The organism is Asticcacaulis endophyticus (assembly GCF_014652575.1).
GTDB classification, from domain to species: Bacteria; Pseudomonadota; Alphaproteobacteria; order Caulobacterales; family Caulobacteraceae; genus Asticcacaulis; species Asticcacaulis endophyticus.
Genome location: NZ_BMZB01000006.1, coordinates 114708 through 167274 on the forward strand (window position 1 = coordinate 114708; position 52567 = coordinate 167274).

Sequence of the window (52567 nt, forward strand, 5' to 3'; positions counted from 1 at the left end):
AGAGATCCTGCACGACATGGCCCAGCGATTTGTAAAAGGTGATATCGGTATCGCTGCGGCGGCCAATGACCGTACCGTTCAGGACTTCGCCGATTTCCGCGACAATGTGGTCGTCGCTAATCAGACCGGCCTCTTTGGCGACCAGAAATTCAGCGCCTGCGGCCAGCACCGAGCGGCGGCTGTCGGCAATATAGCGTGAGGCGACGACAAGATCGTTATCGACCTCGACCGGGCCGGGGCCGGAGGAGCCGACGATATTCAGGTGGGTGCCGTCTTCGACCCAGTCTCTAAACAGGATCGGCTCAGATGACCCGGTGGTGGTGCAGATGATATCAGCCCCTTTGCAGGCATCGGGGGCGGAGGCGACGGCATAGACCCTCAAGCCCGTGGATAAGGCCATGTCGGCGGCGAAATTGGCCGCCTTATCATAGTCACGCGCCCAGATGCGCACGTCCTCTAAATCGCGGACATGGCGGAGGGCCTCGATGTGGGATTTGGCCTGAGCTCCCGCGCCAAAGATCGTCAGGCGTTTGGCGCACTTGCGCGCCAATGCGTCGGTCGCCACGGCAGAGGCGCAGGCCGTGCGGATTTCGGTGACTTCGCCCGCATCAGCCGAGCAGACTAACTCTCCGGTTTTCGGATCAAACACGATGATCAGGCCATGATGCTTTGACCTGCCCGGATTTTCAGGATTACGCACGACCGAAATGATCTTACCGCCATAGATGCCGAGTTTATCCGCCGCGGCCTCATCCATCAGAAACCCTGGCATAAGGGCCAGAACCTTAAGCGGCGCCAGTGGAATGATGGTGCGCAAGGGCTGGGGCGCTTCGGAGGCTGAGAACGCCGCCATCGCCAGCCGCACGGCCGCGATGCAGCCGGGATAATCCAGCCATTTTATGACGGCGGTGGGATCATAGTGGGCGTAACTCATTGGCCCTCCTTAAGGAAGGCGCGGATATCAACGCCCAGTTTTTCCAGCGCCTTTGAATTGGAATAGTTCATATGCCCGCCTTCGTAATAGGTCAGGCGGGTATTGGCCTTGGGCCATCCGGCCTGTTTCAAAAGGTACTCCGAGCCGCCAACGGTGGTTTGGGTGTCGTACCAGCCGACGCCAACCATGATCTTCATCTTCGGCTGGGTTTTTAGCACATCGGTCAGCATCGAAAAATAGGGCCAGTCGCTAAACGGCCCCTTGCCATAGCCCCAGTCCCAGCCGTCCAACCCGCCGGTGACGGGGCTGTTGGTCAGATATTTGACCTCGGTTTTGATGTTCAGAAAATCGCGGGCATAAGGAACAAAGCCATTAATCATGGCATTGGGGGCCACACTTGATGGATCACCCTTATCGAGCGGGCCTGTGTAGCGGGTGTCGGCCATGCCGATGATCAGGCCTTTGTCCTTAAACAGCAGGCGGCGATAGGCTTCCTTGGAAATGCGCAGGCGGGCATCGGCAAAGGTTTTGGCGGGAACACCCGTGAACCCTTCCAGCTTTTTTGCGACCGCATCGCGCTCCGCGTCAGGCAAATCGCCGCCGCGATAAAGGGCCGCGAGGTACTCGGTGTCGGCAAAGCTGCGCGCCTCGGCCACAAAAGCCTCAAGCGACAGCCCGCGGGTATCGACCGCCTTGTGATACCAGGCGGTGGCGGCCAGCGTCGGGAGCGACACGACATAGGAAATGATATTGGTCGGACGCTGGACATAATCGACGATATTGGCGGCCTGCCCAAACAGAACGACCCCGCCAAGGGTCAGAGGTGTCTCATCCTCAGCCAGCTTTTTGGCGATCTGCGGGGCGCGCATGGTGCCGTAGGATTCGCCAAAGATATAGACGGGAGAGGCTTCGCGGCCGCGCGATTTGACCCACTGGGTGATGACCTGCGCGAACTGCTCACCATCGGCTTCGACCGAAAACCAGTCTTTCAGGTCAGTGCCGGGCAGGGGGCGGCTGTAGCCGGTGCCCGCCGGATCAATGAACACCAGGTCGGCGACCTCAAGCGGCGCATTGGGGTTATCGACCAGCTTAAACGTAGACGGATCGGCGCTTAAGTCATCGGGCATATGCACGCGCTTAGGGGCAAAGGCACCCATGTGCAGATAAACCGACGGGCTGATCGGGCCGCCGTTAAAGATGAACATCACCGGGCGGTTCGCGGTCTTTGATTTGGCCTCATAGGAAAAGGTTACGACCGACAAAGCGTCACTGCCGGACTTATCCTTGACGATATAGGGGGCAGCGGTGGCGGTATAGTCGATCTTTTGGCCGCCAAACGTGCCCTTGTGCTTGGTGACTACGGCGTCACCAAACGCGGCGGGCGCGAAGTTTTCAGCCACAGATGGCGGCGTTTGCGCGAATGCGGGCAGGGCAGCGCCTGCACATAAGATGAGGGCTAGCGCGCCCACTACGGAATTTTGGGCGGCTTTACGGACGGTTCGCACAGTCATGATCAATTCCCCTGCTCATGTTTTGTGACAGTTTCGCAAAGGTACGCTACGCTGCCTTACGCGAATAAATATGTTTTTCTCATCGGGCCGGTCAGTGACGCGCGCATAAAATCCGGTTGCAAATGAGACTACCGGGTTAATTCATGCTCAAAGGGCTTTAGACCCGCGCAACGGAATGGCGGTCGTTGATTTTAGCTCAGTCAGGGTCACGGTCGATTGTATATCGACCACGCCCGGCAGTTTCAGAATCACGTTGAAGATGAACTTTTGATACCATTCCATGCTGGGGGCCACGACCTTGAGCATGATGTCCTTTTCGCCGAACAGGGAATGGCACTCCAGGATTTCAGGCGTGATCTCAATTTTACGCAGGAACTCGGCGCGCTTTTCGTCGGTCAGGGTGGTCATCTTAAGGTAGGCAAACAGCATCAGGGACGCACCGAACTTATGGCGATCCAGCAGGGCGACCTGGCCCTTGATATAGCCCTCATCCTTAAGGCGTTGCAGCCGGCGCCAGCACGGTGATTGCGACAGGCCCACCCGGTCAGCCAGGTCGCTGGTCGACAGGGACGAGTCTTTCTGGATCTGCTCCAGAATACGGATATCTACGCTCGATAACGGTTCTTCGGCCATGACACTTTACTCTTTGATAAAGGCTCTGATCTGATCGGCCTTGGCCGTCAGATTGTCAGCGGGGTTAAAGACCGAATGGCCGGTGGCATAGGCGTTGAACGTGACGCGATCCAGCGGCATGTCGGCATGTTCGATCTCATAGCGCGCCGCCCAAACGGGCGTGGCCAGGTCGAAATAGCCGCCAACCACCATCATCTTAAGGTCGGGCCGGTCTTTCATCAGGGTGGCCAGATCGGGGGTGACGTTCATCACGAACTGCCGGTCCTTGTTCATATCGTCCCAGTTCCACTGAAAGTTCAGCTCTAGCGACAGCGACACATAGTCGGTGGTGGCCGGAAAGTTCAGCTCATCCTTAAGGTAGCGGGTGATCAGGGGCGATGTGATGATATTGGATTTACCAAGGCCCAGTGACGGATCATTAGCGGCGGCGGGGCGGTTCGGATTGGCAGGCGGGGCTATGGGAGCCACAACCCGCATATCGAGCCGGCCGGTCAACTGGTCTTTGTCGGCGTTGAGGGCTTCAAGGTAAGTCTGGCTGCCGACGCGCAGATTGGCCGCGAGTATCGTCTCCACCGGCAGGCCGATCAGGCCGGACAGGCCCTTGGCCACGTCGGTTTTTTCCGCATGTGTGATCTGCGCGCCTTTGAGCAGGGCCGGGGCGTAGGTCGAGATCGCAAAGCTTTGCGCGTCGTTGAATATGGCCTCAAGGCTGCGGCCTTTTCTGTCGATTTTGTTGTGGTGCCAGGCGCCTGCGGCCAGGGTCGGTAGTTCCAGAACCTGCCCCATGTCGCGCGATTCTGACATATTGAGCGACGGCGAAATCAGGATCAGCCCTTTGAGATTGGGTAAGGTTTTGTCCTTGGCGATCTGGCCTGACATGACCGCCAGCCGGTAGCCGCCATAGCTTTCCCCGGCAATATAGAGCGGAGAGGTTTCGCGACCATTGGCTTTGAGCCATTTGGCAATCAGGCCGTGGACGGCGGCGGCATCGTGATTGACGCCTAAGAAACTGCGCAACTCATCGGCTTTAAAAACACGACTAAGGCCCGTCCCCGGCGGGTCGATAAACACCAGATCGGCGGCATCCAGCAGGGTATCGGGATTGTCGATCAGGGCGTCTTTGTCGCGGATGCGCGGGCCGAACGCCGACATATGCAGCGGGGATGATGACGCTCCGGGGCCGCCATTGAAAAAGACGATGACGGGGCGTGTCGCCTTATCGCCGTCGCGGACATAAGAAATGGCCGACAGGGAGACGACGGCTTCGCCTTTATCGTTTTTCAAAATCTCTTCGGTAAAACCGGCGGTGTAGTTAAGGGTAGTTTGGGATTGAGTCAGGGTGCGTGGGGTGGTGACGTTGATCGCGTCCTGGGCGGTTGCGGGCGATAACATCAGCCCCAGCGACATGGCAATTGCCATCACAGATGCACAGGCGCGTCGCATACTCAGGCCCCTTCTTGATATGCTGATCGTAGGTGGAAACATTAACACCGCTTGGGGGTAGTTTGTCGCTTTTTTGGCGGAGTGGTAGCGGTAAAATGTATAAATCATGCAGGATTTGAAATTTATACGCATTTATTAGTCTGCGCTGCGTTTTCTTAACCGGCATAAATCATGCGCCGTCGGATGGTTTTTGTGGCCGCAGGGGCGCTTATGTCATCAAAATAGATGCAGTTGGGCTAAAAATTTCAACGATTGCTTATATCATCATCCCCATACTGAGTTTTGAGCAAGGGTCATCCTTATGCCGGTAACGCGTCGTGATTGGTTAAAAACTGCGGGGGTAGCATCGGTGGGAACTGTGGGCGCAATGGCCAGTATGGGGGCCGCATTTGGCGGAACCGCAACAGCGCATACCGCTGCCGCACCGGCGACAGACCCGTTTGCCGGGCCGGATAAACCCGTCAGCTTTCCGGATAAGACCTCGTTTGGGCCGATGGAGGTGACCTACCTCAATTCCGGCACCATGCATCCGTTCAGCACAGGCGCAAAGGCGGCCTTAGAGGCCTATCAGGCCAAGCGCTTTATGGACCCGGCCTTTCAGGGCGTGCAGCTTAATGAAAAACGCGTGCTGGAGAAATTCGCCAAGCTGATCAATGCTGAGGCCGACGAAGTCACATTTGTTCAGTCCACGACTATGGGCGAAAACATGATCGTGGCGGGGCTGGGGCTGGCGGATTCAAAAGCCCGGATCGTCACCGACACCCTGCATTTCTTTGGCTCGATCCCGCTCTATGAGGAACTGGCCAAACAAGGTTGTGAGGTGGTCTGGGTGCGCGACCGCGACGGCCGCATTGACCTTGAAGACATCAAAAAGGCCATCACGCCGGGCACCAAGTTTGTCGCCCTGTCGCTGGTCTCGACCATCAATGGCTTTGAGCACGACCTTAAGGCTGTGTGCGATCTGGCTCATGCTCAAGGGGCGCTGGTCTATGCCGACATCATCCATGCGGCGGGCTGCGTGCCGGTCGATGTCAAGGCGACCGGCGTCGATTTTGCCGCCTGCGCCAGCTATAAGTGGCTGATGGGCGATTTCGGCATGGGCTTTGTCTATGCCCGTAAGGACGTGCAAAAGCTGATCAAACGCCCGTTCGTCGGCTATTACGGCATGAGCGCGTTCAAAAGCCATATCTATCCCTATGATACGCCGGGGGATACCATTGCCGACTATGCCTTTGATGACGGGGCGCGCGGCTTGTTTGCGGTCGGCACCAGCTCAGAATCCCTACTGGCCCAGCTTGATTATTCGTTGGGCTACATCCTGACCAATGGGGTGGACCGTATTCAGGCCCATGCCCAGACTTTGACGGATCACCTTAAGGCTGAACTGCCCAAACGCGGCTACAGGCTGATGACGCCTACGGATGCGAAAACACCGATGGTGGCCTGCGTGCTGGAAAATGCGCGCACAAAGCTTAATCCGGCGCTGGAGGCGGCTAAGATCAGGATCACCGTGTCTCAGCACCGTTTCCGCTATTCGGTGTCGGTATTCAACGATCACGCCGATATCGAGCGGGCCTTAGCGGCGCTTCCCAAAATCTGATAAAGCTCTGATATAAGCCATTGTGGGCATAAAGTTTCCGGCTTACGGGCGCAATTCGCAAAGACGTGCCTGCGCTACCGTGGAAATATACGCGCAATATGCAGGGGATTTGCACATGAAATCTAAGATCGCCGCCGCCTTTGCCATGATGAGCTTGATGTCCGTGAGTGCTTTCGCGCAATCAGCGCCGCCGAAACTGGATATCCTGCTGAAACCCCACGCGACCGCAGCCGGGGCCGGTGATTATGTCGATGTGACCATAAAGCTTGAGGCCCCGAAGGCCGCCGCCGGTGACACTTTGGCGCGGTTGCCGCTGATGATCGTGTCCATGCCGGGCATTAAACTTGACTCCAAAGACCTTAAAGTGACCGATGCCAAAGGCACTGTGGCTATAACCCAGGCCGATCAGCCCGCCACGCCGCAATGGCAGTACCGTCATTTCAATGCGGGCCGGGCGACGGAAGGCGACGTGATCCTGACCTACCGTGCCCATGTGCGCGAAGTCTCCGGCACAACCCGTATGGGGCCTCTGTTTGATCTGCGCGGTCAGCTCGGCGGGGTCAATGGCGCGGGCATGACCTTTCTGGCCCTGCCCGATAAAAAGACGCCCTATAGCGTGACGCTCAACTGGGATATGTCGGCTTACCCGGCGGGTGCCAAGGGCGTGCATAGTCTGGGGGAGGGGCAGGTCAAGCAGATTGCCCCGACCGACCTGTGGAACTTCAGCTATTACTATGCCGGCAACGTCCAGACCTATGAAGCCGATGGCTTTTCGATGTACTGGACGAAAACCCCGCCGTTCGACACCGAAACTGTGGCGCAGAAAATTGGTGCGCTCTACGGACAGATGACGACGTTTTTCAAGGCTGAGGGCGGAAGCTACCGCGTCTTTGTGCGCGAAAACCCGTTCAGCGGCATGGGCGGCACGGCTCTGGCGTCGTCATTTATCTTTGGCTATGACGCGGGTAATCCCCCGACCTTGGATCGGCTTCAGGCGCTGCTGGCCCACGAAATGGCCCATAACTGGCTGAAAATCGGTGGCGAGCATGGCGATTCAGCGTGGTACACCGAAGGCACGGCGGAATATTACTCGATCATGCTGGCCCAGAGAGCTGGTCTTTTGACCCCGGCTCAGGTCGGTGACATGATCAATGACCGGGCGTTCAGCTATTGGTCCAATCCGTTGAGCGCGCTCAGCAATGCCGATGCGGCGGCCGCGTTCTGGAAAGACAACAGCGCCCAGACCATCCCCTATGGCCGCGGGCTGTTGTACCTGATCAATACAGATGCCAAGATCCGGGCGGCGACCGGCGGGGCCAAAACGCTGGATACGATGGTGCAGGCCATGATCGCCAAACAGAAAGCCGGTGAAACGCCCGGCATCGAGGTCTGGCTGGCGCTGGTCAGCGCCGAGATCGGGGCAACGGCCAAGACTGACTATGACGACATGGTCGCGGGTAAGTCCCTGATCCCTGTAGTCGGTGCCTTGGGGCCCTGTTTCAGCGTGGTGCCCGCAACCGTGCGCCGGTTTGATTTGGGCTTTGATCAGCCGTCGCTCGATAAAAAGCTGATCAGCGGTGTGCGGGCCGGATCAGCGGCGGAGACAGCGGGGCTGAAAGACGGTGATGTGGTCATTGAGGCCACCAGCGTGTTTGACGCCCAGCGTACCCAGACCAGCCCGATGACGCTGAAGGTCAAACGCGGCGAGGCGGTGATCGACATATCCTACTTGCCGCGCGGTGAGGCCGTGGCCGCCCATCAGTGGCAGCGCAAAACCGATGTGCCAGACATCGCCTGTAAATTATGATGCCGCCTGTAAATTGTGAGACGCAATATGCGTAGTTTTTTTCTGAGTGCGTCCCTGATGGTTTTGGCAGCCGGGGCGGTCGCTGAGCCGCTGAAACTCGACCTGACTCTGACGCCGCAGGTGTCGGCGGGTGCCGTCACCGGCTGGTCCGTCGAGAGCCGCTTTGACACCACGGCGGGCGATCCGGTCATGCGCTTTACGATCCCGAAAACCCTGGGGCCGTTGCAGCGTATTCCTGACCGCCTCAGCCATATCACCGCCCACGATGACAAGGGGCTGCTTAACCTGACGGCATCGGACGGCACCGGCTATATGGGCGCACCGGCGCAGATTTTCACGACCGATCGCGCGCCGGTGGGCGATGTGATCCTAAGCTATGATGTAGCAACTTCGCAGGAAACCATTTCCGGCCCGAACTGGGAATTGCGCGCAGAGGGGCCAGGGTCGAGCGCACAAGGATCATCGATCCTGCTGCTGCCCGATCAGGAAAAACCCTATGAGGTTAGCATCCGCTGGGATCTGAAACAGTTGCCGCAGGGGGCGCGCTCGATCACGTCTTATGCGCGCGATCCGAAGGCGGTGACCGAGCCGATCAGCCGCCTGCGTCAAACCTATTTTATGGCCGGAAATCTGATCTCCACCCCCGATGACTTGACGACGCCGAGTGTGTTCCGCGCCGCCTCGACTGCCATCAATAACCACCCGCAGAAGCCGCTGCTCGACTGGTCATCCGATGCCTACACGCGCATGTCGGGCTATTTCGGATTCTCATCGCCGCCGCCGTTTACGGTGCTGATGCGCTCCAACATCTATGGCGGCACCAGCGGCACGGCAGGCCCGGAAGGCCTGATTGCGACCATGGCCCCGCAGGCAAGCGAACTGGGCATTAAGAGCCTGATTTCCCATGAAATGGTCCATGTCTATCTGCATGGTCTGATGGAAGCCGATGACAGCGGTCGTAATCCGGATGCCGGCTGGTTTACTGAAGGCATTGCCGTCTACTATCAGCGCCGCGCCCCGTTCATGACCGGCCTGTTTACGCCCGATCAGTTCCTGGAGGATTTTAACGAAACGGCGCGCGCCTATTATTCCAATATCCGCATTAACGTTGCGATGTCTGAGGCGATCAAGAACTTCTGGACCGATCCGCGGCAGCGCATCCAGCCCTATAACCGCGGGTCGATGTATTTCCATGTGCTTGACGGTCAGATTCGCGCCAAATCGGGGGGGGAGCGCACGCTGGATGATGTGGTGCGCGCCTATCTGAAACGGCACAATGACGGTTTGTCGGTGACCGAAAAAGACTGGATGGATTTGCTGGTGGCGGAACTGGGTCCACAGGCCAAAACCGAGTTTGAGGCTATGATGAACGGTGCCGTGCAAATTCCGGCGTCGAACGCTTTGGGGATATGTTTTAAACGCGTCGAAACCCGGATGCCGGTGTTTGAACTGGGCTTTGAGATGTCGAGCCTGATCAACCGGCCGCGGGTGATTGCGGGTCTCGATCCGGTCTCTCCGGCCGCGAAGGCAGGTCTAAAAGACGGCGATGTCGTCACCAATACCCTGATTATCGACGCGATTCAGGACGACCCACGCGAGCCGATCACCTTGAAGATCGAGCGCGACGGGCAAAAGCATGACATCACCTTCAGCCCGCAGGGGCGCCTGACCAAGGGCTATCTGTGGCAGCGGGTCAAAGGTGTTTCCGATAAAAAGTGTGCGGTGTAACATGATCAAGGTTTTACTCCCCATCGCCGCCGTTCTGGCCGCGGGTGCCGCTCAAGGGCAAGTGCTCGACATGACCTGGAAGCCGGTGCGCAATGCGGGCGGTGAGGTCTCGGCTATCGAAGTCACGCAGGTCGTCAATGGTGTGGCGGGCGATAAGCCGTTTGGGCTCAATGCGCCGGTAACCTATGCCGCCGTGACCGGCGTGGCCGATCGTATTACGGGCCTCAAGGTCACCGACCGCGACGGCGAGATCAGCTTTACCGTGTCGGAAGACAAGCCCGTCTCCGGCGGCTTTCCCTATTACCGCCACTGGACGGCCACGCGCGCCATCACCTATCCGGTAACGGTCAGCTATAGTGCGCTGGTACAACCGCCAAACAGTCTCGGCGGCCCGGCCTTTGGCATCCGCCCGTCAGGCGGTGGGGTGTCAGGATCGGGCGGTGGCTTTCTCATGCTGCCGGAAAATGCCGGAACGACGAGCTCAAAAGTCACCTGGGACTTAAGCGGACTTGAGGCCGGATCGGTCGGGGTGACCACCTTTGGCGAAGGCGCGTTTGAGCTCAAGGGCGCGCCACAGGCTTTGACCGGCGGCTGGCTGATGGCCGGGCCTGCCCAGCATTACGCCATTCCCGGAGATAGCCATTTCAATGCCTACTGGCTGGGGGCGCTGCCGTTCGATGCCGAGGCTGAGATGGTGTGGGCGTCGAAGGCCTATAAGGTGCTGTCCACCTCATTCAAATATATGGACCCGGCGCCGGATTACCGGGTGTTTCTGCGTGGCCTTAAGACCCCGCCGTTTGGCGGTGGTACGGCGCTGGGCAACTCCTTCATGTTTTCGATGAGTGAAACCGCCCAAAAAGATATCCATGACATCCGCATCACCATTTTTCACGAAATGGGCCATCAGTGGGTCGGTGGGATCGAAGGCGGGGTGGCCGACAACTGGTTCACCGAAGGGCTGAATGTCTATTACACCACCATCCTGCCGCTGCGGGGCGGGCTGGTCAGCTTGGACGAATATGCAGCCCTTTTGAATGAGCAGGTCGCCAACTATTACACGTCACCGGCGCGCAACTGGTCGGCGGACAGGATCGTCGGTGTCGGCTTTGGTGATGAGAAAATCCGCCACACGCCCTATGTGCGTGGCGCGCTGTACTGGGCCGATCTGGATGTCAAAATCCGCGAGAACTCCAAAGGCAAACGCACTCTTGATAGCTTCCTGGCGCCGATGTTTGCGGCACGCCATAAGGGCGAGCGTTTTGACCGGGCCTATTTCGAGGCCATGCTGACGGCAGAACTGGGGCCGCAGGCGGTTGCCGATTTCCGCGCCATCAATATCGACGGCACTAAAACGATCGATCCGTCGCCCAAGGCGTTTGGGCCGTGCTTTACGCGTAAGGCCGCACAATTGCCCGGAAAAGACGGCGTGGTGGACGGTTTTCAATATATCCGCCTGAAAACCGTCGCGAATAAAAAATGCGCACGCTGGTAACGGGGCATAGGCCGCTTCAAGCCTGATTGCCGGGTTAGGCATCACCGCAAACGGTTGCCGGGCTTGAGTGTGTGGGCATAATGACACAGCAAACCTTACGTCATTTCCATTTGTGGTGAGATTGACACAGTGATGGTTTGGTGAATAAAAATTGCCTGTGCGTTTCGCTAACCGAATAAAAATTTTGTGTCGCTATTGTGACGACATTAATAAAGGCATGAAAAACCCGCATCCGAGCCTTAACGTCTGCATCAGAGGCATTTTTTGCTTTGCGGGTACAAAGGGCCTCCTTTGTTAACGGTCGAACCTCACGGCAGGGGATAGTCATTGCCGGTTCGGGCGATCCGCAGGGTTAAAGGCAAGAGGGATATGAGAGTGACCAATCGTAACAAATTAATGGCATCGACGATTTTTGGCGGCAGCCTTTTGATGTCGACCCTGATGGCAACCGTGAGCTATGCGCAGGACGCTGTGCCGCCCGCCGAAGACGAGGTTGTGCAGGAAGTGGTCGTGACCGGATCGCGTATCCGCCGTTCAAGCACCAAGACGTCCGCGCCGTTGACCATGATCGATGCCCAGACCCTGACGGATCGCGGTGTCGTGCAGGCGGGCGAAATGCTCAACCTGACGACCTCGATCTCCGCATCCTTCCCGCTGGCCGATGGCACGGGTAATGATGCAGGCACCGGCCAGCAGTTCCCGAACCTGTTCGGCATGGGTGCGGGGCGTACCCTGACGCTGGTCAATGGCCGCCGCTTTATTGCCTCGCAATCAGGCATGGACGGCAACGCCGTGGACACTAACATCATTCCGTCGGGCCTGATCAAGCGCATTGACGTGGTTCAGGCCGGTGGCGCGGCCGTTTATGGCTCTGATGCTATCGCTGGCGTCATCAACTATGTGCTGAAGGACGATTTCGAAGGCGCGGAACTGGATATCCAGACCGGCACGTCGTCACGCGGTGACTATAACAAGAACGCCATTCGCGCCACGTTCGGCCACAATTTCGATAATGGCAAAGGCAATCTGGCCTTTGATGCCGGCTGGTCCAGCACCGACCCTCTGTACTGGAACGACCGTCCGCGCAGCGCCCTTGGCCGCGTCAACGTCTCCAGTGGCAATACCAACCCCAGCGACGGCATTCCGACCGTACGTGAAAACCTTGATACCCGCTTCTGGTCGTTCAACACCAATGGCGTGATCTTCGCGACCGCCCCGGCACCGGCCCTGAACCCGGACGGCACGCCGCGCTTTATCCTGAAAAGCAACGGCACCTACACTCAGTTCAACGATGCGGGCACCGGCCTTGCCGCCTATGATTCCGGCACACCCGGCGGTATTCCGTTCTCGTCCGGCGGAGATGGCTTCAGCTACCGCGAACTGGCCGCCCTATACACCGGCGTAGAGCGCAGTACCGCGACCCTGATCGGCCATTACGACCTGACCGACCGCGTCAAGCTTTATGGCGAAGTCACCTATGCTGAGGTCGAAGGTTACGACCCGTACCAATCCTATCAGTCGAACACGGTGCTGAACGCGCCGGCGACTGGTTCGGGCTACATCGCCTTTACCCGCAACAACGCCTTCCTGACACCGGACACGATTACGGCGCTTACCACCGCGTCGCCATCGTTTGGGGCCGGTGCGCCTCTGTTCATGTCTAAGATCTGGGCTGATCTGTGGCCGTCGCGGGCGGGTGAGTACATCACCGAAAGCTACCGGGCCCTCGGTGGCATTTCCGGTGACTTTGATGCCTTTGACCGTAACTTCTATTGGGATGTGTCCTACAGCCGTGGCGTCACCGAAGGCAAGAGCCGCGGGTGGGGCACCATCACCGCTAATCTGGCCAAGGCCGTTAATGCGGTGAAAAACTCATCGGGGCAGATCGTCTGCGCGGTCAATGCCGATGTCTCGACCACCAATGATGACGTGGCCTGCGTGCCCATCAACATGTTCGGTACCGGCAATGTCACCGAAGCTGGCCGTGCCTATGTCTCGGCAGAAGTCGGTTCGGACTATAAGAATACCCAGGATGATTTTCTGGCGACCATCGGTGGCGATCTGATCAACCTGCCCGCCGGTATGGTCAACTTCTCGCTGGCCTATGAGCACCGCAAGGAAGAGGCCGAGTTTAATCCGCTGCCTGCTAACCTCAATGGCACGGTCGGGGCGGGCACGAAAACCCTGGCGACCCAGGGCGAATATAAGACCGACGAATATTCCGCCGAAGTGCTGATCCCGATCGTGGGCGGCGACTTCACCCTGCCGTTCGTGCAGGCTCTGGAAGTCAGCGGCGCCTATCGTTATGTCGATCACTCGATCGCGGGTAACGAAGATGTCTGGGGCGCCGGTATCCGCTGGCAGGTAGTCGATTCGTTCGCCTTCCGCGCCAACCAAAGCCGCAACTTCCGCGCGCCGACCCTGACCCAACTGTTTGCCCCGACATCGACAGCGCTGGGCAGCGTGGGGCAGGACCCGTGCGATTTCCGTTACATCAACTCCGGCCCGGCACCTGCCACCCGTCTGGCCAACTGTCAGGCTGAATGGACGGCCGCCGGACGCAATCCGGCAGCGCTTACGACCTTCCAGAACGACTCGACCAATTTCTCCTCAGCTATGGTCACCACCGGCGGCAATGCTGATCTGAAGAACGAAGTGTCGGAAACCACGACCTACGGCTTTGTGTTCCAGCCGACCTTCCTGAGTGGCCTGACGGTTGTGGTTGACCGTTTCAAGGTTGAACTGGAAAACGGCCTGTCGGCCTTTGCGCCAGTCAACTTCATGTCGACCTGCTATGACTCAAGCGTGCGTCCGGTGGATGTCTGCTCAACCTTTACCCGTGATGCGACCACCGGCAATGTCGTCACCGCCGTGACCACCACCTACAATGCCGGTCAGGTCAACATGGAAGGTGAGATCTATAACGTCAATTACACCTTCCCGCTGGGTAAATACTTCGGTGACCGTGATCTGGGCCGTCTGGAACTGGGTATGGAAGCCACCCATCTGGCGCTCTATGAAACCTCCGTTACTGGCTTTGATCTGACCCGCACCGATGGCACGACCCTTCAACCGGAATGGACGACACGCGTTGACGTTAACTGGTCCAAGGGCCCGTACCGCGCGTCCTATTCGGCCTTCTATCTTTCCGAAGGCAAGGTCAACCGCACCGACACCATCGAGAACACGCCGACGCCGAACATCGACGCCAACCTGCGCCACAGCATCTCGGCTCAGTATGATGTCAATGAAAAACTGACCGTACGCGGCGGTGTCACCAACCTGACCGACGAAGAACCTTCCTATCCGACCCTGAACTACGGCGACATTCTGGGCCGTCAGTACTATGTCGGCCTGAAAGCCAAGTTCTAAAACGCCTTAAACGGCAAGACAATGAAAAGCGCGGGCTGAAAGGTCCGCGCTTTTTTGTGTCTGGTTGTGATTATAAATGATTGCATCTGCTTCGTGATCCGGCCCATAAAGGTGAAAACAAAACAGGAGCAGGGACATGAAGGCATCGGTAGCGATCAGTGCGATGGTTTGGGCTTTAGCGGGGGGCGCAAGCGCCGAAACCCTGACGCTGGACGCCAGTGCACCACCCCTGGCACCGGTCGAGGGCACGCTGAAGATGGGTGCAAATCGCGCGCCTGATGGCACCGTTATCTCCGTCAATAACCAGTATTTGATGATCGGCGGCAAGCCGGTCGTGCCGGTCATGGGCGAGTTTCACTACAGCCGCTTTCCGCGCGCCTATTGGGAGGAGCAACTCCTGAAAATGAAGGCGGCGGGCGTCAATGTCATCGCGACCTACGTCATCTGGCAGCACCACGAAGAACAGGCTGGTCAGTCGGACTGGGACGGCGACCTTGATCTGCGCGCGTTTATTGAACTGTGCCACAAGCACGGGCTTTATGCGTACCTCCGGCCCGGACCGTGGGTCCATGCCGAGGTGCGCTTTGGCGGCATTCCTGACTGGGTCGTTGATTCCGTGCCGACGCGCTCCAATGATCCGACCTATCTGTCTTACGTCGAAGCGTTTTACAGCAAGGTGGCGGAGCAGTCCAAGGGCCTGCTGTGGAAGGAAGGCGGGCCGGTCATCGGCGTGCAACTCGAGAACGAATACAACCGCAATGGTTATCTTCAAGGACGCGACCATATCTCAAAGCTGAAAGAGATCGCGTTGAAGGTCGGGCTGGATGTGCCGCTCTATTCGGTGACGGGCTGGGATAATGCAGTCTTCCCACGCGGAGAAGTCATTCCGGTGTTTGGCTCCTATGTCGATGAGCCGTGGTCGGCGTCGGCCACCATCCTGCCGCCGAAGTCGAGCTATATGTTCCAGTTCGGCGTGCGCAATGAAAAAGGGCTGGGGGCGCAGGGCTCAACCTCCACACAGGATGACGGCTCACGCGATACCGACATCACGCCGTTTTTCGGGGCGGAATATGGCGGTGGAGTGCCGACCATGTACCGCCGGCGTCCGTTGATTGCGCCTGATGATATCTCCAAGATGACCCTGACCAAGATCGGCTCAGGCGTGAACCTGATGGGCTATTATATGTTCCAGGGCGGTCAGAACCCACCCGGTGCGCCGACCCGCGAAGAAACCGTGGCGACTGGCGGCTATAACGATATGGCCAAGCTCGGTTACGATTTTCAGGCCCCGCTGGGTCAGTACGGTCAGGCCCATCCGGTGCTGAACCAATTGAAACCGATCCACTATTTCCTTGAAGCGTTTGGCGATCGGCTGGCACCAACCCATACCTATGCGCCGGTGGTGCAGCCGACGGGTTCGGACGATCTGAACACTCTGCGCTGGTCGTTCCGGGGGGATGGGCAATCCGGCTTTGTGTTCGTCAACAACTATGTTCGTCAGTACGATATGGGTGCGCATGAGGACGTCCGTTTTGAAGTCAAACTGGCCGGTAAGGTGGTGACCCTGCCGTCAGCGGGCGTGGATATCGACAATGGCGATAACTTCATGTGGCCAGTCAATTTCGACCTGTCGGGGATCAATCTCAACTGGGCGACGGCCCAGCCGGTGACCAAAATCACGGACCATGAGGGCGATCTCTATATCTTTGCCCGCAGCGGCGATATCGCGCCGGAATTTGCCTTTGCAGCCGACGTGACGGTCAAAGGTAGTAAGCTGAAAGATGGTCTGCGCATTGTCTCGGCCAAGGCGGGTACAGGATCGGTGATCCGTGCGACTCAAGCCGGCAAAACCTCGCGCATCCTACTGTTGACGGATGATCAGGCGAAACATCTGACCAGGGTCGATCTGGGTGGTAAGGCTCATGTGGTGCTAAGCGACGCCCATGTGTTTGGTAATGATCAGGGCGGGTTTGACCTGCGCCAGACGGGTAAGGCTGATTTCAATTTCAGCATTTATCCGACGCGCGATAAGGCCCCGAACGGCAATGTGGCGCTGAAAACCGGCAAAAAAGACGGCATTTTCACAGTTTATCAGGCCAAGCTGCCCGCCAAAACCCTGACGGCCGAACTGACGCCGCTCAGGCCCGCCCAGAAAGCGCCGCCGCTTAAAACCTACGGGCCGCGCAACACGCCGGTAGTGCCGGAACCGGAAAGCTTTGCCGCGTCTGCCGCATGGACGATCACAGTGCCATCTGATGCCCTGAGCGGGGTGGCTGATGCGTACCTCGATATTGCCTACCAAGGCGATGTGGCGCGGCTGTTTTCAGGGGCGCGTCTGATTGACGATGAGTTCTATAACGGCCTGACCTGGCGGATCGGCCTGAAACGCTATGCGGGGATTATCGATAAGCCGCTAACCCTTACCATCATGCCGATGCGTGAGGATTCAAAGGTTTATCTTGATGCCAGCGCGCGCCCGCAGTTTACGGACGGACAGGTGGCTAAGGTCACTTCGGTGACCCTGACACCGGAATATGGCCTGACTATAAGGCCATAAGGATAAACAGCCCAAGCCCCATGACACCCGCCACGCCCAAGGCGCAGATACGGGCGATTTGTTCAATGTCATTGACCGAAAGGGCTGTGGCATGGCGGCTGCGGGTTGAGATGAGCGCGTTGGAATGTGACATGACTACCGCCTTTTGAGTTGTGATTTATGGCCTGATGATGTCGCTGCGGGCCATAAAATCTCAATGGGGTTTAGAGGTCAGACGATCTCGATAATCAGGCCGGGCGAATCGGGCGTGGCCTTGGCTTCTGCGGGTGGTGCGGGCTGTGCGGCGGTGGTGACCGTTGATACCGATAACCACGCCACGATTAGCACCACGTAGGCGACGACAAACCATTTCAGTCGGCGCATATCAGCCAGGGTGGGGGCGGGCATTTCATCTGAAGTGTCGTTTTGCATATCCGATCTCCTTACCTTTTCAGGTTTCGTGGCCGGATAGTGCGCTGCGCGGTGTAAGTAATCTGTAGGGCGCTCATTCCAAATCATAAGACGCGCGCGAATCTCATCACGTTTTTATGGATATGAAAAACAAGTTTGTAAAATAAACCAGTTTGTGTATATCGTCGTTATGTTGAACGCGCACAGAGGAGGCGGGACATGACAGATACATCGCAAACGGGGCCAGAGGGACGGTACGGCGCCCTTGATGCCGTAAGGGCAGGCGCATTGATGCTGGGGGTGGCTCTGCACGCCACCATGGCCTATACCGATCCGCCATTCTGGATCGTGCAGGACGCACAGAGGGATAACGGTTTCTGGATAGGGTTTTTTGTGATCCATATTTTCCGCATGAGCCTGTTTTTCATGCTGGCCGGGTTTTTTGCGCGGCTGGTGTTTCATAAATATGGCCTCAAAGGCTTTGTGGCTAACCGTGCCAAACGCATTGCCTTACCCTTGGTGGTTTTCTGGCTGCCGGTGATTGCTGCGATCATCACTATAGCCGTCATGACCTCGATGAAGTTCGTCGCCGCCGGAGGTGTGGCTCCACCCGCACCGCCACCGCCGACCTTAGCGACCTTTCCGCTGACCCACCTGTGGTTCCTGTATATGCTGCTGCTGCTCTATGTCGGGATGCTGGCCTTACGCGGGATTGTGGTGCTTGTTGACCGTAGTGGGGCTTTGCGCGACGGCCTGGGCAAGCTATTGGGTTGGGGTGTTAAAACCGGCGTGGCTATGCCCGTGCTGGCCTTGCCATTAGTACTGGTGACGGCGCAGGCGACCGACTGGATGCGCTGGATAGGCATACCAACGCCCGATACCGGCTTTGTGCCCAATGTCATGGCCCTGACCGGTTTTGGGGTGGCATTTGTCTTTGGCTGGGGCCTGCATCGTCGGGCGGATTTGCTGACGACACTGGCGAAGCAATGGATGCTCAACCTGCTGGCAGCCGTTATTTTCACCGTTTATTGCCTGTGGGATATGGATGCGACGGCCAGCTTTGATAAGGTCGCCGGGCGCGATCATCTGATGTATGCCGCAAGCTACAGTCTGGCGATCTGGACCTGGAGTTTCGGTCTGATCGGGCTGGCGATGAAAACCCTGTCTAAGCCCAGTCAGGTCTGGCGCTTTTTGTCAGACTCGTCCTATTGGGTATATATCGTCCACCTGCCGCTGGTGCTGTGGTTTCAGTACCTGCTGATGGATCAGAACTGGCCGGCGGGCGCGAAATTTACCGCCGTAGTGGCGGGGACCCTGGTCGTCGGGTGGGTCAGCTACCGTTTCGGGGTCAGGCACACGATTATAGGTACGTTACTGAACGGCCGCAAATGCGCGCCCCATAAACTGAAACAGGCCGCCGCCCATGCCACGAACTAAGACAAATCCTGAGCGATCCTTTGCCACAAGCTTTGCGGATGAGGGGCCGCGCGCTCAGGCGGCGACGGGACTGGTGTTTCTGTGGGCGGGATTGCTCTACGGTGCCCAGACCCTGGCTTACGGCGCCATAGACGCCGGGATGCTGACCCTGACCGGGGTTGGTCATCTCATCCTGACCATAGCCCCAACCATACCCTTTCTGGCGGTCATCGCCTTTGTGAGTTGGCAGGGTCGGACGTCTCAAAAAGGGGTGGGAACGCGGGCGCTTACGGCCTGCTACACCTCGGCGGGGCTGGTTAATCTGGTGATCGCCATTGCCTTTGGTGTGCTGGCAGCGCGCAAAGGCAATATGACCATCTGGCTGTTATACCCGATCGTTATCTGCGCCATGCAGGGGGCAGCCTGGTATGCCGCCTGTGCGATCCGGCGCAAAGTCTGGCTGGGGGTGGTCTCCGCCGGATGGTTTGCGGTGACGGTGGCATTAACGCTTCTGGTGACGAATGTTCAGGTCTATCTGCTGGTGCTGGGGCTGGCCCTTTGGGCGCTGATGGCTGTCCCCGGCTATGTGTTGATGCGACGGGCCGCAAAGGAGCCTTCACATGGGTGAACTCAATCCGCAATCGGCCCGTGATGATCTGGCCTTTATTACCGCTCTTGTGGGCGAAGGGGCGCGGGCGCAGGTCTCCGGCGGTGTGCTCCTGATGATCGGCGGTATTCTTTACGGGATACAGTGCCTATGCCACTGGGCCGATATGGCGGGGCTTATCCGGCTGGGCACCGTCGGGCACCTGATCAATGGCATATTGCCGTCGGTGCTGTTTCTGATCGCGGTCGGTATCGTCATGTGGAGGGATCGCCATAAAACCCAGACAGGCGTCGCTTCACGCGCCCTCAACTCGGCGTTTGGTGGGGTGGGGTTGGCCAATCTGTTTATGAACTTTGTGTTCGGCTACACCGCTCTGATGCACAAACTGTGGTTTATCTGGATGTTGTACCCGATTGTGCTGTGCTCACTTATGGGCGCGGCCTGGTATGTCGCCGTCATTATCCGGCGTAAAGCCTGGCTGGGGGTAGTGTCCGCCGGATGGTTTACGGCCGCTTTTGCGCTGATGTGGCGGATCGAGACGCCGGATTATATGCTGATCCTGTCGGCGGCGCTGTTCCTGCTGATGGGCGTGCCAGGCTATGTGTTCATGCGATTGGCAAAGGCGTCAGCGTGAGCGGATTTGATGTCAATCGGCTGGATGACGCCATCCACGGACGCCTGCGTCTGGGGATCATGGCCTATCTGGCCGATGCCGAATCGGCGGATTTTAATGAGCTTAAGGCCGTGCTTGAGGCCACCCAAGGCAATCTGTCGATCCATCTGCGTAAGCTTGAAGATGTCGGCTATATCGAGATCATCAAAAGCTTTCAGGGCCGAAAGCCCCTGACCCGCGCGCATATCACGCCCGCGGGTCGTAAGGCTTTTTCGAACTATCTCAAGGTCTTATCGGGACTTGTGGATAAGTCTTAAGCCAGCATTTCAAGGTGCGCTGCCAATTGCGGCTTGCTTTCCGCCGTCAGGTCCTTGGGGATTTCAGCCTCGATGGCCGACAGCACGCCCTTACTGAACAGCTTACGCAGTTCGCCAAGCAGCTTGGCGGGGGCAATCACCGTCAAACGCTCGAACCTGCCGGAAAGGTAGGCGGCATTGATGGCATCGGCCGCGGTTTTCATCAGGTCGAGCTTGACCTCCTGACGGGCATCGATGTGCGGCTCAGACATGCTGCGTTGTGACGAATTGCTCTGGAATACGCGCCCCAGCTTGTCCGGATCGACATCATAGACCTTATCGGCGTCCTGCGCCTGCCAGGACAGGCCATCCACGGCTTTCAGGCTCTTACGCGGCTCAATAGTGCTGGGACGGTTGGGCTGGGCGGTGGTAGGCACCTCAGAGCTATCGGTTTCGCGGCAATAGATGGTGGCAGATTTCCCGCTGGCCGCCAGAACCCATGACACGGTGGCTTTACGCGCCGCCGGTTGAAAATCAGGCATATTCAGATCCTTTCAAGGTGTGAAACGATCCCCCTTAAGCCGGGTCAGAGTATGCGCCGATATCGAAAAGATTCAATGCGGTAAGCTTATCCGGTCAGGACTGGCTGATCAGCGCCGCCCGTTCCTCCGGCGTCATATGCCGCCACTGGCCTTCGGGCAGGTCGCCCATATGTAGCGGCCCAATCCGGTCGCGGTAAAGGTCAATAACCCGCAGTTCGACCATGTCGCACATCCGCCGGATCTGACGATTGCGGCCTTCTTTCAGGATAAAGCTCAAGGATTGTTCGCCGGTTTGGGTGACGATGGCGGGCTTAAGCTTGCGCCCGTCCAAGGTCAGGCCGTGACGCAACCATTGCAGCTTTTCCTCAAACACAGCCCCGCGCACCCGGACGTGGTATTCTTTTTCAAGGTCACTTTCCGGGCCGATAATCGCTTTGGCCAGCACGCCGTCCTCAGACATGATTAGAAGCCCGTGCGAGTCCTTATCCAGCCTCCCGACGGGCGCCAGCTTGGAATGTTGGTCCGGGAAAACCTCAGCCGGGCCATAGACATTGGCGCGACGGATCATACGTACCGCCGGGATCTCGCCGGCTTCAGGTGTGCCGGACACGATGCCAATGGGTTTGTGATACAGAATCGTCATGCGCGTATCGAGGGCGTCCTTACCCTCGTCGTCGATAGTGACCGTCTGACCCTTTTCGATCTTGCGGCCCGCATCGGTGACGCGCACACCATCGACCAAAATCTGACCGCGTTCGATCAAACTATCGGCTTCACGCCGCGAACACACACCCGATTGCGCCAGCCATTTGTTGACGCGCACGGGCTCATCACCGTCATAAATCTTGCTCAAAGCCATGCCGCCTCCCTTAGCGACAAAGCTTTCGTCGCGCCATAGTTTTTATGCGGAGGTCAGGTGGTAAAAGGCGCTGGCGTGGGGGCGCAGTTCGGTTTTCAGCGCCGTGTCCATAACCCGAAGGTCTTTGCGGGCCCAGATATCGCGCACTTTCACCTTGTTTTTCAGCCCCATAAGTTTGAACAGTTCACTGACGGCTTTAGGTTGGTCGGAAATGTTGAACAGGGCCAGATAGCGGCCTTTAGGGGCATCGGCGATCCAGCCAATCTGGCCGTCGCGTTTGAAGAGTACGCGGTTGTTTGAGCTTTTCTGATTGACGGCAATGACTTCGGGATTGGTCAAAAGGTCAAGCGTCGCCTGATCCATCGCGCGCAGATCGCCGCCCATGATCAACGGAGAGCGCGCAATCGACCACAGGGTCATCAGGGTTTGCTGCTCATCGGGTGTGAACTTGGTCTTGCGCTGCCCCATGGCCAGCAGCCCCAGCGGCAACATGTCGGCATCGGGCCAGGCGCCGGGTTTGCGGTACGGGTTCCAGTTTTCCAGCCGCTGGAATTGATCGCGCAGCAGTTTCCAGTCATCCCAGAAGTCATCGGAAATCCGCCACATTTGGGCATATTTCGGCACATGATGGGCCCAGTTGAGATCGGTCTCACCGGGCGACAGGCTCAAAATCATCGGGCGGCCAGAGGCGGCAATGGCCTTATGGGCTGCCTCGATCTCGCGCCAGTTATCACCATAGGGGCGGGACATGTCATCCATCTTGACGAAATCGACGCCCCAGTCGGCAAACAGCTTAAAGACCGAGTTGTAGTACGCCTGCGCCCCCGGCTTGGTCATATCGACGCCGTACATGTCGCCGTTCCAGGTGCAGGTGGAGTTGGTATTGGCGATATCCTGCGCGCGGACTGTGGTGCCTAAAATGGGGACGTTCTGCGCCACCGCCTGACGCGGAATCCCTCTCATGATATGGACGCCGAATTTCAGACCCATTTTGTGAACCTGATCAGACAAGGGTTTGAAGCCCTTGCCATTTTCTGATGACGGGAAACGATTAGGAGCGGGCAGAAGGCGGCCATTTCCGTCCATGGTCAGGGGGGCGTCTTTACGGTAATTATAACCGTCGGCATTGGGTTCGTACCACTGGATATCGACGGTAAAGACATCGTAACCGGATGGCAGCAGCTTATCGGCCATGATGTGGGCGTTTTCCACGGCCTGAGCTTCGGTGATGGTGGTGGCGAACGAGTTCCAGCTATTCCATCCCATCGGTGGGGTTGGGGCCAGCACCGGCTGTGCGGCAAAGCTGATACCGGATGTGGCCGCGAATGTCGTGGCTGTGGCGCCGCCGATCAGGGCGCGCCGGTTGAGTTGCCATTTTCCTGTCATCATGACCTCCGTTATTTATTTGTCCGACTATTGCAATGGTCTGGCCAATTTGCCAACCCTTTTTTCAGGAAAATGTCGAGGGGCTCTTGACGGCGAGCCTTACCTCAACCAAGCCATGGCACCATGAATATTCTACTGATCGGCTCGGGCGGCCGCGAACACGCCCTCGCATGGAAAATCGCCCAGAGCCCGCTGTTGACGCGCCTCGTGATCGCGCCCGGCAATCCCGGCATGGCGTCATTGGGCGAATGCGTGGCCATCAAGGTCACTGAGGTCGATAAGCTGGTGGCGCTGGCGAGGTCCATGAGCGCTGATCTGGTCGTTGTGGGCCCTGAAAGCGCATTGGCTGAAGGCATTGCCGATGCGCTGATGAAGGTCGGCATACCGTGCTTTGGGCCGACGCAAACGGCGGCGCAGTTAGAATCGTCAAAAGCCTTCACCAAGGATTTTTGTAAGCGCCATGACATCCCCACCGCGGCCTATGAAACCTTTGAAGATATCGACGCCGCGAAAGCCTATCTCAAAACCCTACCCGCGCCCTACATCATTAAGGCTGATGGTCTGGCGGCGGGTAAGGGCGTGGCCATTTCACCTGATTTGCCGGATGCCTATGCTGAGCTTGAGGCCATGATGTCGGGCCGCTTTGGCACATCAGGCGCGCGGGTGGTGATCGAAGAATTTATGACCGGCGAGGAAGCGTCGATCTTTGCGCTCTGTGACGGCGAAACCGCGTTACTCTTCGGCTGGGCGCAGGACCATAAGCGCGCTTTTGACGGCGATACCGGCCCTAATACCGGCGGTATGGGCACCTATAGCCCGGCGCCGATTGTGACCTCGGCATTGCTCGATATCACCCAGCGCGACATCCTTGATCCGACCATGCAGGGCATGAAGGCCGAGGGCAATCCGTATAGGGGCGTGCTCTATGCCGGTCTGATGGTGGAGGGCGGTAATCCGCGTCTGGTCGAATATAATGCCCGCTTTGGCGACCCGGAATGTCAGGTGCTGATGCTGCGCCTCAAGAGCGATATCGTGCCCTATCTGCTGGCGGCGGCCAGGGGCGGGCTGAAATATCTGCCAGCCCCGGAATGGCATGAAGAAGCGGCCGTATGCGTCGTCTATGCCGCCAAGGGCTACCCCGACAGCCCGATTGGCGGTTCGATCATCAAAGGCGCTGAGCAGGACTTTGGTGACGGCGTCAGTGTGTTCCATGCCGGTACATCGCTGGCGGAGGATGGCTCCTTGCTGGCCGCCGGCGGGCGGGTGCTCAATGTCTGCGCGCGCGGGGCGACAATCAAAGAGGCCCGTGACGCCGCCTATGACGCGGTCTCGAAAATCCAGTGGCCGGGCGGGTTTTATCGCTCAGATATCGGCTGGCGTGCCCTATCGTAATAGGGCGGCTTTGAACCCATCTTCATCATCGAAGCGCGCCTGAATGGGCAGGTAGTCGATAATTGATTTCCATCCTTCGGGCAGCTTGACCCAATCCTTTTCGGTGGTGATCAGGCGCGCCGCCTGTTCATCGGCCGTGGCTTTAAGAGCGGTCAGATCAGTCTCGGAAATCGGCGCATGATCAGGATAGGCTTTGAAACCAACGATATCGCACCCCAGCCGTTCAAGCGTGTCCTGAAACTTCCACGGCTTGGCTATGGCGGCAAAGGCCACCACGCGGGCGGGTTTCATAACCGCTGTCAGGCGGGCAATAAAGACCGGTTTACCTTTGAATAGACCCACTAATTCAGGATCGATCGGGGCATCCTCAGACGGCAACCACAGGACGATAATATCGGCCCGCGCTAAACCATCATTTAGTGGCTCACGCATTGGCCCATAAGGAACCACGCCGCCATCACCAAAGGGCCAAGCGCCATTTGAGGTATCGCCGTCAACCACGACGATATTGATATCCTTGGCAATGGTCTGGTTCTGGTGGGCATCGTCAACGACGCAGATTTGGGCGTCCGAGGTCTCTATCGCCCGCAGTCCGGCGGCACGGTCTTTAGCGATAACAAACGGAAACTCACGCGCCAGCATCCACGCTTCGTCACCCACTTCGGCAGCGGTATGGGTGATTGAATCAATATTGATTGGGCCGTCAAATTTGCCGCCATAGCCTTTCGAGAGACCTGCCGCGTGTGGCAACAATCGCAGGATTTCCCGCGTTATTGGCGTCTTGCCTGACCCGCCGACCGTCAGATTGCCAACGGAAATAACCTTGAGTGATGACCGATAGGGCGCTGCCTTTTTAGACTTGCCACGACCGGCGGCGATCCACAGTTGCGATAGCGGCCACAGCACCGGACGCCACCACGGCGCACCGTCAGCGTTTTTTGTGTACCACCACTTCGGGGTTTTGAAAGTCAGGATCAAGGTTAAAGAATTCTAATTGTGACGTGATAATGCTAGCGGTCGCTAACAGTAAAAACTTTCGGAATTAGCATAATGCCTGAAATGGAGGTCCACGCTCCAAAGGCAAGATGAGCAATGCATAATATTATAATTTTTACTTTATGTAATGTGGACTTGCCTCTTTTATTAGCAGTCAAGTAAGCGTGTTTGTAATACATATAAGCACCCCAAGTTGAGGTAAACCCAAGGCCGAGTAAAGCGCCCATTAGCGTTGTGTCAGAGATATACATTTCTAACTTTCAGGTTTGAGGTAATACATAATGGCTTAGGCCGCCTCATCCTGAGCGGGGGCGGGCGGCAACAGCGGCTCCAGACAGCGCCAGACCATCGGCAGGGTGTCGCCATCCTTACGTGCCAGCCGCCGCGCCAGCGTATTGGCCGCCTCACGCGCCTGCGGATTGACCAGCAATTGCTCGACGATCAGGCTCAGTTCATCGCGACTGCTAGCCTTCCAGCCTGCGCCCAACTCCAGCACGTCGTCATAGACCGCCTGCCAGTTGTAAAGTTCTGCGCCAAATATGACGGCTTTCGACAACCGCATGGCCTCCAGCGGGTTATGGCCACCGATGCCGGTTGAAAAACTACCGGCCATGATGACCACATCGGCCAGCCGGAAAAACACCCCAAGTTCCCCCAGAGTATCGGCCAGATAGATCTGGGTATCCGGTGTAATGACCTCGGTCTTTGAGCGTTGCGCCACCGTAAACCCCAGCGCTTCCAGATCAAGCCGGATTTCTTCGGCGCGGGTCGGATGGCGCGGCACGATAATCAACAACGGCTTATCCGGAGATTTAATTATCGTCTCTAAGGCGCTGGAAATATAGGCCTCTTCGGTCGGGTGGGTGCTGGCGGCGACAATGACCTGCCGCGCACCGATCTGTGCGGCCAAAGCCTCACGCGTGGGGGTATCATCCTCCAACGGCGCGCCCAGGGTTTTGAGATTGGCCTGCGGGGCGACGTGACGGGCAACCGGATCGCCCAGGCTTTTGAGGCGGGCTTCAGAGTCTTTGTCCTGCGCCATGATCAGGTCGAAACCGCTTAGGGTATAGGTGATGGCCTCTTTCAGGCGCATCCAGCCCTTATAGGTTTTTTCGGTAATACGCGCACTTAAGAGGGCGTGTTTGATGCCGCGTTTCTGTAAGGCCCCGATCAGGTTGGGCCACAGGTCGCTTTCGATAAAGATGGCAAGGTCCGGCTGCCAGTGATCCAGAAACGCGGCCACCGCCTGCGGGGTGTCGATAGGCGCATATTGGTGCGTGATGTCGCCCACAGTCGCCAGCCGTTTGGCCAAAATCTCGGCTGAGGTTGTGGTCGATGTGGTCAGCAAAAACCGAACATCGGGCCGCTCCGCTTTTAGGCGCTCAATAACCGGCAGCACCGACAGACTTTCGCCGACGCTGACGCCGTGCAACCATATCAGAGTGCCGGACGGGCGCGGTGTGTCCGTGCGGCCCAGACGCTCCCGGAACCGGATCGGGTCTTCCTTGCCGCGCTCAAGCCGTCTGCGCAGAACAAAGGGTGCCTGAGTGTGAAACAGGCTCATCAACCATTGATAAGCGGTCAGGGAAAACGGTTTGGGACTGCGCATCTAAAGCGGCGCCCCCACTACGCGATCGGCTTCATCGTTGACGCGCGTCAAAACATCACCCATGTGGGTCATCAGGTGTTGCAAGCGGTCGGCATCGATATCGGCCGGCACGGGGTCATGAACCTCCCACACAATCGCCGCATGTCCGAACGGCAACGGTACGCGCATCCTATCCCAGGTCTTAAATTCGATAAAGCGGGAGGTCGATAAACCTACCGTGATCATGGGTGCGCCCGTCATTTGCGACAGTTTCAGTGTACCTTCGGTCATTTCGCGGTGCGGCCCACGCGGCCCGTCAGGGGTCATGGCCACGCAGCGACCCTCACCAGCCGGGGCGGCACGCATCCAGCGCAGCATCTCACGAAAAGCCTGAGCGCCACCTTTTTGCTTGGTGGGGTCGGATTTTTTTGCCGACGATCCGCGGATGGCATGATAGCCGAAGCGCTGATTGATCAGGGCGCTCTGGTCACCGCTTTTGGACAGGGAAGCCAGCACGCAGACCGCTTGCGCGCGGTCCAGCGGCCAGCAGGCATGGGTCAGATGCAGGCGGCCATGCCAGAACATCAGCACAACGGGGCCTTTGGCGGCCCAGATCGCTTCGACGGGAGCCTGATTGACCCGCGTCCAGCGCGAGGTGCGGTAGCAGAATTTCAGATAACCGACGACGAGTATGGCGATCAGTTTCTGAACCGGTTTTGAGTTTAAAAGCGACTTCATGACGCCACACCTGATGCCATTTGCGGGCTATTGTGTGGCATATCAAACTGTTGCCGCGCCAGATCGGCATAGAGACCGCCGGAGGTAATCAGGCCGTCATGGGTGCCGCGCTCCACGATCCGGCCTTTGTCGAGCACCAGAATCTCATCGGCATGGCGAATGGTCGACAGGCGGTGGGCGATCATGAAGGTGGTGCGCCCAGCCATCAGCCGTTCCAGCGCTTCCTGCACGCGGGCTTCGGATTGGGTATCGAGCGCGGAGGTGGCTTCATCGAGCAGCAAAAGTGGCGCATCTTTCAGGAAAGCGCGGGCAATGGCGATGCGTTGTTTCTGGCCTCCCGACAAGCGTGAACCGGCTTCGCCGACGCGGGTGTTGTAACCCTCGGGTAGGTCCATGATGAACTCATGGGCGGCGGCGTCACGGGCGGCTTTTTCGATGGCGGCGGGGTCAGCATTCGGGTTGCCATAGGCGATATTGACCGCGATGGTATCATCGAACAGGAACGGATCTTGGGTCACCAGCGCAATATTTTCGCGCAATGATTTGAGCGTAAACGATTTTTGGTCCTCACCATCAAAGCGGATATGGCCGCGGGTGACGTCGAAAAAACGCGGCAGCAGGTTGAGCAGGGTCGATTTGCCTGACCCTGACGGACCGACCAGAGCGATCGAGCGTCCGGCCTCAGCGGTGAAATTTATGCCGGTAAGGGTCGGCATATCCGGCGCATATTCAAAACCGACGTCCTCAAAGCGGATCGTTTTAAAATCGCGCGGTAGGGCCACGACACCCGGCGCGTCCTTGATGTCAGGTTGTATATCCAGAACGGCAAACAATCTTTGGGCCGCCGTCATGCCTTCGGACATTATGGTTTGCAGGCTGGCGAGTTGGCGCAAGGATTGCGCCGCTGACCCCAGCAGGGCCAGAAACGCGGTAAAGCCGCCGACGGTCATTTCGCCAAGGCCAGAGCGCCAGCCGGCATAGGCGATGACCAGCGCGATCAGCACAGTTGTCAGGGCTTCGGTGACGGGGGCGGCCGAGGCGCGGGCATTGGCGCCCTTGATGATGTGTTTCTGGCGGCGGGCGATCACGTCATTGACGCGGCCTTCTTCAAAGCTTTCCTGATGAGCGATTTTGACGATTTTGACGCCATCAAGGCTTTCCATAATGGCCGACGACAGGCTGGAGGTTTCTTCCATCGCTCCTTTGGCGGCCTTTTTGGTGCGCTTCATATAGCCCGATAAGACCTGACCAATGATCGGGCCGATGATCAGCACGCCGAGCGTCATTTTCCAGTCGATAAAGGCCATGGCAATCAGGGTGTAGATAACCGTCAGGCCGTGCTGGGTGTAGTTGACGACGCCGTTGGTGGTGGCTTCGCGCATTAAACCGGCATCGAAAAGAACCGAGCTAAGATATTGTCCGGAATGGGCTTTTTGCAGGCGGGCCAGATCGGCACGGATCAGGTTGGCAAATAACTGCGATTGAATATGGCCGACAAGCTGGTGACCGATTCGGTTGACGAGGGTGACCTGTCCCAGTTGCGCCCCCAGCCGGATAAAGCCCATGATGACAATGATCAAAGGCACCATCAACAGTGGATTTTCGGCGATGATTGATGGCACGTTTGTGGTGGCGGGGCCCGTTTCACCGAACAGAAGCTCCACGCCGGGCTTAAGCATCAACAGCACGCCGGCTGTTGCCAGCCCCACCAGGGCCGCGCATAGCATGGAGGTGAACAGCGCGCCCTTTTGCGGGCTTAAATACTCACGCCACACGCGGGCCATGACAGCCTTGGCGCTGATGTCAGATGTCGTGGTGAGAGGTGAAGGCTTAGGCATTCAGAACAGATAGGGTTGTTGGACCAATAGCCTATAGCCTTTAAGGTGATTTTTCTCAAAACCAATAGGGTTTTGGTCGCACCTGCGCACAAAAGACCTTATCACTGCGTCAAAAATGTCTATATGAGGGGCCGAGCGGATCACCGCTATCCTTCAAAAAATATTTCGAGTTCATGGTCAAACTATTCAAAACCCCAAAGACCCATAAGGTATATGACACGTCCTCAAAATGGGGGCTGTTCAAGACCTATATGGCCTTTCTGTGGGGCGATCATGCCTATCTGAGGCTCGGTTTTACCAATGCCCATTGGATTGATGATAAGATGCTGCGTGCCAATCAGCCGTGGCCGTTTCAACTCAGGTGGTTTCAGAAACATGACGGTATAAAGACCGTCATCAATCTGCGCGGGCAGCGTGGATCGTTCTATGCGCTCGAAAAACATGCCTGTGCGCGGCTGGGGCTGAAGCTTGTCGATTTTAAGGTGACCTCACGCGATGTGCCGACCAAAGAGGCTATTCTGGCCGCCAAAGACATGTTTGAGCGGATCGAATATCCGGCCCTGCTGCATTGTAAATCGGGTGCCGATCGGGCAGGGATCATGAGCGTCCTGTACCGCCATTTGCATCTGGGCCATCCGATCGAAGACGCGATGAGCGAACTGGGCCTGCGCACCCTGCACATGAAGGCGGGCAAGACCGGCGTGCTCGATTATATCTTTGAGCGCTATCTGACGGTCGGCAAGCCGCAGGGCCTAAGCTTCGTCGAATGGACCCAGAGCGAGGATTACGACCCGGTGCGGATTAAGTCCGACTTCAAATCATCGTGGTGGGGCACGCTTTTGACCGAAAAAATCTTCAGGCGTGAATAGTTAACGCATCTGAGTGGCCAACCATAGACAGTTTCGCAAAACCCTGTAATCTGAAATTCAGGTTTTGAGGGGGCTAATCATGCAGGGCATCGACCTCTACGCGCCAAAGCAGCCGGGACAGCGGTTGACCTGGACGCCGTTTGCCTTTGCCGTCACCTTCATCGCCATTGCCATGTGCGCGCTGGTAGGCATCCGGCTGATCTACCTGTTCGACTGGGAGCATGGCGAGGCCCACATCTGGCCAGCCTTATCTGTGCAACTGGTCACAGGCTTTGGCATGTCGGCCGTGCTGATCCTGATCTGGGCCTGGTTTTATGAGCGGCGCGGGTTTGCGGCCAATGGCCTTAATCAAAAGGGACTGACGCGGTTCGGACGCGGATGGCTGATAGGTGTTGGGTTTGCGCTGTTTATTGTGGCCATCGCCGTGATCAGCGGCGTCTATGAGGTCGAACATTCCGGCTTTCGCGCCGAACCAAGCTGGCTGGGGCTGATCCCGTTCATAGTTTTACTGTTCGGATTTGTGGTGCAGGGATCGACCGAAGAAATCCTGATGCGTGGTTATCTGATGTCGGTTCTGGCGTCACGGCATGGGCTAATGCTGGCAGTTACGCTCAACAGCGCATTTTACACCCTGCTGCACAGCAGTAAATTCAGCCTGACCTTTGAGCTGATTATCATGGTGTTCAATATTCTGCTTCTGGCCCTGTTCATCAGCCTTTATGCTATTCGCGAACACTCGATCTGGGGCATTTGCGGCTGGCATACCGCGTGGAACTGGCTACTGGGGGTCGGCTTTGGCTTTGATATCGCCGGGCGTAACTTCGGGGTCGAGCCCTTGCTGGTCGACCTCAAGGCGGCCCCCGGTCAGCCGTGGTGGCTGACGGGCGGCGCCGTAGGGCCGGAAGGCAGTGTGATCACCAGTCTGGTTCTGTCAGCCGCCATTGGCTGGCTGCTGTGGCAGGGCGGCTGGAAGATATTCAGACCATCCGCCCAAGCGGTTTAAATTATTTTACGCGCATTTGAATCCAAAAACCGCTTCACACTTTTTGGAATGCGCTCTAGGCATCCGGGTTCAGCATCTTATGGGCATGGATAACGAAATAGCGCATCAGGGCATTATCAACCGTTGACTGCGCCTTGGCGCGCCACGCCTTGACCGCTTCTTCGTAGGAGCCATAAGCCCCGACAAACTCAACAGCCTTAAGGTCTTTGAATTGGGTCTTGGTCAGATCGGACAGTTCGCCGCCGATAACGATGTGCAAAAGTTGTTCACTCATAACAAAATAACCTCAGATATGGTCAAGGGTCGCTAAATGCCCGCAGCGCCGGATGATTTCCGCATAAAGCGGCTCACAGGCGCAGACGAGCGAGGGTTTAAGACTGGACTTACCATTGAAATGATAAGGATTACCTAAATGATCGGACGTTTTCGCGCCGGCTTCACGGGCGATAAGCGTAGAGGCGGCGACATCCCAGTCGCGCTTTGGGGTCAGGGCCAAGGTGAAATCGGCGCGCCCGGCGGCCACACACACCATGCGATAGGCCACCGACGGCCGTGACGTCACCAAAAGCCTTGGCCAGTCGCCGCGCCAGATCGCCTTACCGAACACACGGGCGTCGCCGATGACGTGGGCACCGTCCAGAGCCGCGGTTGTGGTGGCGTGGATCGGTGCGCCATTGAGCGTCGCCCCAAGCCCAAGACCCGCGGCATAAAGCTCTTGTGCGTCAGGGGCGTAGACGACGCCGGCGACCGGCTGCCCGTTTTCAACAATGGCCAAAGCAATGGTCCAGTAAGGACTGCCCTTGGTAAAGCCCATGGTGCCGTCGATGGGGTCGAGCACAAATACCCTGGCTTTACTGAGCCGGGCATCGGTGTCCGGCGATTCTTCGCTTTGCCAGCCGTAATGAGGCCGCACCTGCATCAGGGCTTCTTTGAGCCACAGATTGACTTCAAGATCAGCATTGGTGACGACCGAGCCATCGGATTTGTAATCGATGATCAGCCCCTGCGCCTTGACGTGCTGAGCCAGAGCGCCGACGCGACGAACCTTGTCGACCAGAAGGGCGAGGTCTTCCTCCAGCTCCCGGCGCGCATCGGCAGTCACGGCGGTGGCCTTGTTCATTTGCCCCCCACAGACAGGCCGTCTATCAGAAGGGAGGGGGCATCGTTCGCGCCCTTAATCTCAAGGTCGCTGCCGGGGATCAGGCGGGCAAAGATGTCGATCAGATTGCCCGCGACCGTCAGTTCATTGACCGGGTATTTTATCTCCCCCTGATCGAACCAGAAGCCCGAAGCCCCTACCGACCAATCACCGGTATCAGGATTGACGTTCGGGCCGAACATCGAGGTGATCAGTAGCCCCTGTCCGGCATCGCGCATCAGGTCGGATTGCGACGAAGATCCGGGCATCAGGGTGATATTGTGAGCCGAAGCCCCCGCGGGGCCTACCAGACCGCGTGAGGCATGGCCGGTCGAGGTCAGGCCCAGTTGCCGGGCGGAGGCCGTATTCAGCAGCCAGGTCGTCAGCACGCCATTATCGATGAGGTGGCGTTTTTGCACGCGCACGCCTTCGTCGTCGAAAAGGCTGGAAGCCAGACCGCGCACCCGGAACGGATCATCGACAATATGAATGCCGGGCGCAAATAGCTGGGTGTGCAGGCGGTCCTTAAGATAGCTGGAGCCGCGAGCAATCGCGGGGCCTGAGATAGCCCCTAAATACAGACTAACGATCGATTTAGACACGCGTGGATCGAAAATAACCGGATATTTACCGCTATCGATGCGGCGCGCGCCCAGAGCGCTTAGGGCGCGCTCGGCCGCCAGTGCTCCGGTATCAACCGGTTCCGGCAGGTCGGTATAGAATCGTTTTGAGCGCCCTTCGCCGTCGCGTTCCATTTGTCCCGCGCCATCGGTGGCAATCATGCGCGCCGACTGAAAAAACAGGCTTGAGGACTGCTGGCCGCTAAAACCGTCCGAGGTCAGAAACTGCCAGTGGCTGTGGCTGTAGCCGGCGCTGGCGCTATCGGTCGTGATGGATTCGCTAAGCCCAAGCCCCGCCGCTTCGCAGGTCAGGGCCCGGTCCCTGAGAACTTCGGCCAGCATCTCGGCCGGATCAAACAATTGCAGGTCAATCGCGTTGTCATCCGGCGCATACAATAAGGCCGGGTCGGCCAGGCCGGTAAAGGCATCGTCCGGCGAAATCCGCGCCATGATCAGCGCGCGCTCCACAGTCCGTTGCAGGGTTTGCGTCGAAAACTCGGAAACCGAGACCACGGCCTGTTTCTGGCCGATAAAGACGCGAAGGCCCAGATCAGCCGTTTCGTCGCGCTCAACCGTTTCGACCTCACCGTTGCGGACACCAATGCTCAAAGACCGGCTTTGGGCGAAGGCCACTTCGGCCGCATCGGCACCGGCGGCACGGGCCGCGCTCAGCACCTGCTCCAGCCGGTCGGTAACCACCGGATCGTGGTGGGCGTTATTGCCGGACGTTATGTTTCGCGTTTGCAACATGATCTTTATCTAGGCTGCGTTCAGAGGCTAATCAAGTCTCAAATGTGACGATATCGGGGTGTGGTCTGAGTCTATGGATGAATAGACCGCACTCATGACAATAAAACCACCCCTAATATGGTGATAGTCACAGAATAACCTGACTTAGATATCGTCCGGCAAGCTTTTGATAACAACGATATTGAAGAGATTTAACCACCTGTAGATTAGCATTTTCTTTAAGACTATCAGGTAACCTTTGGCCGCAAGGTAAATAATTTATACGCATCAATGGCTTGCGGCGTGCCGCATATGACGGTGGCAGCAGTGAGTAACGCTCAGAGGTCGGTAGTGCCAGCAAGGATTTTTCAGCGACGACTGAAATCTGTCTTTAAAGGTAGGTCTGTACCCGCAAAGACCGAGGCCATGCACCGTGAAGAAGTCGTTGCCTTGCGGCCAGTGGTGCGTGGTTTTACGCTGGGCGTCGGCATCTATTACATTTTGATCACTTTTGCTCATCTGTTCTACGAAGAGGGCGCCGCCCTATGGGTGCTGGATGGGCTGGCGGCCACGACCATGGCGGCCAGTTTTTTCTTTTTCCATGTGACGCGTAACACGCAGCGTATTGATCGGCTTGAATATGCCTGTCTGGTTCTGTTCAGCCTTATGTATCTCAATGTGGTGGCGTATCAGATATTTCATGTTGAACCGGCCAAGCTGGTCTATTTTGTCTTACTGGTGCTTGTCTTTGCGACCGCCGGGATTACCCCTCGCGTGATCATCCCCTGCGCGCTGGTGTGCATGGTGACCATGTATGGGCTGGCCTACAAATACGGGATTTTATCACAATATATCTGGATCGGTCTGGCGGGTATTGCCACCGCTATGGGCATGAGCGTGCTGATGCGGCAGGCGATTCTGCGCGCGGTTCATGCCCGCGTTCAGGCCGATACCTTACGTGATGAAGCTCAGGCGCTGGCCAATTGCGACGCCCTGACGGGATTGCCCAACCGGCGCAGCTTTTTTGAGGCCATGGATCTGGCCCTTAAGCGCAAACGTCAGGACGGCAAACGGTTTGATCTGGCTCTGATCGATCTGGACGGTTTCAAGCCGGTCAATGATGTCTACGGCCACAGTGTCGGTGATGCCCTTCTGGTGGCGGTGGCGGGGCGCTTGCGAAACCTGTGCGCGGGTCTTGGGTTTCCGGCGCGTCTGGGCGGTGATGAATTTGCCATTATTCTGACCGCCATGATCGACGAAAACGAATTAAAAGCCTTTGGCGACCGTCTGTGCGATGTGTTGCGTGAGCCATATATGCTGTCGGGTGTAGCGGCTAATATCTCAGCCTCGGTCGGGTTTGTGCGCAGCCGTCAGGGTTCGGGTTTCACCATATCGCAATACCTTGAACGGGCTGACTATGCGCTCTATTACGCCAAGCAGAACCTGCGCGGGGCGGCGGTGGTCTTCTCGCAAAAGCATGAAACCGAGCTGCGTGATTTCGGCCTGATTGATCAAACCCTGCGGTCATCGGATCTTGAGCAGGAATTGTTCATCCTGTTTCAGCCGCAATACGATATTGTGGAAAACCGCACCATCAGCTTTGAAGCCCTGGCCCGCTGGAACAGCCCAAAACTGGGGCTGGTGCGGCCGGACGCCTTTATCAAAGCGGCGGAACGCTCAGGCCTGATTAGCCAGATTACCCTGATTTTGCTTAGAAAAGCCTTGGCGGTGGTTCAGGACTGGCCCGAACACATCCGGATATCTTTCAACCTGTCGACCCGCGATCTGCGCTCAAGCACGGCCATCGCCGATATCTGTGAGATCGTGCGCGACTCAGGGCTCGACCCGCGTCGTATCGAGTTTGAGATTACCGAAACGGCTATGTTGAGTGACTTCGATCAGGCCTGTGAGGCGCTTAATCGGCTGAAGTCGATGGGCTGTCGGATTGCTTTAGATGATTTCGGGTCGGGCTATTCGTCGTTCAGCTATATTCACCGTTTGCCGGTCAATAAAATCAAGATTGATCGCAGTTTTGTGGTGCAACTTGTCAAACATCCTACCGCGCAGAAAATTATCAAGACGATCATAGATTTATGCAAAAATCTTCATCTGGATTGCGTGATCGAAGGAGTAGAGACCGAAACCGAACTGGCCAAGCTTAAACAGGTCGGTGCCCGCTATATTCAGGGGTTCCTGTTTTCTAAGCCCCTGACGGCGGATGGGGTTGATGAATATCTGGAGCGTGAGACGGGCACGCGCCACAGTCACGCGACGGAGGCGACCGACCCGCTTATGACCAGATCGGTGGCTTCATAGCGGCGGGCAGGCCCATTTCGGCCCATTTTTCGCTCACCCGGTCAATCACACCTTGATCCATATAAAGCTCTTCGCCCCATTCGCGGTGGGTTTCAGGTGTCCACTTGTTGGTGGCATCGAGCCCGATCTTAGAGCCGAGACCGCTTTCGGGTGAGGCAAAATCGAGATAATCGATCGGGGTGTTTTCAATGACGGTGATATCGCGCGCCGGGTCCATGCGGGTGGAGACCGCCCACATGACGTCTTTCCAGTCGCGGCAGTTGATATCGTCATCGACCACGATCAGCCATTTGGTATACATGAACTGACGCAGGTAAGACCACGCGCCCATCATCACCCGCTTGGCGTGGCCGGGATAGGCCTTTTTCATCGAGATGACGGCGATGCGGTACGAACACCCTTCCGGTGGTAACCAGAAATCGACGATTTCCGGAAACTGCTGCTGGATCAGCGGTATAAATACCTCATTTAAGGCTTCACCTAAGACCGAAGGCTCATCGGGTGGGCGGCCGGTGAAGGTCGACAGATAGATCGGTTTTTTGCGCATAGTGATGGCGCTGATTTTGAAAACCGGGAATTTTTCGACTGAATTGTAATAGCCGGTGTGGTCGCCGTAGGGGCCTTCTTCGGCATATTCATCCAGCAGGACATGGCCTTCCAGCACGATTTCGGCCTCGGCCGGTACCATCAGCGGCACGGTTTTGGCGGCCACAAGCTCCGCCGCCTGACCGCGCAGAAGGCCCGCGAACTGGTACTCAGACAAGGTATCCGGCACCGGTGTGACCGCCGCCAATATCAGCCCCGGATCAGCCCCCAGCACCACGCAGGCGGGCAGGGGCTCGGTCTTTTTAGCCTTTTTCCAGCGGGCATGGTGCTGCGCGCCGCCGCGGTGGGCCAGCCAGCGCATGATCGCACGGTCTTTCCCCAGAACCTGCATCCGGTAGATGCCAAGATTGAAATCGTCTTCGCGCGCTTCGGAGGGCCCCTTGGTGACCACAAGGCCCCAGGTGATCAGCGGCGCAGGCTCACCCGGCCAGCAGCCCTGAATCGGCAGTTTGGTCAGGTCAATGTCATCGCCTTTGAGGACGACTTCCTGTACGGGCGCCTTTTTTACGGTCTTAGGGCGCATCCCCATGACCGTTCGGGCCAGCGGCATAAGCTCAAACGCATCTTTCAGACCTCGCGGCGGTTCGGGCTGGCGCAAAAAGGCCAAAAGCTCGCCGACTTCGCGTAATTCTTGTGGCGTGGTGCGTTCTTTGCCTTCGAGTGTGACCCCCATCGCCACGCGCTTCACCGTGCCAAACAGATTGACCAGCACCGGCATGTCTGACGGCGTGCCATCGGCCATGATCGGGTTTTCAAACAAAACTGCCGGGCCTTTTTGCGCCAGAAGCCGGGTCTGAATCTCGGTCATCTCCAGATGGGTGGATACCGGCGTCGTTACGCGTACCAGTTCACCGGCTTTTTCAAGCTTGGCAATAAAGTCGCGCAGGGATTTATAGGCTGCCATAGCTTTGACTCGTATGGATTTTTCAATGGCAATGACATAGGCTCAATCGCAATTGATGGCCAGTGGGTATATGGGTTTGATGCGTGAAAAATGCCTGATTATCGGGGTGACGTCGCTGGTCGGGGCGCGGCTGGCGGAGGTATTGCGGGCTGACTCGAATGGCTTTGAGCCGGTATGTACCACGCGCCGCCCGAAGCGTGCCGATGAGGTGCGCTTTGATCTTACCGATCCGCATACGTTTGGGGGTGAGGGGTTCAGCCATGTGATTGCGACCACGCCGATCTGGTTGATGACCGATGAGGTGCTGACCCGGCTGTGGGGGCAGGGCATGACTCGGCTGGTGGTCTTTTCCTCGACCAGCCGGTTTTCAAAGACCTTTTCGCCGGAGCCGGAGGAGCGCCGGATTGCCGACCTTCTGGCGGCATCCGAGGCGCGGATTTCGGCCTTTGGCGCGATTCATAATGTTGGGGTTACGATCCTTCGGCCCACCTTGATCTATGATGAAGGCCGCGATCAGAACATTAGCCGGATCGCCAAATTTATTGATAGATTTGGCTTTTTCGTCGTCTGCGGTAAGGGGGCAGGTCTACGACAACCTGTCCACGCTCGCGATCTGGCCACGGCGGCGCTACAGGCACTGAGATCGGATGCCGCGCGCGACAAGGCCTATGACTTAAGCGGCGGAGAAACCCTGAGCTACCGCGATATGGTGGCCCGCATTTTTGAGGCCAAGAGCCTTCGCCCGCAAATTATTTCCCTTCCTGCATGGCTTTGGCGGTTGGGGTTCAGCGTTCTTGGCCTGATACGCCCGGGCCAGAATCTCAAATCCAACATCAATATGGCGCTGCGGATGAATGATGATCTGGTGTTTGATCATTCACCCGCTCACACTGATTTCGGCTATGGGCCGCAACCGTTCAGGCCATCATTTATCCGACCAGATGCCTAACTCATTACCAGATGGATCGGTGAAGTGAAACCTGCGACCGCCGGGGAAGTCAAAAATATCGACGGTGAGCGTGCCACCTGCGGCCAATACGTCCTCGCGGCTTTGCTCCAGATTTTCGCTGTAGAGAATGACCAGAGGTTTGGCCGGCGCGTCGCTGGCCTCGGCCTGAAATCCGCCATCAAGACCGGCGCCGTCAAGGCCAGCATAGGTTGGGCCATAGTCGATGAATGACCAGCCAAACGCCTTAGCGTAAAAGGCTTTGACAGGGGTAAGGTCGGTGGCGGCCCATTCGATGTAGTCAATGGCGTGGTGGGTTTTGGTCATGGTTCAAGTCTCCAGTCTCCAGACGGTCGCGGGTTTGACGGGTTTGTCCTCAAGGTCGGCTGAGGTCGTAATTTTATAATCGGCGCAGCGCATAAGCCCCGATTTCGGAAAATAGGTACGGTGCGGGTCGCCGATATAGACGGTTTTACCTTTAGCCACCTGTGCGCGCAAAACTGTCAGCATGGCCTCCGCCATCGGGCGTTCATAGGCAATATCACCGGCCAGAATGACCTCGACATCGGGCAGGCCTGCGGTCAGCAGATTGCCGCCCAGGAAATCGATCTGGCAATGGTTGAGGTCCGCGTTGAGGCTGACGGCGGCTTCGCAATAGGGATCAATATCGTTGCAAATCACGTGGGCGGCACCGGCTAAAGCGGCGGCAATGCCGACCATGCCTGATCCGCACGCCAGATCGAGCACGGTTTTACCCGCGACGATATCAGGGGTTTCAAGCACATATTTGGCCAAAGCCTGACCGCCCGACCAGGCAAAGGCCCAGAACGGCGGCGGTAACTGGTGCTGATCCAAATCGGCCTCGGTCATCTGCCATAGGGCGTTCGCGTCATCAGCCTGATATAGGGTAATCTGTGGCACGGAGGGCACCGGCAGAGCCTTCGTGTTTGCCCTTATAAAATCTTCCCTGACCGTCATTCCTGATCAGGCGATAAGGCTTCTGGCGGCAGGTTTTCCACCGGCAAAGGTGCCGGATTGCCGCCGAATTGCGCCGCATAGGCCGGGGCGATCGCGTCACGGATCACTGTAAGCGGCAAGTGGATCTGATAGGTGCCTTCGGCATAGGGGCCGACCTCATAGGGTGCGAACAGTACGTCGATAGCGGCAGCCTTTCCGGCTTCGGTCGACGGGATCAGCACAAAATGGGCGGATTTAAGCTTGGGGCAGCCAAAACCGGAACTGGCCTGAGTGATCGGGGTTTCCGCCCGTTTGGATCGTTCAGCCTCGACCTGACGGCACAGGTAGTTTTCGGCCGGTTTCAGGTCAGCATCCGCGGCAAACAGGGTTTGCGGATCAAGCGGCTTATCGCTGGCCTTATCCCACAGCACGGGATGGAAGGCGAGGTTGCCGTGGGCCCCACCGGCATATTCCTCGATCTGGGAATAGGCAGAGATAAGACCCGCAGTTTCGGCGGTCAGGTGCCAGACAATTTTACGGAAATACTGCGGCTGCTCAAAGCCGTCATTCGCCAGTTGAGCGCGGTCGGTGACGGCCTGATTGGCGAAGGCTTTGAGGGCTTCCTGATCCTGCGCCGACAGGCTTTCGTGCAGCGTCGCGTGGGCTTTGAACGAGTCCGGAAAGTACAATGACGCTTCGGCATCGACGGTATTGTGGACATAGCTTAAGGGCGCGGTCGATTCGCGCTTTGGCGCGACCTTGGGGGCCTCATCCGGCTTTTTCTGGCAGGCGGTAACGGTGGCACTGACGATCAGGGCGGCAAGGACAAGGCGGGACAAGGTGGCGCGCGACATGGAGGTCTTTCAAAGATTGGGCAAAATTTAGCGAACAATGCCGCTGAAAATAAGGCCTGCGACCCATAGTAAACCGGCATCGCGATTCGCCTTAAACAGTTTTAGGGCTAGCGCCCCATCTTGCGGGCGTAAGGTGTAAACTTGCCACGCCAGATGGGCAGCCACCAGCGCTTGGGCCACATAAAACGGCCAACTCAGCGGGGCAATGGCAGCGGACATGGTGGTGAGGATAAGGCACAGGCCGTATATGACGGTGATGCCGGGCCGGGCCTTGGTCCCCAGCGCGCGGGCGGAGGATTTCACGCCCGCCATCACGTCGTCTTCGATATCCTGCAAGGCATATATAGTGTCATAGCCGATGGTCCAGAACACCAGCCCGCCATAGAACAGCAGACCGGGCAGGGTGATCTCACCGGCCACGGCGGCATAGGCCATCAGGAAGCCCCAGTTGAAGGTCAGACCTAGCCACGCCTGCGGCCACCAGGTGATGCGTTTCATGAACGGATAGGCGGCCACCAGCGCCAGCGATCCGACACCAAGCATAATTGCCAGAGTCCCCAATTGAATGAGGATAATCAGGCTGATCAGGCAGCAGATGATAATGAACGCCATCGCCTGTTTCGGTGTGATCTGGCCGGACGAGATCGGGCGGCCTCTGGTGCGCTCAACTTTTGCGTCGATGTCACGGTCAACCAGGTCGTTGAAAGCGCAACCGGCGGCCCGCATCAGGCCGGAGCCTGTGGCAAACAGTACCAGGACATATAAGGGAAAATCTGTGCCCGTCACCGCACTGGCGTAGGCCAGTCCCATAGCGCCGGGCAGGAACAATAACCAGATGCCGACCGGACGATCAAACCGGCCCAGCCTCAGCCACGGGCGCACACTTTCCGGCGCATGGCGGTCAACCCAGTTCTGTGGGGCGGCATCGGGTAAGGTTACAGGGTCGCGGGTCGTCATAACGCCCTAGATGCTCTGAGTGCGTCAAAAAGTCGAGAGGGTTTTAAGCCCGCCGCCGTGCGGGTGTTTTTTTCTGCGGAATGATACGTACGAACGGGCGCGGGCCGAACAGGCTGTCTTCCATACCTGTTTCCAGCGTATCGCCACGTTTGGGATTAGGGATATTCAGGTCTTCGGTCGGGGTCACGACCCACAGGCCGTCGGTTGCATGGATCAACACCAGCCCCTTAGACGGAAAAACCTCCGACCATAGCTTGATCTGCTTATAGTAGGGCTCAACCCGCCAGGCATTAGGGCGGCCATGATCGACATCGATATTGAGCGTGGTGCCGTTAGGATCAAGGCGCAGGACAAATCCCGCGATATCGGGCCGCCACAACGCATTCAGATCATCATGTTTCAACCACAGGCATTTGAAATCCTGACAGGTTTTGGGATGCAAACCCCATACGCCGCACCCTTTGACATGGCCGGTATGGTGACACAAATCACCGGCTTTTTTGCCCAAGTCGTCGATGTCATAGACTTTACAGCACAGGTTGCAGTCTCCGCATACCTTAAGCGCGGCCCGTGGCTTGGCCGGCACGTGTGCGGCCTGATGCGATTGTGTGCTCATAACCCGATCCCGAACTTCTGTTCAGCTACGCCCGCCCGCCTGTTTCAAGGCGGGTTGCCATGGGCATTCCCTTAGACGGGGTGATTCTGGCAAATCAGAGTCAATAAATGCTTAATGAGCCGTTTATGGATTTAGGCTGCGTTTGCCTTTGGTGACGGCATCAAACGAAAAAACGATATCGCCGTCGGGTTTAGGCACCGGATTTGTATATTGGCACTCATCAATCGTTGATAATATGTGGCGGATGATGTTTTCACGCGCGGCGGTCTTGTCATCCGTCTTGATGCAGGTCCACGGCGCCTGTTTTGTGTGAGAGGCTTTTAGCATCTCATCGCGGGCCGCGGAATAATCGGCCCATTTTTCCTGCGCCACGGCATCGAGCGGCGACACCTTAAGCCGTTTCAGCGGATCGGTGCGGCGTTCATCCAGCCGTTTTTTCTGTTCGTCCTGAGATATGTCAAGCCACAGCTTGATCAGGATAATATCGTCATGAATCAACATGGATTCAAACTGCGGCACGTCCTTGATGAAGCGGGCCTGTTCCTCAACCGTGGAAAAGCCCATGACCTTTTCGACTCCGGCGCGATTGTACCAGGAGCGATTAAACAGGGTCCATTCTCCGGCGGCAGGCAGGTGAGGGATATAGCGCTGAAACCACCACTGGGTCTTTTCACGGTCGGAGGGTTTGGGCAGGGCAACCACCTGAGTTTGACGGACCGCCAGATGCTCAGTGATGCGCTTTATGGCGCCGTCCTTACCGGCGGCATCGCGGCCTTCAAAGACGATACAGATGCGTTTTCTGGCACTTTGTGCCCAGATCTGGGCATCGACCAGATTGACCTGTAAGGCCTCCAGCCGGTCTTCGGCGGCTTTCTTTTTGTCAGATTTTGCCATTTTACGCTCCTGTTTAGGGGAGAGTGGCGCAAGCGGCGCGATGGCGCAAGGTTTCAAAGCAAGACTTCAGGCTATGCGTTTACCGCTGATGCTGACCAGACGCAGATGGCTTTCGCGTGGCAACCGCTCCGGATCGTAGAGCCTGACGGAATGCAGGGTCATGGCCGTAACGGTCGAGCGGCGCAGGAAGGGTATTGGCCCTTTCGGCTGGTAAAGTCCCACCATGCGGTCAACGTCACCCGTCGCGTTACGCAACGGGGCGAGCGCTATATCGATCCGGACTGTCTCATTTCTGGACGTGGCGGCCGAGACGCTCAGGATGAGCGGTTGCTGGCGGTGTGCGGCCATATTGAGCGCCAGTTTAAGCTGATCTTCATGGGCTGGCGCAAACAGGCGCGTGAACGGGGTCGCTTTTAAGCCGGGGCCGTGCAGAGCCACTAAAAAGCCGCCTGTCAGGCGAAATCTGTAGTCATTTCCAGCGGTTGCGATCATCATCATCTGCGGCATCAGGTCTTTGAGCTGAACCGGATCAAAGTCTGAGCGCAGGGGCGCTGCGCGGGAGATTTCGGTCTCGTCACGTCGCGTGGGAAGCTTTTGGGGGCTATTCTGGGCCGCACCTTGTTGCAGGGCGCGCCAGTAGCTCAGGAAGCTGAGTGTGCTGGAGTGGGACACATTGATCTCCTTTCCAGCGGTTATGCGCAAAATTTGCGCCGTGGCGTGACGAAAAATGTGATTTTACCGGATTCTATTAGGAAAAAGGCAAGCTTGGTGCGGTATGGTTTTTGCTGAATATCGCGAGAAACATTAGGAGCGTCTCAAAATATGCGCGCAAATAAATCTCTTATCGGTCACGGCTCACTTATCGCTTTAGGTATGTTGATCGGATCGCTCGCGGCCGGTGAAGCTTCGGCACAATGTAATTCCGGCTGCGCACCGCCGCCGCCGCCCACCCCGCCGTCGCATCCGTCAAAGCCGTCCATGCCGCATGTCAGCGCCCATGCCTCGGCCTATGCCAGTGCCCACGCGTCGGCCAGTGCGTCGGCATCGGGTGGGGCCACCGGCTCGGTCTATTACGGCGGTGGCTATGGCAACTGGTCGCAGGCTCAAGGCATTCCGGCCATAACCGGTGGCCTTAATGTCGAAACCGGCCATGAAATGGCGGCTGAGGCTTATCAGGCGTCGCGGACCCTGACCAAGACCGTCACGCTTCAGGCGTCGTGCATCGACGATAAGGGCGTGCCGCATCCGGCCTCTCAGGTCTTTGGCTATAAGGATGTGAAGGGCGATTATCGCGGTGAACTGTATCGCTGCATCGCCGGCACACGCCTGCAATATATTGCCGATGGCAAGAGCTATGATTGCGGTAAGAACGACGCCCTGTGGCATGAAGGCGGCAAGATCGAGTGCCGTCGCCAGTTGGCCGCGCGCGCCTGTAATGAGCGCTCATTGCTGCGCCGGTTTGGTGCTGGTGTGAAGATTTTGACGATTACGACAACCGAAACCTATATGGCCAGCCGTCAGGTCGAGAAAAAATCAGCCTATAGTTCCTCATCCAGCATGGTGTTTGATGGTGGCGTCGGCGGCTTTGTTCAGTAAGCTTATCAGTCGGATATAATAAAAAACGACTATAAAACTATAAGAAAACCCCGCAGATTAATCTGCGGGGTTTTTTGTGACCTACTTCGCTTCCGGCTTGGCCTGTAACCTTAAGGCCTTTTCTTTGACCAGATAGGTTTGGGCCAGCTTTTGCAAATCGGCGGCGGTGACCTTTTCCAGTTCGGCCTTACGGGTGCGCACGGCCTCAAGCTTACGCGGATCAGTTGACGAGCCCGGCAGGACACCCGCCCAGAACCCGTTGGTTTTCAGGGTGACCTCGTATTTGTCGAGCACGGGCTTTCTGGCCCGCAACAGTTCGTCCTCAGTGACGCCCTTGGTTTTCAGGTCGTCAACTATGGCCATGACCGAGGTGTAGAATACTTCATCCTGATCTGGTTTGACGGTCGCTGAGGCGCCGATATAGCCAAAACCCTTGAAGTTGTTGGACGCGATGGATGAGGCGGACGAGCCATAGGACGCGCCTTGTTTTTCGCGGATTTCCTCGATCAGACGCAGGGTCATAACTTCGGATAGTAGTTCAAGACCGCGTGCGGTCTGGGTGCTGGCGAAGAAATCGGTGGTCGGGAAGGCAATATAGGACAGGTTCTGGTCTTCGCGGCCCTTATGGGTAAAGACCTGATGCAGGTTCGTGGTCGGGAATTTCACCACATTACCTTTGGGCGCGACCGGCAAAGGTTTACGCGGGGCAAGAGTCGCAAAGGTCGCATCGATCTGTTTCAGCGCCTCTTCGACGGTGATCGAGCCGACAAAGGTGATTTCGACCGGTGATTTCATGAGCAGGGTCTGGGTAAAGGCCTTGACCTCATCATTGCTCGTTTTCAGGAATTCATCCTGGGTCGGGATGCCGAAACGGTCATCGCCGGAGCGAATAACCCGCGGGGCTTTGACGCTGAAAACGCTGTTGGGGCTGGACTGGAGCTGGGTGTAGTAGTTCGGCACAAAGGCTTTCAGGCGCTCAAACGCATCGGCGCGGAAGGCCGTATCGGACGTAAAGGCCATCAACACTTGCATTTGGGTGGTCAGGTCGTCCTTGGTGGTGCCGCCGCTCAAGGTCGCAGAATCCTCGCCGATATTATAGCTGAGGCCGTAGATCTTGCCGGCCAGGGTTTCCTTGATCTCTTCGGCCTCAAGCTTGCCAAGCCCGCCTTCAAACACACCCGCCGATGAGGCTTCGAATATCGGCGCGCTGGCACCGGGGGCAATGGTTTGCAGGCCACCAGCGAAACGTATGGTGACCAGAACTTCGTTGTCTTTGAACGTCGTCGGCTTGATATTGACCTTTAGGCCGTTGGCATAGGTCACCTGAGTTACCCCCAGATCGGCAAGGGTCTCGGTCTTGATGACCTTTGACGGCGTGCCGAACTGCTCATAGGGCCAGGGTTTTTTATCAATCGCCAGTGGCTCAACGACGGCTTGCGCCATCAGGGTCTGGTAGGTGGCCTGAATGGCGGCCTGATCGAATTTGGCTGCATCCGAACCCTGACGCGCGATCAGCGGGCCGTCACCCAGATCGAGCGCCTTGATGCGGGCATTGATAGCCTCAAGCGTCAGACGGGATTTAATTTTATTGAAAAAGGCGAGGTTCTGGGTCGGGGAGGTCAGCACCTCATTGTCGCCCAGAGTGCCAATGATTTGCCCGGCGATCGCGCCGGTATTGCGGGTTTTTTCACCCTTGGCGGCGGCATCGAGGCCGGTGGCAAATTCGGTCAGCACGCGATCAAGTTCGGTCTGAGAGACGCCGTAAGCCTGAAACTGGCGCAGGGTCATCAGGGCCTGCTCTAACGCGGCCTTATCCTGTCCCGGCTTGGGAGAGATGCTCAGACTGTAGGTTTCAGCGGTTTTATTGACGCTGCCGTTGCCGAAGCTCGCGGCCGCGAACTGGGTTTCCGGGGCTTTCGACTGGCGTTCCAACCGCAGATTCACAATGGCGCCGATGATATTGTCGAGCGTGTCGTCATAATCGCTGGCTTCAGTTTCCACGCTGCCGTCAAACGGTTTAAACCACGACACCGACAGCGAATCGGGCAGGCCGGGCTCGGCGTAGGCGTGAACGCGCTGGCCTTTTTTGGCGTAGGTGCCGAAGTTGGTCAAGGCGTTCTTCGTCTGGGGTTTGCCCTGCCAGTCACCGAATTTAGCCTTGATCTTGGCCTCGATCTCATCGGGATTGATATCACCGACGATCACCAGCGTGGCATATTCGGGACGGTAAAAATCATTATAGAAGTCAACAAAAGCCTGTGCGGGTGCGGTTTTAATCACCTCGACCTGACCGATGGGCAGGCGCTCAGGATAGGGCTGACCCGCAAACGCGGCCTTAGCGTAGGCGATGTAGGCGCGCATCCCCGGCGACGCGCGGGCACGTTCTTCGCCAAAGATTACGCCGCGCTCAGCCTCAATGGCCTTGGGATCAAGCAGCAGGTTGCTGGCCGTTTCGCGCATCAGCATCAGGGCGGTGTCGACAATCTCCGGATCGACTTTCGGCAGGTCCAACATATAGACCGTCTCATCGAACGAGGTGTAGGCGTTGGTATCCGGGCCAAATTTCAGGCCGTGACGCTCCAGAATCTTGACCATCTCGCCTTCGGGCACGTTCTTTGAGCCGTTAAACGCCATATGCTCCAGAAAGTGCGCCAGTCCCTGCTGGGCGTCGGTTTCCATCAGCGAGCCGGCATCAAAGCGCAGGCGCACCGCCGCCGTACCCGGAGGGGTGGCGTTTTTATAGATCACATAGGTCATGCCGTTGGGCAGTTTGCCGAAACGGGCGGCGGGATCGGGGGTGAGATCGCTTTTGGTTTGGGCAAACGCAACTGGCGGATTGGCTTTTACGGCTTGCGCCTGAACCGCCACCGGGGCAAGCGCTGTGGTCAGTGCCGTTGTGGACATAGCCACGGCCAGAGAAAAGACAAAAATTCCGCGGGTTTTGCGCAAAAGCATCAGGGTCGCCTTCATGATTTAGATGAAGGCGACCCTGTATTATGTTCGTGGTTTTGAAAAGGCGTTGAGCGGCTGATTACGAAAATGTAATCTAAGGATTGCCCGACGTGTAATAGGTCGCGGTATTGCCGGTGGCGCGGGCGACCGAGACAACTGAACGGCCAGTGCCGGTGATATTGACGGTGTTGGTGGCCGTCACATCGCCATTATTGACCTGATTATTATTGACACTCATGTTCGGCTCGCACGCCCCGCAGGCATAACCCATGGCTGAGTTGCCGGTGGCATCGGTTTGCAGATAGGCGTCATAACCGTCCTGGCCGGTGAACTGAGCGCTGGCTTCGACGCCGCCGGAATTGAGCTGGTTGTTGTCGATTTCAACATACTTGTCGTTATTGCCCGCGATCAGCAGGTTGCCGGTGCTGGAGGCCGTGGCGGTCGCTGTGCCGTATTGAGTCGCCAGAATGCGGGTGTCGGCCAGAACCACGTCGTTGGCGTTGGTCTGATCCGCACGCACAACCATCGATCCGCCGGTATTGCCGACATTGACCGTGTTGGCGACAGCATTGGCGGTGCCTGCCACGTCCCACAGATTCGTGCCGGACGCATCGCTGTAGGCTTCGGTGCGGGTAGTCGCACTGGTGGTTTGGGTCACCTGATGAAGCTGTGAGCCGCGATCATCGCCATTGGCTTGAAAATAGTTGTTATAGGCGTTCGAGGCATAAAGGTTGGGCGAAGGCGAATATTGCACCGAGGTCGTGGTGCGCGCCCGCACATCTGTGTTTGAAGTCTGGGTGGTGTTGGATACGATCCGGGCCTCAGTGGCACCAAATTCCTGATGGTTGGCGATGGCCGTCGTTTGCACTTCGCCGCTGGAATAGATAGCCCCGTTGGGGGCGGCAATCTCACTGTCGGCATAGACGTGATCGGCGGTCGAGGTCTGGTTGATCGTCGTCGTCAGTTCGCCCTGAATGGCAGAAAAGCTTCCGGAATTGCCGATACTTTGCGTTTCCATATAGACTGGCGTGCCGATGGATTTACCGGTTTCACCGGCTACCGCCGTGCTGTTGAGACGTGTGCTGGCGTCAACCGCACCCGAATTGGTCTGAACCGAGTTGAGCGTGGCATCTACCTGTGCATTGCCACCATCCATGCGGTTGCCGGTGGCATAGGTGCGCAAAGACGTCAGGCCGTCATTGATATAGACATTGGCGGTCTGAGCTGAGGTAACGGCACCCGTATTGTTCTGGCTATTGGTGCACACGCGCATCCCATTGGTCAGCGGGCAGGCGGCCTGCGTCGCGTCGGCATCGGGCACGGTGACATTATAGTCCTGACTAGTAGCGGGAGACCACGCGGCAGCACTTATCGCCATCACGCTGGTCATGATCGTGATCAGGCTTGGTCGCATGGGGCTTATCCTTTGGTTTATCTTCGACCGGGCGGGCATCGTCGGCAACGCGGCCGGTTTTGCGCCAGCGCTGAGGATCTTCGCGAGTGCCGGCATTGTTAGTCTCCAGATTATTATAGGCCGGGGTGAAACCACCCGTGGCACCCGTCGTGGCGTTATAGTTGAGGAAATCGTCTTTTGGGCTCAGGCACACTTCGGGGCCGGCGGCACCATAAAGATTGGTCATGAACTCCAGCGTGGCGCGCTCGATCAGCGCCCGCACCGCCAGTTGCATCGGCTCTAAGCCACCTTCACCGGCGGAAATGTCAAAGATATTGCCGTTGAAGAAGTCAAACACCCCGGCCTTGATCTCACGACCGATGATTTGCTTCTGGTAGGAAATGACATCGACGACTTCCAGCGTGCGGGTATCGACCAGGCGCAGATCAAGGGCGACGTTCATGACGTACAGACGGGCATTCAAAATGCCCTTAGTGTCGCGGGCATCGGCGTCACCGACATAGGCGTCAAGGCCGCTGGAGCGGATATTGTAGTTCAGCTCCGTAATGCCACCGACGATATGAAAGTCGGAACCGGCGATCTGACCGGCCATGATCTTACGATATTCGCCCGCGACCGTTGGGTCAGACATCGGGGCGTCGGTGATCAGCTTATTGTTGGCATATTTCAGCTCAAGTTCCGATACCGAGGTATCAAAGCGCTCGACCTGACGGGCACCGGCCTTGGCAAGGGCTGTCATGGCCATGAGCGAAGCGCCCTGGGTGATCTTGCGACCGCCTTCGTATTCTACCTTGCCCGTATAGTCCGAGATGCGGCCCACGGCCATGCGCGGCGAGGCCAGACGATGGGCGCGAGCGTAAGAACTCAGGCAGACCAGAGCGTCCGAATAGGCGGTCGGGTTGGCGGTGACCGGCGCATTACCGATCGGTTTGGCATAGATGCCGCTCGGGCCCGCCACAGGCGATACGCAGCCAGATAAGGTCGCGGCGGCGGCGATGAGGGCCGCGGTGCGCGTCAGGTTACGTTTCATATTAGAAGCCATTAGAAAGAGTTCCTGTGATATCAGCATCGGCCGTGGCCGTATTGGTTCCGGCATTGGCGGTGACATTGCCGTTATTGATTTGGGTCGAATCGATCATGACGGTGTTGTAATTGCCGCTGACCACGACCGAGAGATTGTTGCCGATGGCGCTGGCCCCGCCGATGGCACCCGCGCCGGAATAGGCATCGGCGGCCCCGGAGGCGCGGCCATAGGCATAGACCGAATTATCCGCACCGGTGACAATGACGCCGTCGACGATGACGCGATTGCCGCTGGCGTCACGGGTCGAGGGGTCAATAGCGCGTTCTTCTGAGCCGCGCGCACGGCCATAGCCGGTTTCAAAGCTGGATGAGGTGGAGGACATGCTCTGGGCCTGAACGGAGCCGGACACTACCGCCGCCGCCAATCCGAGACCTGAAAATATGATATGTTTCATTATGTTCGCTCCACAGGCTTTTGGCCCTCACGTCTGAGGCGAAAAGCAATTTGGATGCCACTGTGGGGCAGAACATTAAAAATAAGGTATATATTGCCCTAAAATCGTACGTCGTTCAGACGGTCGCACTGTTTTTTGTCTCTATTTGCGCTAAAGGGGTGGTGCAGTGTGCGCAATGTGTGCTGAATTGGCATTATTCTCATTAGGCTTTGCGTCACTTTGCCCGATACATCCCGCCGTCATCATGAACCTGCTTTTAATGCGCCCTGGCCAGCGCTTTTGCTGTGCGTCTTTATTTTAGGGCTGTATGGTCTGCAATCGATGGTGAGTGATGAGCAGCTTCTGTTCATCAATTTCGGTCTTTCGCCTATATTATTGGCGCAGGGGCACTGGTCATCCCTCATTACGTCGCTGTTTTTGCACGGCAACTGGCTTCATGCCGGAATTAATGCGGTCATGGCGCTGGCGTTTGCCGCACCCGTCGCGCGCGCGTTTGGTCTGGGCTTTCGCGGCTTTTTGTCGTTTCTCGCCTTTTATCTGGTGTGCGGTATGGCGGCAGGGTTGGGCTACTGCCTGATACATATGAACCAGGATGTCATATTAGTTGGCGCATCCGGCGCGGTCTCCGGCCTTATGGGAGCGGCTATGCGGCTGCGGATCGAAGGGCTGTTGTTGCCCATCCTGAGCAAGCCCGTTATTGGCGCCAGCGTCGTCTGGATCGGCATCAACCTGTTTGCAGGCTTTTTCACCTTCATGCCGGGTGTAGAGGCGGGGTCAATTGCCTGGGAAGCTCACGTCTTTGGCTATCTTTTTGGGCTGCTGCTGATCGGCGCGTGGCTGGGGGCGTTTCACCGTAAGCGCCTGAAAGTGCTGCAATAGGCGAAAGACGTGCCGATTTGGCACAATCACGTAAATTTGACGAACGCAGTTATGCGCTGTGCGGCGTTAGCCATACATTATCATTGTCAAAACCGCGTTTTGGGGCGACCCTCTCCCTTTAATAAACAGACATCCGTGGGAGGGTGCGTCTAATGCTCATCAATCAGTTGCTGAATACAAAGGGTCATCAGGTTTTCACGGTCTCTCCGGAAGAGACCGTTTCGGCGATTGCCGCTCTATTATATGCGCGCCGGGTAGGGGCCTTTATTGTGGCGGACAAAATCGGTCGTGTGGTTGGGATTGTCTCTGAACGCGACGTTATTCGGGCTCTGGCTCAGATTGGTCCGGACGCTCTGTCGCGCGCCGTCACTGATATTATGACTAAGGATGTGATTTCTGCCAGCCCGTGCGAGTCGATTGAGGTCTTGCTTGATCGTATGACGGATCGCCGGATCAGGCATCTGCCGGTTATGGATGGCACTAAATTGGTCGGGATCGTATCGATTGGCGATTTGGTTAAGGCGCGCATCTCGGTTGCCGAGGCTGAAGCTCAGGGGCTTAAGGCCTATATCGCTGCTGGCTAGAGCGTTTTCCCATATTTGATGGATCAGAAAGAGCGACCACTATAAAATAGAGCCTTTCATCTGATGCAATCAGATGGAAAGGGCTCTAGGCGAGGGCGCTCTTATATATATGACGGCTAAAGGCGGTGCGGGCGCGAAAAAGCGTGCCCGCACCGTTGTGCTTGGGGAAAAGTCTTAATAATCGTAAATAGGGGCTTGCGCAGGGTGCCACCCCTTGCCTATAAGCCGCCTCCCGGTTGGACGCCTCTACGGATTGCGACGACGGAGCCAAGCTTTTTAAGTTTTGCTCTTGATGCCTTTCCTAAATAGAGTTATTGTCCGCCTTCCTCCGATTCTGCTGGGCTGGAAGGGTTGTCTAAATAGATGGTCCTTGTGGTTTTGCTATCTCTGAATTTCGATCCGAAAGGGTTGTGAATTTAAAGAAAAGATTGGTTGACACGGTGTTTTTGCTTCTATAGGAACGCCGCTCCGCTGATGGGATTTGGTTCTGGTTGGTGGTGTTGATGGGTTAGATTTT

46 protein-coding genes (1 of these 46 running past the window's edge) are annotated in these 52567 nt (G+C 57.3%); 18 read left to right on the plus strand and 28 right to left on the minus strand.

Annotated elements, in window-relative coordinates; genetic code table 11:
* The 4 genes from IE102_RS16215 to IE102_RS16230 form a co-directional block, all read right to left on the minus strand.
* Positions 1 to 934: the 5' portion of an ornithine cyclodeaminase family protein gene (locus IE102_RS16215; protein ID WP_189488634.1), read on the minus strand. 38 nt of this gene lie to the left of the window's left edge; 934 of the gene's 972 nt are visible here — the first part of the coding sequence; its start codon is at positions 932 to 934; its stop codon lies off the left edge, out of view.
* Positions 931 to 2445, minus strand: coding sequence for a S10 family peptidase (locus tag IE102_RS16220; protein WP_189488636.1), 1515 nt, complete (start codon positions 2443 to 2445; stop codon positions 931 to 933). Before IE102_RS16220 ends, IE102_RS16215 begins: the two co-directional genes overlap by 4 nt.
* Positions 2446 to 2592: 147 nt before the next feature.
* Positions 2593 to 3078 carry an Lrp/AsnC family transcriptional regulator gene (locus IE102_RS16225; RefSeq protein WP_189488638.1) on the minus strand — a complete coding sequence of 162 codons (486 nt, stop codon included), beginning with the start codon at positions 3076 to 3078 and terminating at the stop codon, positions 2593 to 2595.
* Positions 3079 to 3084: 6 nt separating this feature from the next.
* Entirely contained in the window at positions 3085 to 4521 is a 1437-nt protein-coding gene (locus IE102_RS16230) for a S10 family serine carboxypeptidase-like protein (RefSeq protein ID WP_189488640.1), read from the minus strand.
* A 367-nt stretch (positions 4522 to 4888) separates the two neighbouring features.
* Between IE102_RS16230 and IE102_RS16235 the strand changes: the two genes are divergently transcribed.
* The 6 genes from IE102_RS16235 to IE102_RS16260 all read left to right on the plus strand — a co-directional run bounded on the left by IE102_RS16235 (position 4889) and on the right by IE102_RS16260 (position 17077).
* Positions 4889 to 6121 (plus strand): aminotransferase class V-fold PLP-dependent enzyme, encoded by a 1233-nt coding sequence (locus IE102_RS16235; protein WP_229807819.1) that lies wholly within the window; start codon positions 4889 to 4891, stop codon positions 6119 to 6121.
* Between the two features lie 115 nt (positions 6122 to 6236).
* Entirely contained in the window at positions 6237 to 7928 is a 1692-nt protein-coding gene (locus IE102_RS16240; RefSeq protein ID WP_189488644.1) for a M61 metallopeptidase family protein, read from the plus strand.
* Positions 7929 to 7955: 27 nt separating this feature from the next.
* A complete protein-coding gene (locus tag IE102_RS16245) occupies positions 7956 to 9656 on the plus strand; it encodes a M61 metallopeptidase family protein (protein WP_189488646.1) in 1701 nt (566 codons plus the stop codon).
* A 1-nt stretch (position 9657) separates the two neighbouring features.
* The gene (locus IE102_RS16250) at positions 9658 to 11148 is read left to right on the plus strand and encodes a M61 family metallopeptidase (protein ID WP_189488647.1); all 1491 of its coding nucleotides are present in this window, start codon (positions 9658 to 9660) and stop codon (positions 11146 to 11148) included.
* A 375-nt stretch (positions 11149 to 11523) separates the two neighbouring features.
* Entirely contained in the window at positions 11524 to 14520 is a 2997-nt protein-coding gene (locus IE102_RS16255) for a TonB-dependent receptor domain-containing protein (protein WP_229807820.1), read from the plus strand.
* Positions 14521 to 14656: 136 nt separating this feature from the next.
* Positions 14657 to 17077, plus strand: coding sequence for a beta-galactosidase (locus tag IE102_RS16260; protein WP_229807821.1), 2421 nt, complete (start codon positions 14657 to 14659; stop codon positions 17075 to 17077).
* Here the strand turns inward: IE102_RS16260 and IE102_RS16265 are convergent.
* Both IE102_RS16265 and IE102_RS16270 read right to left on the minus strand, forming a co-directional pair.
* Entirely contained in the window at positions 17064 to 17210 is a 147-nt protein-coding gene (locus IE102_RS16265) for a hypothetical protein (RefSeq protein WP_189488649.1), read from the minus strand. The two genes, IE102_RS16260 and IE102_RS16265, sit on opposite strands and share 14 nt — an antisense overlap.
* 77 nt (positions 17211 to 17287) lie before the next feature.
* The gene (locus tag IE102_RS16270; protein ID WP_189488650.1) at positions 17288 to 17488 is read right to left on the minus strand and encodes a hypothetical protein; all 201 of its coding nucleotides are present in this window, start codon (positions 17486 to 17488) and stop codon (positions 17288 to 17290) included.
* A 198-nt stretch (positions 17489 to 17686) separates the two neighbouring features.
* On the opposite strand from IE102_RS16270, the gene IE102_RS16275 reads away from it, so the two are divergent.
* Genes IE102_RS16275 through IE102_RS16290 form a run of 4 tightly spaced genes read left to right on the plus strand, consistent with a single transcriptional unit; the run spans position 17687 to position 20420 of the window.
* Positions 17687 to 18904 (plus strand): acyltransferase family protein, encoded by a 1218-nt coding sequence (locus tag IE102_RS16275; protein ID WP_189488651.1) that lies wholly within the window; start codon positions 17687 to 17689, stop codon positions 18902 to 18904.
* Positions 18891 to 19511, plus strand: coding sequence for a hypothetical protein (locus tag IE102_RS16280; protein ID WP_189488652.1), 621 nt, complete (start codon positions 18891 to 18893; stop codon positions 19509 to 19511). The genes IE102_RS16275 and IE102_RS16280 overlap by 14 nt, the downstream gene beginning before the upstream one ends.
* Positions 19504 to 20124, plus strand: a complete 621-nt coding sequence (locus IE102_RS16285) for a hypothetical protein (protein WP_189488653.1) — start codon at positions 19504 to 19506, stop codon at positions 20122 to 20124. Before IE102_RS16280 ends, IE102_RS16285 begins: the two co-directional genes overlap by 8 nt.
* Complete coding sequence (locus tag IE102_RS16290) at positions 20121 to 20420, plus strand: winged helix-turn-helix domain-containing protein (protein WP_189488655.1); 300 nt, start codon at positions 20121 to 20123, stop codon at positions 20418 to 20420. Before IE102_RS16285 ends, IE102_RS16290 begins: the two co-directional genes overlap by 4 nt.
* On the opposite strand, the gene IE102_RS16295 is transcribed toward IE102_RS16290, so the two are convergent.
* The 3 genes from IE102_RS16295 to IE102_RS16305 all read right to left on the minus strand — a co-directional run bounded on the left by IE102_RS16295 (position 20417) and on the right by IE102_RS16305 (position 23189).
* Positions 20417 to 20941 carry a host attachment protein gene (locus IE102_RS16295; protein WP_189488657.1) on the minus strand — a complete coding sequence of 175 codons (525 nt, stop codon included), beginning with the start codon at positions 20939 to 20941 and terminating at the stop codon, positions 20417 to 20419. The genes IE102_RS16290 and IE102_RS16295 overlap by 4 nt on opposite strands.
* A 94-nt stretch (positions 20942 to 21035) precedes the next feature.
* Positions 21036 to 21800 (minus strand): pseudouridine synthase, encoded by a 765-nt coding sequence (locus tag IE102_RS16300; protein ID WP_189488659.1) that lies wholly within the window; start codon positions 21798 to 21800, stop codon positions 21036 to 21038.
* Positions 21801 to 21842: 42 nt separating this feature from the next.
* Positions 21843 to 23189, minus strand: coding sequence for a glycoside hydrolase family 27 protein (locus IE102_RS16305; protein WP_229807822.1), 1347 nt, complete (start codon positions 23187 to 23189; stop codon positions 21843 to 21845).
* Positions 23190 to 23309: 120 nt separating this feature from the next.
* Between IE102_RS16305 and purD the strand changes: the two genes are divergently transcribed.
* Positions 23310 to 24578 carry a phosphoribosylamine--glycine ligase gene (gene purD / locus IE102_RS16310; RefSeq protein WP_189488661.1) on the plus strand — a complete coding sequence of 423 codons (1269 nt, stop codon included), beginning with the start codon at positions 23310 to 23312 and terminating at the stop codon, positions 24576 to 24578.
* Here purD and lpxK read toward each other — a convergent pair.
* The 4 genes from lpxK to IE102_RS16330 all read right to left on the minus strand — a co-directional run bounded on the left by lpxK (position 24570) and on the right by IE102_RS16330 (position 29738).
* Complete coding sequence (gene lpxK / locus IE102_RS16315; RefSeq protein WP_229807823.1) at positions 24570 to 25556, minus strand: tetraacyldisaccharide 4'-kinase; 987 nt, start codon at positions 25554 to 25556, stop codon at positions 24570 to 24572. The two genes, purD and lpxK, sit on opposite strands and share 9 nt — an antisense overlap.
* A gap of 304 nt (positions 25557 to 25860) precedes the next feature.
* Positions 25861 to 27183, minus strand: coding sequence for a 3-deoxy-D-manno-octulosonic acid transferase (locus IE102_RS16320; protein ID WP_189488662.1), 1323 nt, complete (start codon positions 27181 to 27183; stop codon positions 25861 to 25863).
* Entirely contained in the window at positions 27184 to 27900 is a 717-nt protein-coding gene (locus tag IE102_RS16325; protein WP_189488664.1) for a lysophospholipid acyltransferase family protein, read from the minus strand.
* A complete protein-coding gene (locus IE102_RS16330; RefSeq protein ID WP_189488666.1) occupies positions 27897 to 29738 on the minus strand; it encodes an ABC transporter ATP-binding protein in 1842 nt (613 codons plus the stop codon). Before IE102_RS16330 ends, IE102_RS16325 begins: the two co-directional genes overlap by 4 nt.
* Positions 29739 to 29911: 173 nt before the next feature.
* Here IE102_RS16330 and IE102_RS16335 point away from each other — a divergent pair, with 173 nt between their 5' ends.
* Together IE102_RS16335 and IE102_RS16340 are read left to right on the plus strand one after the other, a co-directional pair.
* A complete protein-coding gene (locus IE102_RS16335) occupies positions 29912 to 30607 on the plus strand; it encodes a fused DSP-PTPase phosphatase/NAD kinase-like protein (protein WP_189488668.1) in 696 nt (231 codons plus the stop codon).
* 79 nt (positions 30608 to 30686) lie between these two features.
* Positions 30687 to 31610: a CPBP family intramembrane glutamic endopeptidase gene (locus IE102_RS16340; RefSeq protein WP_189488670.1), complete on the plus strand. Its 924-nt coding sequence runs from the start codon at positions 30687 to 30689 to the stop codon at positions 31608 to 31610.
* 55 nt (positions 31611 to 31665) lie between these two features.
* On the opposite strand, the gene IE102_RS16345 is transcribed toward IE102_RS16340, so the two are convergent.
* The 3 genes from IE102_RS16345 to IE102_RS16355 are packed head-to-tail and all read right to left on the minus strand — an operon-like array spanning position 31666 to position 34118.
* Positions 31666 to 31884 (minus strand): DUF4170 domain-containing protein, encoded by a 219-nt coding sequence (locus IE102_RS16345; RefSeq protein WP_189488671.1) that lies wholly within the window; start codon positions 31882 to 31884, stop codon positions 31666 to 31668.
* A gap of 12 nt (positions 31885 to 31896) precedes the next feature.
* The gene (locus IE102_RS16350; RefSeq protein WP_189488672.1) at positions 31897 to 32730 is read right to left on the minus strand and encodes an inositol monophosphatase family protein; all 834 of its coding nucleotides are present in this window, start codon (positions 32728 to 32730) and stop codon (positions 31897 to 31899) included.
* Complete coding sequence (locus IE102_RS16355) at positions 32727 to 34118, minus strand: TldD/PmbA family protein (protein ID WP_189488673.1); 1392 nt, start codon at positions 34116 to 34118, stop codon at positions 32727 to 32729. The genes IE102_RS16350 and IE102_RS16355 overlap by 4 nt, the downstream gene beginning before the upstream one ends.
* A 405-nt stretch (positions 34119 to 34523) precedes the next feature.
* Here IE102_RS16355 and IE102_RS16360 point away from each other — a divergent pair, with 405 nt between their 5' ends.
* Positions 34524 to 36413, plus strand: a complete 1890-nt coding sequence (locus IE102_RS16360; RefSeq protein ID WP_229807824.1) for a putative bifunctional diguanylate cyclase/phosphodiesterase — start codon at positions 34524 to 34526, stop codon at positions 36411 to 36413.
* Here the strand turns inward: IE102_RS16360 and IE102_RS16365 are convergent.
* On the minus strand, positions 36388 to 37923 hold the full coding sequence (locus tag IE102_RS16365; protein ID WP_189488675.1) for a UbiD family decarboxylase: 1536 nt from the start codon (positions 37921 to 37923) through the stop codon (positions 36388 to 36390). The two genes, IE102_RS16360 and IE102_RS16365, sit on opposite strands and share 26 nt — an antisense overlap.
* A 79-nt stretch (positions 37924 to 38002) precedes the next feature.
* On the opposite strand from IE102_RS16365, the gene IE102_RS16370 reads away from it, so the two are divergent.
* The gene (locus tag IE102_RS16370; protein WP_189488676.1) at positions 38003 to 38872 is read left to right on the plus strand and encodes an SDR family oxidoreductase; all 870 of its coding nucleotides are present in this window, start codon (positions 38003 to 38005) and stop codon (positions 38870 to 38872) included.
* On the opposite strand, the gene IE102_RS16375 is transcribed toward IE102_RS16370, so the two are convergent.
* From IE102_RS16375 to IE102_RS16405, 7 genes are all read right to left on the minus strand, one after another.
* Complete coding sequence (locus tag IE102_RS16375; protein ID WP_189488678.1) at positions 38849 to 39196, minus strand: VOC family protein; 348 nt, start codon at positions 39194 to 39196, stop codon at positions 38849 to 38851. The two genes, IE102_RS16370 and IE102_RS16375, sit on opposite strands and share 24 nt — an antisense overlap.
* A 3-nt stretch (positions 39197 to 39199) precedes the next feature.
* The gene (locus IE102_RS16380) at positions 39200 to 39847 is read right to left on the minus strand and encodes a class I SAM-dependent methyltransferase (RefSeq protein WP_189488680.1); all 648 of its coding nucleotides are present in this window, start codon (positions 39845 to 39847) and stop codon (positions 39200 to 39202) included.
* Positions 39844 to 40680, minus strand: a complete 837-nt coding sequence (locus tag IE102_RS16385) for a DUF3298 and DUF4163 domain-containing protein (protein WP_189488681.1) — start codon at positions 40678 to 40680, stop codon at positions 39844 to 39846. The genes IE102_RS16380 and IE102_RS16385 overlap by 4 nt, the downstream gene beginning before the upstream one ends.
* Positions 40681 to 40707: 27 nt before the next feature.
* Positions 40708 to 41637: a 4-hydroxybenzoate octaprenyltransferase gene (gene ubiA / locus IE102_RS16390; protein WP_189488683.1), complete on the minus strand. Its 930-nt coding sequence runs from the start codon at positions 41635 to 41637 to the stop codon at positions 40708 to 40710.
* A gap of 43 nt (positions 41638 to 41680) precedes the next feature.
* Positions 41681 to 42253 (minus strand): hypothetical protein, encoded by a 573-nt coding sequence (locus IE102_RS16395; protein ID WP_189488685.1) that lies wholly within the window; start codon positions 42251 to 42253, stop codon positions 41681 to 41683.
* A 123-nt stretch (positions 42254 to 42376) separates the two neighbouring features.
* Positions 42377 to 43147 (minus strand): polyphosphate kinase 2, encoded by a 771-nt coding sequence (ppk2, locus tag IE102_RS16400; protein WP_189488687.1) that lies wholly within the window; start codon positions 43145 to 43147, stop codon positions 42377 to 42379.
* 66 nt (positions 43148 to 43213) lie between these two features.
* Positions 43214 to 43819 (minus strand): PAS domain-containing protein, encoded by a 606-nt coding sequence (locus IE102_RS16405; RefSeq protein WP_189488689.1) that lies wholly within the window; start codon positions 43817 to 43819, stop codon positions 43214 to 43216.
* Between the two features lie 150 nt (positions 43820 to 43969).
* On the opposite strand from IE102_RS16405, the gene IE102_RS16410 reads away from it, so the two are divergent.
* Positions 43970 to 44743, plus strand: coding sequence for a hypothetical protein (locus IE102_RS16410; protein ID WP_189488691.1), 774 nt, complete (start codon positions 43970 to 43972; stop codon positions 44741 to 44743).
* Between the two features lie 81 nt (positions 44744 to 44824).
* Here the strand turns inward: IE102_RS16410 and IE102_RS16415 are convergent, their stop codons facing one another.
* The 4 genes from IE102_RS16415 to hfaA all read right to left on the minus strand — a co-directional run bounded on the left by IE102_RS16415 (position 44825) and on the right by hfaA (position 50587).
* Positions 44825 to 47698, minus strand: a complete 2874-nt coding sequence (locus IE102_RS16415) for a M16 family metallopeptidase (RefSeq protein WP_189488693.1) — start codon at positions 47696 to 47698, stop codon at positions 44825 to 44827.
* Between the two features lie 91 nt (positions 47699 to 47789).
* Complete coding sequence (gene hfaD, locus IE102_RS16420; protein ID WP_189488695.1) at positions 47790 to 49109, minus strand: holdfast anchor protein HfaD; 1320 nt, start codon at positions 49107 to 49109, stop codon at positions 47790 to 47792.
* Positions 49036 to 50139: a holdfast anchoring protein HfaB gene (gene hfaB, locus IE102_RS16425; RefSeq protein ID WP_229807825.1), complete on the minus strand. Its 1104-nt coding sequence runs from the start codon at positions 50137 to 50139 to the stop codon at positions 49036 to 49038. The genes hfaD and hfaB overlap by 74 nt, the downstream gene beginning before the upstream one ends.
* Position 50140: 1 nt before the next feature.
* Positions 50141 to 50587 carry a holdfast anchoring protein HfaA gene (gene hfaA / locus IE102_RS16430; protein WP_189488699.1) on the minus strand — a complete coding sequence of 149 codons (447 nt, stop codon included), beginning with the start codon at positions 50585 to 50587 and terminating at the stop codon, positions 50141 to 50143.
* A gap of 219 nt (positions 50588 to 50806) precedes the next feature.
* Between hfaA and IE102_RS16435 the strand changes: the two genes are divergently transcribed.
* Complete coding sequence (locus tag IE102_RS16435) at positions 50807 to 51466, plus strand: rhomboid family intramembrane serine protease (protein ID WP_229807826.1); 660 nt, start codon at positions 50807 to 50809, stop codon at positions 51464 to 51466.
* 152 nt (positions 51467 to 51618) lie between these two features.
* Positions 51619 to 52050: a CBS domain-containing protein gene (locus IE102_RS16440; RefSeq protein ID WP_189488701.1), complete on the plus strand. Its 432-nt coding sequence runs from the start codon at positions 51619 to 51621 to the stop codon at positions 52048 to 52050.
* Positions 52051 to 52567: the final 517 nt, after the last annotated feature.

What these genes read in the sequence shown, in the direction of transcription:
- IE102_RS16250 (WP_189488647.1), top strand. Translation starts at nt 9,658, where the DNA reads ATGATCAAGGTTTTACTCCCCATCGCCGCCGTTCTGGCCGCGGGTGCC.
- IE102_RS16220 (WP_189488636.1), bottom strand. Translation starts at nt 2,445, where the DNA reads ATGACTGTGCGAACCGTCCGTAAAGCCGCCCAAAATTCCGTAGTGGGC.
- ubiA (WP_189488683.1), bottom strand. Translation starts at nt 41,637, where the DNA reads ATGACGACCCGCGACCCTGTAACCTTACCCGATGCCGCCCCACAGAAC.
- IE102_RS16330 (WP_189488666.1), bottom strand. Translation starts at nt 29,738, where the DNA reads ATGCCTAAGCCTTCACCTCTCACCACGACATCTGACATCAGCGCCAAG.
- IE102_RS16370 (WP_189488676.1), top strand. Translation starts at nt 38,003, where the DNA reads ATGCGTGAAAAATGCCTGATTATCGGGGTGACGTCGCTGGTCGGGGCG.
- IE102_RS16350 (WP_189488672.1), bottom strand. Translation starts at nt 32,730, where the DNA reads ATGAACAAGGCCACCGCCGTGACTGCCGATGCGCGCCGGGAGCTGGAG.
- IE102_RS16235 (WP_229807819.1), top strand. Translation starts at nt 4,889, where the DNA reads ATGGCCAGTATGGGGGCCGCATTTGGCGGAACCGCAACAGCGCATACC.
- IE102_RS16395 (WP_189488685.1), bottom strand. Translation starts at nt 42,253, where the DNA reads ATGAGCACACAATCGCATCAGGCCGCACACGTGCCGGCCAAGCCACGG.
- IE102_RS16275 (WP_189488651.1), top strand. Translation starts at nt 17,687, where the DNA reads ATGACAGATACATCGCAAACGGGGCCAGAGGGACGGTACGGCGCCCTT.
- IE102_RS16225 (WP_189488638.1), bottom strand. Translation starts at nt 3,078, where the DNA reads ATGGCCGAAGAACCGTTATCGAGCGTAGATATCCGTATTCTGGAGCAG.
- IE102_RS16285 (WP_189488653.1), top strand. Translation starts at nt 19,504, where the DNA reads ATGGGTGAACTCAATCCGCAATCGGCCCGTGATGATCTGGCCTTTATT.
- IE102_RS16375 (WP_189488678.1), bottom strand. Translation starts at nt 39,196, where the DNA reads ATGACCAAAACCCACCACGCCATTGACTACATCGAATGGGCCGCCACC.
- hfaA (WP_189488699.1), bottom strand. Translation starts at nt 50,587, where the DNA reads ATGAAACATATCATATTTTCAGGTCTCGGATTGGCGGCGGCGGTAGTG.
- IE102_RS16240 (WP_189488644.1), top strand. Translation starts at nt 6,237, where the DNA reads ATGAAATCTAAGATCGCCGCCGCCTTTGCCATGATGAGCTTGATGTCC.
- IE102_RS16300 (WP_189488659.1), bottom strand. Translation starts at nt 21,800, where the DNA reads ATGGCTTTGAGCAAGATTTATGACGGTGATGAGCCCGTGCGCGTCAAC.
- IE102_RS16245 (WP_189488646.1), top strand. Translation starts at nt 7,956, where the DNA reads ATGCGTAGTTTTTTTCTGAGTGCGTCCCTGATGGTTTTGGCAGCCGGG.
- IE102_RS16305 (WP_229807822.1), bottom strand. Translation starts at nt 23,189, where the DNA reads ATGATGACAGGAAAATGGCAACTCAACCGGCGCGCCCTGATCGGCGGC.
- IE102_RS16355 (WP_189488673.1), bottom strand. Translation starts at nt 34,118, where the DNA reads ATGTTGCAAACGCGAAACATAACGTCCGGCAATAACGCCCACCACGAT.
- IE102_RS16230 (WP_189488640.1), bottom strand. Translation starts at nt 4,521, where the DNA reads ATGCGACGCGCCTGTGCATCTGTGATGGCAATTGCCATGTCGCTGGGG.
- IE102_RS16280 (WP_189488652.1), top strand. Translation starts at nt 18,891, where the DNA reads ATGCCACGAACTAAGACAAATCCTGAGCGATCCTTTGCCACAAGCTTT.
- IE102_RS16295 (WP_189488657.1), bottom strand. Translation starts at nt 20,941, where the DNA reads ATGCCTGATTTTCAACCGGCGGCGCGTAAAGCCACCGTGTCATGGGTT.
- IE102_RS16265 (WP_189488649.1), bottom strand. Translation starts at nt 17,210, where the DNA reads ATGTCACATTCCAACGCGCTCATCTCAACCCGCAGCCGCCATGCCACA.
- purD (WP_189488661.1), top strand. Translation starts at nt 23,310, where the DNA reads ATGAATATTCTACTGATCGGCTCGGGCGGCCGCGAACACGCCCTCGCA.
- IE102_RS16385 (WP_189488681.1), bottom strand. Translation starts at nt 40,680, where the DNA reads ATGTCGCGCGCCACCTTGTCCCGCCTTGTCCTTGCCGCCCTGATCGTC.
- hfaD (WP_189488695.1), bottom strand. Translation starts at nt 49,109, where the DNA reads ATGCGACCAAGCCTGATCACGATCATGACCAGCGTGATGGCGATAAGT.
- IE102_RS16325 (WP_189488664.1), bottom strand. Translation starts at nt 27,900, where the DNA reads ATGAAGTCGCTTTTAAACTCAAAACCGGTTCAGAAACTGATCGCCATA.
- IE102_RS16380 (WP_189488680.1), bottom strand. Translation starts at nt 39,847, where the DNA reads ATGACGGTCAGGGAAGATTTTATAAGGGCAAACACGAAGGCTCTGCCG.
- ppk2 (WP_189488687.1), bottom strand. Translation starts at nt 43,147, where the DNA reads ATGGCAAAATCTGACAAAAAGAAAGCCGCCGAAGACCGGCTGGAGGCC.
- IE102_RS16440 (WP_189488701.1), top strand. Translation starts at nt 51,619, where the DNA reads ATGCTCATCAATCAGTTGCTGAATACAAAGGGTCATCAGGTTTTCACG.
- hfaB (WP_229807825.1), bottom strand. Translation starts at nt 50,139, where the DNA reads ATGAAACGTAACCTGACGCGCACCGCGGCCCTCATCGCCGCCGCCGCG.
- IE102_RS16340 (WP_189488670.1), top strand. Translation starts at nt 30,687, where the DNA reads ATGCAGGGCATCGACCTCTACGCGCCAAAGCAGCCGGGACAGCGGTTG.
- IE102_RS16260 (WP_229807821.1), top strand. Translation starts at nt 14,657, where the DNA reads ATGAAGGCATCGGTAGCGATCAGTGCGATGGTTTGGGCTTTAGCGGGG.
- IE102_RS16320 (WP_189488662.1), bottom strand. Translation starts at nt 27,183, where the DNA reads ATGCGCAGTCCCAAACCGTTTTCCCTGACCGCTTATCAATGGTTGATG.
- IE102_RS16415 (WP_189488693.1), bottom strand. Translation starts at nt 47,698, where the DNA reads ATGCTTTTGCGCAAAACCCGCGGAATTTTTGTCTTTTCTCTGGCCGTG.
- IE102_RS16345 (WP_189488671.1), bottom strand. Translation starts at nt 31,884, where the DNA reads ATGAGTGAACAACTTTTGCACATCGTTATCGGCGGCGAACTGTCCGAT.
- IE102_RS16270 (WP_189488650.1), bottom strand. Translation starts at nt 17,488, where the DNA reads ATGCAAAACGACACTTCAGATGAAATGCCCGCCCCCACCCTGGCTGAT.
- IE102_RS16360 (WP_229807824.1), top strand. Translation starts at nt 34,524, where the DNA reads ATGCACCGTGAAGAAGTCGTTGCCTTGCGGCCAGTGGTGCGTGGTTTT.
- IE102_RS16335 (WP_189488668.1), top strand. Translation starts at nt 29,912, where the DNA reads ATGGTCAAACTATTCAAAACCCCAAAGACCCATAAGGTATATGACACG.
- IE102_RS16410 (WP_189488691.1), top strand. Translation starts at nt 43,970, where the DNA reads ATGCGCGCAAATAAATCTCTTATCGGTCACGGCTCACTTATCGCTTTA.
- IE102_RS16365 (WP_189488675.1), bottom strand. Translation starts at nt 37,923, where the DNA reads ATGGCAGCCTATAAATCCCTGCGCGACTTTATTGCCAAGCTTGAAAAA.